We start from the raw sequence: 57671 nt of genomic DNA on the forward strand, positions 1-57671 counted from the left end.
CGACGGTTCACCGGAAAGTGGTGCGCAGATAGGTCTTATCCTCCAAAACGAGAAAGGGCACAGGATGGCAAGACTGAATCGAATGGCCGTCTTCAAACCGCCTGGCAGTCATGAGGGAAAATTGGACATCACATGATCCACGAACAGTCGGACTCTCTGAGGAAGCTGGCTGAGCCCCATGACTAGATTGACGTCGTGCACAAATCCACCGCTCCAATCCGGTAGTACGCGCACCAGCCGCCCCGCCTTTTCATCGGGTTCGGCACGCTCTCTGCGGATCATGGCGACGCCATGTCCGGCCAGAAGAAAATCGCGACACATTTCCACGGAGCTGAAATTGTACTTGGGTTGGATTTCAACGGTCACCTGCCGGTTGCCGTTGTGCATGGGCCACCGCCGCCCGAAACGCTGAAGCACGATGCATGGCAGTTGGAGCAGGTCATTGGGCTCCACCGGCATGGAATACCTATCAAACAACGAGGGCGAGGCGTAGAGAAAAGGTTCTATGGTCAATAGCCTCCTGGCGACCAACGCCGGTGAGATGGACGGCCCGGTGACGAAGGCGACATCAAAAGGAGCCGTACGCATGTCCACGGGATGCTCCTGGAAGGTCAGCTCCATCCGGATATCCGGCCACTTGGCTGCGAAATCCAGCAGCACTTTCTTGAACAGCCCATTGTACAGATCCAGAAACATGCAGATGCGGAGAAGCCCTGACGGCTTTTGCATATTCATGACCACGGAGTCATAGGCCTTCTGCGCCTCATCGAGGACAAAGCCGCACCGATCTAGCAAATACGCCCCATTGTCCGTGAGTTCGACGTTGCGTGTGTCCCTGTAGAAAAGGAGCACGCCCATACGCTCCTCTAACAGCTTGATACGCCTGGACAGGGTCGAAACGCCAATCCCTAGGATATCAGCAGCTTTAGAAAAGCTTTTCTGCCTTGCTACCTCCACCAGCAGCGGAACGTCGTTGAGGAAAGCCTGCATTATTATGCCCGCCAAAGGAAAATAGTTTTTCATTAAATGCTATTTATTTTATTTGTGAGCATGATACGAAAAGTCATGTCGAAAGGCAACGCCACGCGCAGTAGCGGATAACGGACAAAGAATGAAAGGAGGAAGTCATGACAATGAAATCCATACTCGATGGTACCACCACCTTCCTGGAGCACCTCGGATTGAGTGAGGAACCCTTCGGCGTATACTACTCCGACATTAAGCCGGAAAACGCCTTCGGCCCGAAGGTGGGAACCCCCATCTCGCGTGAGTTGGAGGACAAGGGAGAGTTGGACATGCAAGAGGTCATGAAGACCTTCACTTGCGTTATGGGCAGTGTCTGGCTGGCCAGGAAAAGACGCGGTGCGGCCTTTATCTCCTCGGAAGAATACGGATGCCTCGGGGGCGTGTACTATTGCTCGATGATGAAGCCCCACCTCAGGTTCATCGAGCATTACGTTTCCACCGGCTTTGAAGGCACTCCTCTTCATGGCGAACGGTACATGACGAATCCCGACGCCATGCGTGAATTCATGCTCAAGGTAAACCCGCGCGAAGCCCCGGGCAAGTATTGCATCTTCAAACCCCTGTCCCTGTTCACCGACGAGGAACAGCCGGAATTCGTCATTTTCTTCGCTCGCCCGGAGATATTGACCGGCCTTTTCATCCAGACTGTGTTCACCACGGGCGACATGGAGTGCGTAGTCTCTCCCTTCGGCGCGGCCTGCACCAACATGATCGGCTGGCCGCTCTATTACAAGCAACAGGGGCTGGAGAAGGCCGTCATCGGTGGCATGGACCCCTCGGCCAGGAAATTCATGAAGGTCGATGAACTAACCTTTACGGTTCCTCTGAGCCTCTATGAAAAGATGCTTGCCGCCCTGCCGGAGTCCATGTTCACCCACGACACCGACTGGAAAAACGTACGCAAAAAGGTGTCCCGCAGCGCCAAGGCCTGGGGCGAAGAGGGGTAATTCCGTTCTCCAAACAGCTCTATTCCCCGGGCTAGACTTCCCACCAACGGGAGAAAGCCTGCCCGGGATCGGCAAAGTTCACAACTTCGCCGATTCTGGGCGTAACGGGGCGGTAGGCTTGTCCTGGCTCGCTTCCGTGAAGCGCAAAAACGGCTCATTCCACGAGTGGTAGGAAATGCAAAACTTGCCCGCGTGAGACGGGAGGGCGCGATGCCCGCAAATCCTTGGCCGCCTGCGCCGCCTGTTCGGGCATCATGTGCACATACGGCCAATCCTCGCTGTATTGGCCGCTGTCGAGCAGGGCCAGATCGAAACCGCCGAAGCGCTCGCCGATTTCCGCGAAATGCCCGCCGTAGCCGCTGTCGCCGCTGTAGAACACGCGACGCGAGGGAGTTTCCAGCGCGAATGAACCCCAGAGGCTCTTATTGTTATAGTAATGATATTTAATTATCTGGGTGACACTTTGCGAGACCGTATGGATGTCAAGGATATCAGCGGCGTATGAAAGATACTGTCTTAAATCTCCGGAACCTTTGCGCCGGGTATAATGGGAAAAATGTCGTCAGTGATATTTCCTTTGAGGTCGGAGCCGGGGAAATTTTCGCTCTGGTCGGCGAATCAGGGTCGGGCAAATCAACTATTTTAAAGGCAATAATGGGCCTTCCTTCCAATGATGTACGCATTTCCAGCGGGTCTATAATTTTCAACGGCCTGAATATGGCTGAACTCTCTTTTGAGGATCGCCGAAAACTACTGGGTGAAAAATTATGCACGGTTTTCCAAAACCCTGCGACGTCCATGAACCCCATACGTAAAATACGTAGTCAGTTTCTGGACACCATGCGGAGCCACAAACGGATTGATCCTCCCAAAGCCCTCGCTGCAATACGAACCGTCTTTAACAAACTGGGCCTAGGTGATACGGACCGAGTGTTGGATTGCTGTCCTTTTGAATTTTCCGGGGGCATGTGCCAGCGTGTAGTTCTAGCCCTGGCTATGGTAATGGAGCCTGTTCTTATCCTAGCCGATGAACCCACCAGTGCTCTTGATGTGATGAATCAACGTCAGGTTATTGATGAATTTCGTATCCTACGTGAAGAATGCCGAGCATCAATCATTCTTGTGACACACAATGTATCTCTTGCGTCACATATAGCCGACAGGACGGCCATCATGTTCCAGGGGGAAATTGTTGAATGCGGGCCCACTAGACAGATACTCCATTCACCGAAACATGCATATACAAAAAAGTTAATATCTGACGTGCCACGAATTCGGGCAATATCTTTACCCCATAGCTTCGCGTCCAAACTTCTTGAAGTGAGCAATGTGACCAAGCGATATAACGTTGCCGAACAAACAGTAGATGCGATTCAAAACGTAGGTTTTACTCTCACCCGCGGCGAGGTATTAGGAATTGTGGGTGAATCGGGCTCTGGGAAAAGCACTCTTTCCAGACAACTCCTGCAATTAGAGAAAACGGATGAGGGGTTACAGCAATAAAGACATTGCCCAAGAGAATCATATTGGTGTTGCCAGTGTAGAGCGATTTTATCATCAAATGATTTGCCACAAGGCGAACCACCGGAAAAGCAAAAACTGTCCTCGCATTCTTGGTATCGATGAACATCGATTTACACGAAAGAAGAAATTCCTCACAACGTTTTGTGATCTTGAGAAAAATAGTGTTTTTGATCTTGCGGAGGGGAAAAGTGCTGCGGATTTAAAAGACTTTTTATCAAAACTTAAAGGAAGAGAGAAAGTCGAAGTTGTTTGTATCGATATGAACTCCGCTTATCGTAGCATGGTCCGCACCTGGTTCCCAAACGCCCAAATCGTGTCAGATCGTTTTCATGTTATTCGGCTTGTAAATCACCATTTTAGCAAGACGTGTATACTCCTTGATGAAGAACGTCTCGCACATGGCCGAAAAGGTTTGATGCGGCTTTTATTGCGAAGACAGGATCGTTTGACAGAAAAACAGCATGCAAAACTTACTGCATATCTCACAACTCAACCCGCGATTGAATCGTTATACCTGTTTTGTCATGCTCTTAATGACTTGCTCCGCACCAAAACGCAAAATGAGAAAGGATGCCGGAAGTACGTTGCAAAACTCATTGAAAAGATTAATCAACTCCGAAAATCTCCTTTTTCCCCTCTCAAAACACTTGGAAGAACTTTACAGAGCTGGCAGGAAGAGGTGGCTCGGATGTTTCGATATACTAAAAACAATGGAATAACCGAGGGCTTTCATCGAAAAATGAAGCTTATACAACGTCGAGCATACGGATTTCGGAATTTCGAAAATTATAGATTAAGGGTAAAAGTGCTGTGCGGATAGCGTGAAGTGAACCACGTCGGAAAGGCGATTTTCCCGGCCCTGCCCCCGTCTTCGGTGTAGAACCTAGCGAGTTATTTCAGTGGGTAAAGGTGCTTCTCGGCGGAGAGATGTTCACCCCCGGTTCACGGGCAGGTTCACTGCAAAAGAAAAGGCCCGATTATCTTGAAGGATAACCGGGCCAATGTATTGAAAATTTTCTGGTGGAGCTGGAGGGAATTGAACCCACGGCTTCTTGAATGCCATTCCTGGAGAAGGTTCAAGAGGTATTGATTTTATTAATTTTTTTGCAGTGCCTGTGAACACTCTTGTCGGAATTCTAGAGGAATATTCCGGAATTCAGGTTCACCGACGGGTCACCGGTATTTGATGATTGCTGTATTTATATTCACATCTTTTAGACTTATCTCAATGGTGTGATGCTTGTGGATTACATGAATCCTGGGCGTTAAAGAATGGTGGTTTAACTTGGTGTCCACAACTCTGTAGCAGGATCACACCTAGTGAAGAGAATGGATGGGGAGAGAGGTTGTTGGAGTGTACGGGAGAATGTCAGATCAAGTCGTGACTACTACAAATGAGGTTCAAGGGGCGGAGGTTCAAATCCTCTCATCCCGACCAGAAAAGAAAATTTCAAGACCATTGAAAATTTTCTTTGCCAAAAAACAGCTTGCTTGTTTGGCGTCTCAAGTCCTCTTGGTTGCCTTTTTCTTTCTTATAGGGATGTCATCTTCCATGTCTCATCTTCGGAATAATCATTCTTCAATTAATATATTAAAATTATTTATATTTTAATTATGTCATCGTTGCTGCTGTTGCATTTGTATTTTTACAATAATCTATACTGATTGTTTCAGGATAATATTTTGTAGCTTTTAGGATAAATATGCTTCCTGAAGATAATTCATTGAAATTGATTGTCGTTTTCAATAGAAAGGTCCACGCACACAGGATTGAATTGGTTCGCTCGTAATTCGAAAGCAAAAGTGTAGCAGTCTATCTTGAATTGAATTGGTGCTATGAAATCAGACGAGAATGATTGCCATAGACCAGTTTCTAGCGGTCTTTTTTGAACCTCTCTCCGGAAATTTTCTCTGTGCCGTTCTCGGTGGAGCGCTTGGGCCGCGTATGTTTGTTTGATGTTTTTATTCATCTGACTTGGGTTCATAGGGTGTCCATACCATGTCCTATAGCATGTACGTATGGATAAATTTTTGGATAGGAGCTTTTCTATGCCTCCATTTCTTATTGTCTTTACAAAATTACTACGTCTGGCAAGTCAGCATCGTTGGTACATAGGGCTTGCGGTACTCCTTGCACTTGGAAGTGCCTTCCTGTCGTTGACACCGGCACTTGCCGTTTATGCCGCACTTACATTGCTTCTTACTCCGGATTTTGGACCCCATCTTATGAGTTCTTTATGGTCGATTGGACTCTGGGCTGTCGCGGGTGTTGTTGGCCAGTATTGTCTTTTTTTTGCCTCGACTATGCTGAGTCATATTGCAGCCTATGACATTCTTTATCAATTACGCCTCAAAATTCTTCATCATGCGGCGAAGCTGCCTATGGGATATTTTACCTCGCATAATTCTGGGGCAACACAAAAGGTTCTTTTCGATGATATTGAAGAAATAGAGATGTTTATTGCTCACCATTTACCGGACCTTGTTTGTGGAGTTGCTCTACCGGGGTTGGTTTTTTGTGTCATGGCCTGGTTTGATTGGCGATTGGCTCTCGTCGCGCTGATTCCTGTGCCGATCTGCATATGGTTACAGAGTCGAGCTTTTTCTGACGTAGGCGAGGGGGGACTTTTAAAACGCTATCATGATGCAATGGAAAATATGAATGCTGCTATTATTGAATATGTTCGTGGTATGCCGGTTATAAAAATATTTAATCGCTCTCCGGACTCTCTTAAACAGCTACGTTCCTCAATCATGCACTTTCGTGATTTTCAGTGCGATTGGAGCCGCCGTGCAGCTCCACCTTGGGCTATGTTTGTATCTATTACCGGGGCACCGCTTATCGTTTTGCTTCCCATCGGGCTTTGGTTGTATTTTTCCGGTCGTCTTGATTTGGCCGTATTGTTTCTCTTTTTCATGATTGGAACAAGCTACCTGCGCCCTTTAGCCAAAGTCGCATTGCTCGGAGGCTCTCTTTGCAGCATGGGAGAAGGACTGGATCGTATTCAGGCAATTCTCGAAACTCCGACTCTCAATGCAGAGAGCGCGAATCACACGATTCCTGTTTCTGGCGATTTGTTTTTTGAACATGTAGATTTTGATTATGAATCAGGACCTGCTTTACGCGATGCCCACTTCGTGGCGCGAGCTGGGACTGTAACCGCTTTGGTTGGCCCGAGTGGGGCTGGAAAATCTACCATTATCAATCTTGCAACCAGATTTTTTGATCCTAAAGAAGGCTGCATTCGCATTGGCGATACGAAGGTGTGCGATTTATCACAATCCGCACTTGTTGCGAGTGTTTGCGCAGTCTTTCAAGATCCATTTCTTTTTACGGAATCTGTGCATGATAATATCGCCATGGGGCGACCCGGAGCAAGCCGAGAAGAAATAGTAGCAGCCTCCAAAGCAGCACGTTGCCATGATTTTATTAAGGAATTGCCATTGGGGTACGATACTCGTGTTGGTGCAGGTTCTGGACTGCATATCAGCGGTGGACAACTTCAACGTATTGCACTGGCGAGGGCTATTCTTAAAGACGCCCCGATTGTCTTACTTGATGAAGCAACTTCCTACGCCGATGCACGAAACGAGCTGGAAATACAAAATGCCCTAGCTGAACTTTTTGCTGGTAAAACCGTTTTGGTGGCGGCTCATCGTCTCCGGTCAATCGCTTCTGCCGACCAAATTATTGTTATCAATGAAGGACGTATTGTCGAAAACGGTCATCATGACACATTATTGGCTGCTGGGGGGTGCTATGCGTCGTTGTGGAAGGCTGATTATCAGTCACAAGATTGGTATTTACCCGGGACTGCAGAGAAAAAGGAGCATATCGTATGCTAAAAAACTTTTCTATTGTTACCGGTGGGTTAAAAAGCCTACGACTCCCTTTCGCTCTCAATTTTGTAGCTTTGATCCTACGAGGCATGCCATTAGCTTTATTATGCGTCATTATTACCGAGCTTGTCACAAAAGGTCGTGATGCCGATATAGAAAAAATTTTTATACTTGTCGGAATAATATGTCTTATTTTTATCGGACACGTTCTTTTATCAGCTCAAGCTCAAACGAAAGCATGCGTAGGGGCCTATACTATTATTGCGGATGCTCGTGTGCGTCTGGCCACGCATCTCAAAGACCTTCCGCTGTCGTTTTTTAAATCCCGTGACCCTGGTGATATTACGGCAAATTTACTTCAAGATATGAGCCGTGTGGAAAATGTTATGAGTCATTTATTGGTAGAAATGACGAGTGGGGTCATATTACCGATATTACTGGCTGCGTGGCTGTTTTGGATTAATTGGCAGTTGGCTTTGTTTATGATCGCTGGAGTGGTCATCTCGGGACCACTCGTCTGGTGGGCACATCAATGGGTCGGCCGATTGGGAAAACGTCATGTAACAGCACAAAATGATATGCTTTTACATATGTTGGAATTTTTAGAGGGAATAAAAGATCTGAAATCGAACAATATAGCGGGAGAACGCCTTGATCTCCTCAATGACGCCATGCGTCGTAATCGTGATTTGAGTGTGGGACTTGAAGTAGCCGGAGTCCTTCCCCTTATGTTCTTCCGTTGTATTCTCGACCTCAGCTTCGTGGCGATAATTTTGCTTGCTGTAACGCTTCTTGCTTCTGAAAGTGTGGTTCCGGCAACATGCATTATCTTTCTTATTCTTGGTCAACATTTTTATGAACCACTTCATCTGGCTGGAAGTTTTTCTACTCTTGTTCGGTATATATCACTTGCAGCTCGGCGCATTGCTACCGTTTTCTCTTTTCCAAAGCTCTCCGGAAAGGTTTCCCCGCTTGTTCCGATTGGAAATGACGTGGAATTTCAAGATGTATCTTTTGCTTATCACGATAAATCTGTGATTAATAACGTCAGTTTCACTACGAGGTCCGGCACGATGACAGCTCTTGTGGGTCCCAGTGGGGGAGGGAAAACCACGTTGGCTGGACTTATTGCACGTTTCTACGATGTAGCTGAAGGCCAAATTCTCTTGGGTGGAGTCGATGTGCGGGATGTAGACCCCCATGTTCTTTATGATCGTATTGCCATGATTTTTCAGGATGTCTATCTATTTGACGATACAGTAGAAAACAATATTCGGCTGGGATGCCCAGAAGCCTCTTTTGAAGCCGTACGTGAAGCGGCACGGCAAGCAAATTGTCTCTCATGCATCGAATCTTTACCCCAAGGCTGGCAAACTCGTGTCGGGGAAGGTGGGCGCCGTCTTTCAGGTGGGGAACGCCAACGTATTTCTATCGCTCGGGCTCTTTTAAAAGACGCCCCCATTGTCCTTGTCGATGAAGCTACAGCCTCATTAGACCCGGAAAATGCATTTGCCGTTCAAGATGCATTAGCACATCTGGCAGAAGGGCGTACTGTGATTGTCATTGCTCACCGGTTATCTTCTATAATAAGCGCGGATCAAATCCTTGTTCTCGATTCTGGCCGTATCGTTGCACAAGGTCAGCATGAAATTTTACTCGCTGCCGGTGGATTGTATGCTGAATTATGGAAAGATCAGCAAGCTGCTCGTCGCTGGCAACTCAAAGCAAACACAGTAAACGGCTAAGGCAACATAAACCTCCACTTTGTCTTGCACTTCGTTTTTCAAAATAAGATTTTTGTTATTCAAGGATAAGACATGTCATATGCTTTTTGGTAATTTCATTGAAAACAATTTTCATTATCATGGCGATTCTGAGAAATAAGGAATAGACACAAAAGGATACAATTCAACATGGAGAAACACATTGATAGGTTGAAATATTCATGAATCGGGAAAAACGATGTTCGCTCGTTTTTCTTCCCTTGAGACATCCGCGAGAGGATAAGCACGAGACAAGTTTTCAGCCTATGCATATTGAAAAACTGGGCTTTATCCAAACTGAGGAAGTCGAAGTGCAAACCATGATCGTGCGAAGCCAAGAATGCGGATATTTACGAGTGATTGGCGAAACCGATACCGTGAATTGCGCTATTATGCATAGCCACCATGACTCTAGCGGCTATAGTATCTTGCTGCATCGCGCTATCTCATACAAGTTGACGCTTATCCGCATACGGCGATCCCTTTGCCGTTTGTTGGTTGAACTCCCTGATGTTCTTGTCGTTCCATGCCCCGAAAAAGCACAATCGGTATTAAAAACTCTCAGTCAGGGCTCTCCCGAGGAGGAAAATCAACTTTATCTGCTTGCCAAGATTTTAGAATTGCTTGCGCATTGTTTACACGTGCAGCAAATGCAACTGCCTATTTCGTTAGAACAACGCGCTGCGGCTATCCTGCAGAGTGACCCGGCTTCACCGCCCTCGGTTAAAGTATTAGCAGCTATGTGTGGCACCTCGACGACGACGCTAACTCGACGATTTCGCACTACATTCGGCACAACAGTACGCGGTTATCTCCGTGATCTTCGTTTAGAAATGGCTCGTGACTTATTGAAAAATCAAGGGTTTTCCGTGACAGAAGTCGCACTGTCCGTCGGATATGGAAGCCTTCCTTCCTTTTCTCGGGAATTTCATGCTCGTTTTGGGTCTCCTCCTGTCTATTTCCGTCGTAACTAATTTAAAATACATGTAAAAAATCAAAATCAGGATGCCGTTATCACATCCTTCCTCAGCAAAGGACTCTCGAATTTTAAAGAAAAGGGTTCTTTTGGGATAAGACAAGGGACATTGTCTCATTTAATATGAGATTGAATTTCATTTGCAGAATCAAAAGTTTTTCGATCAAGCCGGAAAGATTGTACCCGACAAGAATCGGTTGCGAAACACTCCAGCGAATGCGCCGCGCTTTGGTGCTGCAGATCGATCAAATCCGGGTAATGAAAAAGGATACATGTTATGCCGCAAATTGAATTATCGTTGGGATGGGTTTTTGCTCAAGCGACAGGCGCCGTACAGGGAGTGTTGGTTATTTTGATCCTCTCTTCGGTGATTTGTTGGGCCATTATTTTGGAAAAAAGTGTTATTTTATATCGTTATCGACGACAGACACGTCAATTTGAAGACATCGCACAATCAAATAATCCAGGAAGCACAGTCTCACCCGGAGGCGAATTGCCTGACGCAATTTTAAAAGAAGGGCGCAGTGCCTGGGCACAAACCGCTCCCGGTGAAAATCCTGTTGATCGCAGAAATTGTGTCGAACGCGCTATGCGTGATGCTGTATCGAGCGTACTTTTGAGAGCGGAGCGTCGTCTTCCTTATCTTGCTACGATTGGTTCAGTTGCACCTTTTGTCGGTCTTTTTGGGACTGTTTGGGGCATTATGCATTCTTTTGTCAGTATCGCGCATACAAACGACACCAGTTTAGCTGTTGTTGCACCGGGCATCGCCGAATCACTTTTTACAACAGCGGCCGGATTGGTGACGGCGATTCCAGCATCCGTTGCATATAACAAAATTGCAGCTGACTTTAACAGTTTATCCCGGAGATTATCGCTCGCTATAGCCGCGATTACACGTAAAGCTCCGGCAAGAAGTATGGAGGCGGTTGATGATGCCGCTTAATGGTGCAGGAGATAACGATCAAGGTGCTGGGCTTAATGCTGAGATCAATGTCACCCCTTTTATCGACGTCATGCTGGTGCTTCTCATCATATTTATGGTGACAGCCCCCTTGATGATCGCAGGCGTGCCACTAAAACTCCCCAAAACTTCGGCCGCAAGTTTGGAACCACCGAAGGAGCCTATTGTCGTCAGCATGAACAAAGACGGTCAGATTTATCTTGGTGAAGACCTTGTGACGGAAGAGACCATGGCCGGTCGTTTGAAAGAAATGGAGGCGGACAAACCTGGACAAACGGTATTCGTGCGTTGCGATAGAAGCTTAGATTATGGTCGGGTTATGGAATTACTCGGGCATGTCGGAGCTTGCGGTGTGTCGAGTTTATCACTCATATCTGAAGCACAGCAGGACGGGCAATCTCATAGCATTGAGCAGAACAGCAAACTTGGTAGAGCCCTGCCATGAGTCTATATCTAGCCTCTCGCCGTGGTGCCGGACTCAGTTCGTTGGCAACCTGGAGTGTGTGGACAGTTTCAATTCTGGCCCATGCTTTAGCTATCATCAGTATGGCTGCTTTGGCTGGCCCCAAACCTCTCCCTCCTGTTTTGCCTCGCATTGTACTCACTGCCTCTTTAGGGATGCCAGGTTACGGGAGCGGGGCGGCCAGTCCTGATATTGCGGTAGGACCACCAGATGTACCACAGAAATCGAATGAACCGGAACCACCTTTAGAGAAAGAAATGGCTCAGGCTCCTGAGCCGACTCCAATGCCTCCGCCGGAGGAATTATTGCAAGAACAGCCCGCTGAGCCTCAACAAAAGCCGTTGGAAACATTGGACGCTCAGGAAATCGAACCCACTCCCGTGCCTCCTCCATTGAAAGAAAAAGCTGCTGTTAAGCCAAAACCGAAACCTAAAAAGATAAAGCATACACCTCCGGTAAAGGAAACTTCCCATAAGAAAAAAAAGGCGAATACGGTAAAAAAACACAAGGCGAAATCGCAAACAACGAAGACCGCCAGTCAAACCGCGCCCGTGAAGTCAAATGCGACTTCCAGTACAAGCGGTGGATCAAAAACTCCTTCCGGAGGGCGTGGAACTCCTGGGGGAGGAGGAAATCTTGGATCAACTGGCAGTCCCTTACAAGCGAGTCAGCTTGACAGGCAGCCTGCTTTGGTTTTTGCGCCTCAACCTGAGTATCCTTTAAAGGCAAAACGGCGCGGTCTACGCACCAAACTTCGGGTGCGTTTGCTTGTCGATAAAGGCGGTCACGTCAAGCGTGTGGATATATTAGGAGGGGAATATGCTGATATTTTTTCAACAAATGTCCGGCGCGCGCTTGCTCGCTGGCGCTTTAAGCCTGGAACACTGAAAGGAAAACCAGTGAATTGGGTCGCTGTCTTGCCGGTAGCCTTTGAATTGCGCTAGCGATATCATCTTTTTGCAGAGGATGTGGTCGTCTCATTGAATAATTAATGTGGTTAAGGCATATATTTCGCCTTAAAACATAAGGCAAAATACAGACATCTTTCATCCAGCCACGTGCCCTTTGCATATCATTCTTCGCGGATCTCTCGTCGCAGAATGGTACGCACGGTTTTTTTTACAAAAAAAACTATAAAGTATGTCCTGTTTTTTTTTACAGTCAAAATCAATCCTTCCAACAAAAAAGTCACATCAAGCTCTTCTTTATCGACATCCTCAGTAATTTTATACTGTAATTTCAAGTGATTTTAGCCCCAAATTACTCTAACAATTCATTGCCAAGTTGTAATGGAGTTTACCCACCTATACTCAGGCTCAATGATTGTAAAAACCATCTTAAAAAGATGATATTATTATTGTATGAAGAAAAATTTCATTTCATATGAATAATACTGAATGGAAGTTGTGTTTAATATTGTGATTTATTGTGTTATAAAGAGCGTAACATGATTGGTCATTATTTCATCATAAAAATAATTTTTTATAATACAATTGTAAGCATAGTATATGTTCCTATAGAGACAACTATAGGAAGTAAAATTGTATAACATGCTACAAAAAAAGTCTTTTTCAATGAATTTGATTCTTTAAAAATCATTCCTAGAGTTGGTAAGCAAGGCATGGAAAGGAATTGTGCGAGCAGAAAAGAAATTGCGCTTGCTGTTGTGATCTGTGTCTGCAACGTGACCTTCAAACTTTCAATGGGCACATTATAAAGGAGGGCCATCGTGGGCAAAACCGTTTCACGGCTGAGGGCAGATGTCATGAGTGACGTGAGAAGTTTCCAATCTAACCCCATAAAAGAGGCAAGTGGTTCAAGTCGCGTACCGATCATTCCGAGGTATGAAGAGTTAATGTTACCGGCAGGATAATAAGATAGAAACCAGAGGATAACTCCGAATCCTAAGATAATGGCTGAGGCTTTTTTAAGGAAAGCCAAAACATTATGCAAAACATGCAATCCGATGATTTGAAAATTAGGCGCATGAAACAACGGAAGTTCCATGAGCATATCATAACTGTTCTCTCCTTTCATTAATGTCTTTTTTAACCAGATACTGGCGATCATAAAAAGCAAGAAAGAGAATCCCATTATTCCGCAAGCAGCAATAATGGCTCCAATTGGTGAAAAAAGCCATGTACATAGCGTAAGCAGGACTATTATTTTAGAAGAACATGGCACAAGTGGTATAAGCAACAATGTATGAAGACGTTGCTGCGTATGCGCTATCGTACGTGTGCCAATGATACCTGGAATATTACACGGAAGAGAAAAGAGTAAAGGAATAAAAGACATACCATTCAAACCTAATTTCGTCATAAGTGAATCCATGAGAAATGCGGTTCGTGGTATATATCCAATTTCTTCCAGAAAAGAGAAGATAAAATAAAACACGGCGATAAGTGGAACCATGCAAACTAATGCAGAAGCGCTAAGAAATATACTCTGTATCAATGCCGTAAGCATCGGCATGCTCGAAGGAAGGCTATTTACAACAAATGTAGAAATATCTTGTATAAGAATACTTATGCCAATGCCTGTAGGATAACCGACCAATAACCCTACACTAATGGCTGACAGGAGAATCACTGCCATGAATACGTACCCCCAAAAAGGGTGTAAAAAAAATTTATCACAGCGTTGAGTCAAGGTTTCTTGTGGTTCTTCCGCAATTATACATTCTTCTAAAATTTCCTGTATCCATGTAAAACGTGCGGTTTGAGCTTGTGTAGCAGCAATTTCCGGAAAAATATTACCTGTCTTATGGATTAATTGTTTAATTTTTTTGTCTGCAAACGTATCTCCTTCCATTGCTTTCCAAACAAGACGTTCCATATCTATATTTTTTTCTGATGTAGTGGATACTATTTTCAGTATTTCCTTATATTTTTCTTTCAATTCTAAGGGTATTTTTTCTATGAGTTCAGGTAGTAATTTTCTATTTGATATCCTTATAGGTAGGGAAAGAACATTTCGTAAATTTTCAACACCTCTTTTTTTAGAAGCCACAAGTTCAATACATGGAATATCTAAAGCATTTTCTAATGATTCTATATTTATATTTATTCCATTATATTGTGCGACGTCTGCCATATTTACAGCAAGAATACAAGGAACACCAATAAGCAATATATCTAAGCAATAATTTAAAGTTCGAGCAAGATTAGCTGCATTTACAACAATGACTATGGCATCGATTTGTTCCTCCATGATATGCTGTACTGCAATTTTTTCTTCTTCTGAGCGGGCTAATAAAGAATATGTGCCTGGGAGGTCGACAAACTGGAAGGTTTCACCGTTTATGACGGCTTTTCCCATCTTTTTTTCAACAGTCTTGCCTGCCCAGTTGCCGACTTCCTGATGTAGACCTGTTAACGCATTGAAAATTGTTGATTTTCCCGTATTCGGCTGTCCCGCCACTGCCACATGGAAAGAGGAAGGTCGATGGTTATTCGGTCTCATGCTGAGCGTCCTTCACAAAAATTTTTTGAGCAACTCCCGCGGATAGAGCGAGAAGCATTCCATTGGTTCGTATGACCACGGCTCCACGCTTGGTCGTACGAATAACGAAAACGGGCTTGTCCGGTAAAAGCCCAAGGGAGGCAAGTCGACATGTGATGTCTGAAGAACAACCGACTGAGACCACCAAAGCTTGGCATAGCTGCGGTAATCGACTGAGTTGTATACTTTCCAGCAGCGTTTTTTCTTCACAAAGAAAATTTTTTTTCAACATGTATTCCTCTGCATTCTTTTTTTCTGTTTTTTCATAGACATGGATTATCTTCCAGATTTTTAGAAGAAGATTTCAATACAATTTATTTTGAAATACAAAAAAATATGCAGATTATTATTTGAAATAAATTCTTAACACGTTTTATTGCAATAGATTTATGTCTCAATAAAAAAGTTTTGGTAAAAGAAAATCCCTCTTGCGAATAGAGTTGATGAAGAAATTTCGGTGAAGCACTCATCGTTCACCATACGACTCAATCATAACTCTATTATCTATAATATGCTGAATTTATAATGTTTTAATCTGGATAATGACACTTTGTTTAATACATGATTCGGATGGTTGAATATCGAAAATAAAATTGAAAGTAAATGTCATTTTCAATAAGAATAAATAAAATATTTACTAAGTGTGGATTAATAAAGATAAAATCAATATTTTTATCCGAAAAGAACGATGTTGACATCAAAAGTATCGTTTACTAGATAGCAGGCTATACAAACGAAAATGAGTATCATTTTCATTATCAATACAAAGACGTTCAGTGAGAACGGTTCTTCTAACTGGTCAGGATAACTGAAAAAATAATCGAAAGGGAGCAAGAAAATGAGGAGTTTAGGGGTCCAATTTATGGCAATAATGTTTTTGCTCTTCACTATGCCCGTCTTTGCTGCAGACAATGCGGATGAGGAGAGCATTACACCATCTATGGACATGGATGCCATTGTTGTACGGGCAGATAAAATGCAGGAAGATGTACAATCAATTCCATCTAGTGTTTCCGTTCTTTCTTCAGATGATGTTGAAATACGTCAGGTAGAAAAAACAAAAGATATTTTCAAAGTAAATCCTAATATGTTTTTTGTAAAATCTGGACCAGATGCTCATGAAGGAGATTCTTTTGCTTCTGTTCGTGGAATCACTTCTTTTATGAGTGGAGCTCCTGTTTTGGGATTTTACGTAGATGACATTTATTATCCTGGTTATGAGATTCCACTTTTCGACGTGGACAGAGTTGAAGTGCTTCGTGGACCACAAGGGACGCTTTATGGGCGTAATAGTGAAGCGGGAATCATTAGTATTTTTACAAAGAAAGCCAATAAAGATGTTTGGGAAGGCAAGCTGACTGAAACGTACGGAAGTTACAATACAACGACGACGACAGGCATGGTGTCCGGTCCGTTAGTTCGTGATGTCTTGTCTATGCGAATTGCAGGGCAATTCGAACATAGCGATGGATACTTCAAAAATGATCATTCTGGCTCGAATACAGTTGATCAGCATGATGATTGGGTCGGGCGTGCGTCGTTTGATTGGTCTCCCAGTACGGATTTCAGGCTGACACTGAATGTGGATGGGGAGGCTTACGAGGGAAATTATGCTGAATTTAACACTCTGTCCAAAGTATACTCTGATCCTCATGAAGTTGATGTGGATTGGGATGGATTAGCACGCAGGCGAGCATTGGGGGCATCACTACGAGCTGAATGGAATTTTGATTCAGCAAAATTGCTCTCAATCACAAGTGTTCGCGACACACATTCACGTGGTGACCAGGATATGGACTTCACCATAGAAGATTTGACGCGCTATTATATCACTGAAAACAATCAAATGTTTACGCAAGAATTTCGCCTCCAATCCCCGGAAGAAAGTGACAGCCCATTTAAATGGTTAGTTGGCACTTTTATGTTCGCTGAGTCAGACATGCTACGCTACAAATATGCAGCCGGCAGTGCAGATCCTTATGTTGCCAATAACTATTATTTTCAGAGAGGGACCACAAGCAGCAGAGGCCTCGCCGTGTTTGGGCAAGGTGTATATTCATTCGGCCCTGTCGATCTGACTTTAGGGCTTCGATATGATTACGAAAATAAAGATTTTTATTATACGAATGGTGCAACCCCCGCGATGGTTGAAATGTGGGGCATGACCAATGCAACAGGAAGTAACAGCAACTCATACGGAGCATGGCTCCCTAAAGCCGCTTTAAGTTGGCACGCCACCGATAATCTCATGCCCTATGCCAGTGTTTCAAGAGGGTATCGTGGTGGTGGATTTAACCTCGCACAAAATACAGGCTCGGCCTACGACCCGGAATATACCTGGAACTTTGAGGCGGGGGTAAAAACACAATGGCTTGAGAATAAGCTGAAATTTAACTTTTCTGCATTTTATATCGATTGGACGGATATTCAAGTCCTACAGCCGAATTACCCTAATTTCGCCATAGAAAATGCGGGGAAAGCCTATAGCCAAGGGCTTGAAGCGCAGTTCTCATGGAATGTCGTGCCAGGCCTGAACCTTTACGGTAACGCCGGTTACACGGACGCGCGTTTTGTTGAGTACTCAGATGATGACGGCGATTACTCCGGCAATCGAATCCCCAACGTACCGAGATATACTGCAACTTTTGGCGGTGTATACCGCTTTCTCGATAATTATATGGTGAATGCGGATATAATGACTGTAGGTGACATAGAATGGGATTCAGCAAATTCAGAAAGCCAAGATATATACAACATTCTCAATGCTAAAATTGGATATGAAGGAGACAATATAGACGTTTATCTGTGGGGCAAAAACCTTTTTAACGTGAATTATGCAACGCGTGCTTTCATCATGAATGACCAGTGGTACGGTCGTGCAGGGGACCCGCTTCGTGTCGGTATAACACTCAGTTATAGATTTTAACTAGCTATAATCGATGGAGGAAACGATGGGAAATTCGAAAGAAATATATGCAGACGCTGGAGAATTCTATGACGTCGTATGCGATGAACAGTGGCGTCTTCGTAAAGATTCTTTCCAGCAGGTTCTTTCTCAACTCAATGGAATTACAGGATCTATTGTCGATATCGGTGCAGGAACCGGCCATGGTGTTTTGGCTGCTGCTGAGGTTCTGCCGGAGGTGGACATTTTTGCTGTGGAACCATCACCCACTATGCGCACAGCTTTGCTTTCTCGAATCATGCAGACAGGGGATCTCCGGAAACGGGTCTCGGTGATCCCGTCAGCTTTCGAGGATGTCGATTTACCAAAAGAGATTCGTGCACTTCTTCTTTTGGGGTGTGTGGGATTTGTTGACGACGGTGCCAGAAAAAAATTTTGGAAAAAGCTTGCGCTTCATATGCCCCCCGGAGGGATTGTCCTTTTTGATGTGATGATGATCAGTACGCCTCAACATGTGGAAAAAATGCGTTTGGCTGAAATTCCTGTGGGATACAATACATATCACGTTTGGATTGAAGGAATACCAGAGGACGAACAGCATGAGAAATGGTTGCTTACTTATCAGATTACTACAGATGAAAGAGTGCTGTTGGAACGACGTGTGGAATTTTTATGGCGAACGTTAGGGCTTGAGGATGTCGCTCGCGAAGCCGAACCGTATGGTTTTGCTTTTGAGCCGCTAACCGACACGCTCATTCCTTCGGCAGTGTTACGCAGGACAGCGGCATAAGGATGGAAGGTATGGATATGAAACGGTTTCGTGTCTCTCCTGATAAAAATGAGAGCGTGGACGTCTTGTTTTTTCGACTGAATGGTGAATGGGGCGAACATGACCTGAAATCGTTTCTCTCCTGCCTTGATCCCACTGAACGGCAACATGCGTTGGAACGGAAAGGTTGTATTCAGACTCGTTATATTCGTGCCCATGGGGGGCTAAGGCATATATTGAGTGCTGCAGTGTCTTTGCCTCCAGAGGAAATCGCTTACGTTTATAACCACTATGGCAAGCCTGCAATAAAGTCTGGAAACATATTTTTCAATATGTCGCATTCAGATCAATTCTGCATGGTGGGCCTTTCCAACAGATATGCCATTGGGGTGGACGTACAGAAACATGTTCCTCTGGATAATATACGAGCGCTTGCCAAAGAAGTTTTTTCTTCGGAGGAATGCCGACTCCTCGAAAGAACATTACCCAAGCAACGACACATCACTTTTTTTAACATGTGGGCTCGCAAAGAAGCATTGCTTAAATATTTCGGCATTGGAATGGCAGAGCGCCCGTGGGATTGGACTGTTCGACCACGAGGAAGGCGGGAAGCGAGTTCCATCTATATGGGAGAGAAGAAGCTTCCAATAAAACTCTATTCTGGAAATGTCCAAGGCGTTCTTTCTTGGGGAATTGCTTGGGGACCATTGAAAATTTCATCTTGTCAGCATTCTTGTGTGTAATTGTCATATGACAAACAAAACTCATATAGGTGTGTACGATCATGTGTAAGATAAGTATGAATATTACATGTTTTTTGTATGGGTTTATCTGTGAAAAAATGATCTTGAGCAATAGATGTTTAATTTTTTACATCGGAGATGACTGTATTTCCAGCAATTTCAAAAGAAAACATAGTTTGTGTCTGGTGTGGAGTATAAGAGAGTGGCTTAAGAATAGAATGTAGCTGTATCAGGAGATTACGATGGCGGAATACCAAAGAATACTGCATCATATTCTCAAACTTATAGAAAAGCGCGTTGTGACGTCACAATCTGTGGATGTACATACGCCATTTACATCGTTGGGAATGACATCGTTGATCCTAACGGACTTTCTTGCAGAACTCAAAGAAGAAGCAGGGTTATCATTTCATGTTGCCGAGGCTTTTTCTTGCCTCACTCCGGCGCGGTTGGCTCAATGGCTTCGTCATTATTCCAATGCAAAAGCGACGTTATCCCTCGCGAATTGCGAATTGAAACACGATTCACATGCAGCACAGCAGGCCATTGCTGTTATCGGAATGAGTTGTCGCTTCCCCGGTCTGTCAGATACTTTAGAAAATGGTCCTAAAGCCTTTTGGAATACGTTAGTTCAGGGATATGATCCTATTCGCTCTATTCCTCAGGATCGTTGGGACAGCGAACGAGAAAAGAGTGATGGATCGATTTCTACCTTTGGTGGATTCCTTAAAAATGTAGATCTTTTTGACGCCTCCTTTTTTTCTATCTCACCGCGTGAAGCGGCAGTCATGGACCCACAGCAGCGCATTGCTCTGGAATTGTGTCATCATGCTTTAGAGCATGCGGGAATCGCCCCGGGTCAGCTTTGTGGTTCTGCTACAGGTGTTTTTTGGGGCGTGGCCGATTCGGAATATAGTCGCCTGCTGTTGAGCACAAACATGGCTCAAGATATGTATATGTATACTGGAGCTGCGTCTTCGCTTATCCCCGGCCGAATTGCATACCACCTCGATGTGCATGGGCCATGCATAGGCGTGGATACTGCAAGCTCCGGATCACTTCACGCTTTACATTTGGCAGTACAGAGTCTTCGTGCCGGTGAATGCAGGCAATCTCTGGTAGGAAGCGTCAATCTGATCCTCTCTCCGGAAAAACATCGGATGATGTCCAGTGCCGGCGTTATGGCCACAGATGGGAGGTGCAAGACTTTTGATGCATCGGCGGACGGTTATGTACGGGCTGAAGGCGGGGGCGTTCTTGTTTTAAAAAATTTGGACGATGCTCTTACTGATGGCGATCGGATACTGGGAGTCATACGAGGAACCGGCATTACACACGATGGCCGTAGCAACGGCCTCACCAGCCCAAGCGGAGAAGCACAGGTTCACATGCTGCGTTTAGCACTGCGGGATGCTGGCCTGACTCCGGATGCCGTAGATTACATTGAGTGCCATGGAACAGGCACCTATGTGGGTGATCCTGTTGAAGCACGCGCCATTGCCTCTGTTTTTCAAGAACGAGATCCGGCACGACCGCTTTTACTCGGGTCGGTCAAAAGTAATATCGGTCATCTCGAACAAGCTGCAGGTATTGCCGGTATCATCAAGATCCTGCTCGCTTTTGAACATGAAATTTTACCGGCGAACCTTCATTTTTTACAAGAAAATCCTTTGCTTGATCTCGCCTCTATTCCTGCATGCGTGGTGTCTCAATCCTTACCTTGGAAGCGTGGCCCCCATAAACGTGTCGCTGGAGTAAGTAGCTTCGGTCTTGGAGGGGCCAATGCCCATGTATTATTGGAGGAAGCGCCGAAGTCATTCCCCCCTACAGGACAATTAAGCTACCCACAACATATCCTTCCTTTGTCTGCAAAAACACCCGGTGCTTTAACCGTCCTGCAAAATCGAATGACTTCTTTTTTGCGAGAAAAAGCAGGAGAATCCCGGGACGCTCCCTATATCGAAAGTATTTGTCATACCGCACAGCAAGGAAGAGATCATTTTACCTTTCGAACCTTTTCGGTGGGAGCAAATTTAGAATCATTAGCCACCACAGTGGAAAACGCCGAGCTTCCGGTTCAAGCTGCTGCAGTGCACACGTCCGAATACGCTCCTAATATACCGAAAGTCGCTTTTCTTTTTACAGGGCAAGGAGCGCAACGAAGCGGTATGGGAAAAGAGATTCTGGTGCATCCTGTTTTTCGAGACGTAATGGAGGAGTGCGCTACATACATGGAGAACATGCTTGATCTCCCTCTCTTTCATCTACTTTTTGATAAAGAACATGCTTCAAAACTCCAGCAGACATCATATGCACAGCCGGCACTTTTCTCGTTGGAATATGCTCTTGCTCAGCTTTGGTTGGCTTGGGGCATAGAGCCGGTAGCTCTCATAGGGCACAGTCTTGGTGAATATACAGCGGCTTGCCTGGCAGGAGTTTTTTCTCTCGAAGATGCTTGTCGGCTTGTTGTCGCTCGGGGACATCTTATGCAACAGAGCCAACCAGGAGGAATGGCAGCTGTGTTTGCAAGTCCCCTTCGTATATATGAAATTTTGCATACCGAATTTTTTGACACAAGCGTGGCAGCTATCAATGGGCCGGAACAGACCGTTATCTCTGGCGAAAATTTAGACGACGTCCTGACTTGTCTTCAGGACCTCGGCATCAGTGTACGACGTTTGCCTGTAGCACAAGCATTCCATTCACGCCTTATGGACTCTATTCTTGATCAATTTGAGGCCGTAGCGAGCACTGTAACATATAGAACGCCAACCTTGCCGATTATCTCCAATCTTACAGGAGCATTTGCCGGTTCGAACACATTGATGACGCCTCGGTATTGGCGTGATCATATCCGTAATACAGTGTTATTTGCTGATGGGATGCGTGCTCTTGGGACTTTGGGATGCACGCACATGGTGGAAATCGGCCCGGCTCCGGTATTGTGCAATATGGGACGACGTATTTTAAATGATCCCGTTTTGCGCTGGATTCCTTCCATGGAAGATGGAAATGAATGGCAGAGTTTGCTTCATAGTCTGGGACGACTTTATGTTGATGGAATAAATCCGTTTTGGAAAGCTGTGCATCCATATCAGGACAAGGCCAAAGCGACTTTGCCCCATTATCCTTTTGAACGTTCTCGCTATTGGGCTCTTTCCAAACCGGCCAATGTGCAGGCCGCTTCCAAAGAAGAAGTAAACAATCATATAACTGATGCTTCTTCCTCTCTTTTCGAGTCAACACCAGTCAAGCCTCAAGAAGATGAAATCTCTTCAACGATCAGCTCTGTGTGGAATGAGAATGACAAAAGTATGGTTGGTCGATTGGAGGCATGGGTAAAGCAAATTTTGCGCATACCGGAACAAACACAGCTCCAGCGAGATCAGTCTCTTACCGTCTTTGGGATGGACTCGTTGATGGCTATGGAACTGGTTACGCGTATAAAAAAAGAGGTGCATGTTTCCTTACGGTTGGCGGATATCATGCAAAGTAAGGGGATTCGTCAGCTTGCGGCGCTTCTAGAGCAAAATCTGGTAACTGAAGTCGATGTTTCTGATCAGGAACAAACGCTTGAAAATGACCCTCATTCGCAATCGATTGGGGCCGTGGAATTTCCAAAAGTCATACACAAGGCTGAACACAGATGGGAGCCATTTCCGTTAACATCGGTGCAGCATGCATATTGGGTAGGGCGTAATGGAGGATTGGAACTGGGTGATGTTTCGTGTTTCATATATGCAGAAGTGGAAATGCCACATGTGGACATCTCCCGTCTTGAATCCTCTCTTAACAATGTGATTCAACGGCATGACGCTTTACGGACTATTATTCGTTCCGATGGATTACAAAAGGTGCTTGCCGATACGCCTCCATATGTCATTGCCATAGAAGATCTTCAAATGTGCTCATTATCGGAGCGTGAAGAACGTCTTGAGTCGCTACGCAATGAACTCTCCCATCAAAACAGAGACGCAACAACATGGCCTCTTTTTGACGTGCGCGTTACACGCTTACCCGATGGCATACGTCTCCATGTAGGACTTGATCTTTTGATAGCGGATGGTTGGAGCTTTGGTCTTCTTTTACGAGATTTGTTGCATGGCTATGTTCAACCGCACGAGTCTTTGCCTGTACCGGGGCTTACATTCCGTGACTATGTCATAGCCCGACAAACATTTTGTAATTCAGACCAATATGCGGCTTCGGAGCGCTATTGGGAAAAACGTTTTGACGAAATCCCTCCCGGGCCGGACCTCCCTTTGGCGAGTTCTGCGCCCGCCATGACTCAAACTCGTTTTAAGCGCCACACGGGAGAACTCGCATTCGCACAATGGAGAGCTCTTCAGGCGCGAGCCCGTGAATACGGCGTGACGCCATCCGGCGTATTGCTGGCGGCTTTTTCTACCATCCTTGCCCAATGGAGTCAGCAGGACCATTTTAGTCTTATGCTGACACTGTTCAATCGCCTCCCCGTACATGAAGATATTCATGAAGTGGTAGGTGACTTCACTTCATTGTTGCTTTTACGTGTGGCTGTAGAAGGCTATTCTTTCGGGTCTCATGCAACAGCACTGCAACAACAGATTTGGGAAGATATGGATCATAGGCATATGTGCGCCGTTGACGTGTTGCGCCTGTTAAAACAACGGTCAGATCTGGGCAAAGGAAGTTATGCTCCGGTTGTTTTTACAAGTTTACTTCCTCTTACTGCAGACAACGGCAATCTGGCGAATGCGTTAGATGCACTTGAAAAGATAGAGAATGATGTCCGTGTCGTCCATTGTATTACGCAGACTCCTCAGGTTCGGCTGGATCATCAGGTCTATGAGCGTAAAGGAACATTGTGTTTCAATTGGGATGTTGCTCAAGGCGTTTTCCCGCCGCGCATGATTGAAGATATGATGGAGGCATATACTGCATTGTTGCTCCGGTTGGCGACCGATGCCGATGTTTGGGAACAGCCCGTCGATACCGCATTGCCCGAACGACAACAGCATATCCGGAATACAGTTAATGCGACACAAAGAGACCTTCCGGAGACCATATTACATGCAGGTTTCCTTGAGCATGCCACGGAACATCCTGAACGGACAGCTATTATCCTGCCCGGAGCAAAGAAAACATACGGTGAAGTGCTTGCTCTCGCTTGGGATGTTGTTCGTTGGCTCCAAGAAAATGCAATGGAGCCCGGCAGCATCGTGGCGGTGATTTCGGATGGATGGCGTAAAATTCCTGCCGCACTGGGCGTACTTTTAGCCGGAGGCGTATATCTACCTCTCGCACCTGATGCACCAGCGCAGAGATCTTTAGATACGCTACAGCATGCAGGCGTCAGACATATCCTCGGTGATGCCGCCACCTTGAAGAATCTTCGAGAATTCGAAGGAACTGCCTTTTCTTTGGAAGCCATGGCACAACGGGAACCACAACGAGTGGCAACAGCCTCACCACAGCAAACAGCCTATGTCATTTACACGTCCGGTTCTACAGGCAAACCCAAAGGGGTTGTTATAAAGCATGCCGCTGCATGTAACACGATACTTGATATCAATCAGCGTCACAGCGTGGGACCAAGCGACAGAATATTGGGCCTTTCACGGCTGAATTTTGACCTTTCCGTGTACGATATTTGGGGCGCATTTCAGGTCGGTGCAGCCATTGTTGTCCCGACACCGGAAGACAGAAAAGATCCGGCCCATTGGCTGAATCTCATGGAAGAGGCCGGCGTGACCATCTGGAATTCCGTCCCCGCACTGATGACGATGTTGTTAGACTATAGCGGACTGGCGGATATAGACATACCAACTTCGTTACGACTTGTTCTCCTTAGCGGTGACTGGATTCCTCTGGATTTGCCGCAACGGCTGTGGAGCAAAGCACCCAATGTAAAAATTGTGGGTATGGGAGGAGCGACCGAAGCTTCTATCTGGTCAAATTCCTTCGATATCATTGAAGTATCTCCCCAATGGATGAGCATTCCTTATGGGTTTCCTTTGGCGAATCAAGGATTTCACGTTTTAGATAGACACCTGAAACATAGACCGGAATGGGTTCCAGGGGATCTCTACATTATCGGAAAAGGACTGGCAGAAGGGTATTTCAAAGATACATCTTTGACTGAGGCGAGTTTTATTTATCATCCGGTCAGTGGTGAACGCATGTATAGGACAGGCGACCGAGCCCGTTATTTACCCGACGGGGCTTTAGAGTTTTTAGGCCGACAGGACACACAGGTAAAAATTCGCGGGCACAGAATTGAATTAGGCGAAATAGAGCAGGCTTTGCGTGATATTGCTCCGGTCAATAAAGCTGTCGTTAAAGTCACTGGTACATCGCAAGCACTTGTTGGGTATGCCTCGATGGACCGAACCTTTTCTCAACCTGATCTCTGCTTGGAAAAGCTGGTTCTTTCTGATCAAGCCTATACACAACGTATGGACGCTGTGAGTGCACTCAACCTTCCCGAGACGCAGTCTGCAAAAGATTTCCCTATCCAATATGCTGAAAAGTATCGTGCGGTAGTGAATCTTTTGGCACAAAAATTCATGTTTCAGGTGTTGGAAGATATAGGAGCGCTGCCTCATCTAAAACAAGGAATACGTCCATCCGGACTTCTTTTGTCCTGCAATGTGGTCGAACTCCACGAACCTCTTCTCGTGTTGTGGTTGCGTGCCTTAAATGCGGCCGGAGCTTTGCATGCTTCGGAAGATTTGTTTCAACTTGATGCAGCATGGCAATGGCCTGATTTGGATATGGAGCAACTTCCTGCTGATTGGGCTGCCAGTGCAAAAGGTGTGGCAAATTATTTGGAAAGGCTACGTCCCTGGGGTGCAAAGTTGCTTGTGGGAAAAGCCGATCCTCTGGAGATCTTTTTTAATGAGGAAAACGATCTTTCTCCGGAGAAGCTAACGGCGTTGTTTCCCGGTTATTTACACCGTTTTACCTTGGCGGCGACTGCAATACGCACCTTGAGTGAATGCAGCCACGAACCTCTGGAGATACTTGAAGTCGGAGGACGTACAGGTCAAGCTGCAGAGCATATTGTTCCTGCATTAAAACGTTGTTGCATGACGTATTCTTTATCTGACAGCTCGGCTTTTCTTGTAGAGCATCAGAAAAAGAGGCTGCGGAATCGCTTCGACTCGGTGAATTTTCAACGATTTGATCCGTTATTGCCGTTTTATGCACAGTCCGTGGAGCCGTTTTCACAAGATGTCATCATAGCTTCCAGTTATATACACAGAACACCACACGTTCTTGTGACGCTCAAGAGGTTGAAAGAACTCCTGAAACCCGGTGGTATGCTCGTCTTGCTGGAAGAAACGAAGAATACTTTTCTTCAGGATTGTACCGTGGCTTTTTTGGAAGGTGGATTTACTCGATTTTTTGATGGTCGTAAGAAAGAACAACAACCTCTTCTGACAACAGCTGCGTGGACAAAACACATATGTGAAGCGGGATATTCCGGTGTGCACGTTTTGACCGCAGGTGTGACAAATGAATCGGATGATTCCGATATCGGTCAGACATGCATTGTAGGCTTTGCCGAACGAGAAATCTCCCGCCTCGCCGTACCTCAGATACTGGACCGACTTCATCGAGTCTTACCAGACTATATGGTGCCTCAACGCATTGTAGAAATAGGAGAATTTCCTCTCACCGTTAATGGCAAAATTGATAAAAAAGCGCTTCTTGATCCTCCGGATCTCGGGAAGGGACGACAGGAGCGCTTACAACCACGTAGCAATGAAGAGCGTATCATTGCTGATTTGTGGCACGAGCTTTTGCCGGGCGGAGAGATTGCAGTGGACGACAATTTTTTTGCCGTCGGCGGAGATTCTCTCGTTGGAACGCGGCTTGTGGCCGGTATGCGTTCCCATTTTGATGTCGATATTCCACTTCGTTGGATCTTTGATTATCCAACCATTGCCGGATTGGCTGCCGCGGTGAAACAGACATGCGCAACGGCAAAGACAACAGAACAGACAGAACCGCACGTACCTTCAATTACTCCCGATAAAGCACACCGGTATGAGCCCTTTCCATTGACAGATGTGCAGTATGCCTACTGGGTTGGAAGGATGGGGATTTTTTCACTCGGGAATGTCTCCACGCATTGTTATTTTGAAATCGAAGGGCAGGGACTTGATGTTGACCGCTTGACTTCGACTTGGCAGCGATTGGTGGAACATCATGACATGATGCGTGCTGTTGTAGCCTCGGATGGGCAATCTCAACAGATTCTGGAACATACACCAACTTTCGTGCCGCGTATTGTTCGTCTCTCCGAAGACACGACTCCCGGTGCTATACACGCGTCCTTATCTGAAACACGCCGTAGGTTGTCTCACCAGGTTTTACCTTCCGATACATGGCCTCTCTTTGCTTTGGAAATGACTTGCTATGGTCGCGATACCGTGCGTCTGCATGTGGGCTTTGACAATATCATGTTCGATGGGTGGAGCATGCTCCATATTTTGAGCGAATGGACACGCCTGTATCATGATGATCAGGCAACATTGGAACCGTTGACTCTCTCGTTTCGTGATTATGTGTTGATGTTGGAGGCTTCTCGTACTGGAGAAAATTATGCCGCGGCACGCCGCTATTGGCTTGATCGATTAGCGAATTTACCTCCTGCTCCCAAACTTCCTACGTATGACGGTGGGGAATCGGTCATCAATGGTGTCTTCCGACGCCGGCAGTTTACTTTAGACACAGAAACGTGGACACATTTTCAAAAAACAGTGCGAGAAAACGGCCTTACACCGGCTGGAGTGTTGCTGTCTGCCTATGCTGAAGTCCTCAATCTCTGGAGCCGGGAAAATCGATTTACCGTCAATTTGACTCTTTTTGATCGATTGCAGGGGCATCCCGATGTGAACCGCCTGGTAGGAGATTTCACCACATTAACGCTGTTGGCAGTGGACACTGCTTCAGCACCTGCGTTTCTTGACCGGGCGCGTTTGTTACAGCGTCGATTGTGGGAAGACAGAGATCACGCTGCTTTCAGCGCCGTGGAAGTTTTACGTGAAATAAATACCCGCGATGGAGGAACACACCGGCAAACCATGCCTGTTGTTTTTACCAGTGCCCTGGGTGTCGGCTCCTCCGGACCTGACGAGGGGTTATTGATGCCGGGACAATTTGTTTACGGCATCTCGCAGACACCACAAGTTTGGCTGGATCACCAAGTGTATGAAATGAACGGTGAATTGTTATTAGTGTGGGATGTTGTGGAAGAGCTTTTCCCCAACGGCCTGATTGACCTGATGTTTGCTGCATATAAAACCCTTTTGCCTCTCATTGCTTATGGAGAAGCTCCGGATGACCCTTCTGTTTTGGTCCCGGATGCGGCCTTGATTGGTGAGAAACAAAAATTGCAATTTTCCCCTGAAATAGCTTCGGACTTGCGTGATGCAGGTTATTCTTCTGTCATGGAAGGGGATTATTCCCTTTGGTTACTCAGACCATCAGGACAACCATGCCCGGATTGGGTCGATGGAGAAATCCATATAGGTATTCCTGACCAAGCTCTACGCCCCACTGGTGTCTTTGCGCGTCGAACGCCGGAAGGCGTTTTTATTGCACCGCGTTACGGTGACGTAAAAGACGCTATACCTTCCACCATTATTTCAAGTGAACAGTCACAAAGTCATTTTGATATCCCAGCCACAGCAATGGAGCAGGAGCTTCTTCAATTATGGAGTCGTTTGTTAGAAAAGGACGATTTAACTTACACAGATAACTTTTTTGCTGCTGGTGGAAATTCTCTTATAGCTGCCCGTCTTATGGGCGCTGTCCGAAAACATTTTCATTGCGAGGTTCCTTTGCGGCTGTTGTTTGATGCTCCGACCGTTCGCAATTTTGCGGAATATATGGGGAAATACACTGAAAACAACGCCACAAACTACGAAGGAGGAATCATATGACGGTACAAGAGCTGGTTTCGTATCTGGAAGATAAGGGTGCTGTTTTATGGGCTGAAGACGGGGCTTTACGCTTTCGAGCTCCCAAAGATGTTATTAATTCATCTTTGAAGACAGCCATGGTTGCAGCAAAAACAGAAATACTGGCAATCCTCAAGCAGCGTGAATCTGGCGTACATCCTTTGATTCATTACCCTGAGGATGCAAATAAACCTTTTCCACTTACGGCTCTACAAGGGGCCTACTTCGTAGGGCGTTCAGATGCATATGCTCATGGTGGGACATCATGCCATGGATATTTTGAACTGGAATTACCTCGGTTAAACACACGTCGTCTTACTCTTGTTTGGCAAAAGCTTATAGAACGACATCCCATGCTGCGCGCTGTGTTTTCTGCGAATGCCACACAGCGTATTTTATCCGATACGCCGCATTATGAAATAACTGAAACAAACATGGATGATATGGATGCCACTGCTTGCCTCAATGCTTTGGAAGCAGTGAGAGAGACCATGTCTCATCAACATTTTGATGCAAAACAATGGCCACTTTTTGAGTTACACGTCTCCCATTTTCAAAGAAATTCACGCCTCCATGTGAGCATGGATTTACTTATTGCCGATTATCTTAGCATCAGCCTTCTCATGGAGGAACTCGGTATTTTGTATTATGATCCAAAGGCGGCCCTACCACCTTTGGAAGTCACATTTCGTGATGTTATTTTGGCGGAAAAAGATCTTGTAAATCAAGCCGCCTGGAAACGGGATAAGGCATATTGGATTAATCGCTTACCTACTTTTCCCGATGCACCGGCTTTACCGATAAAAAGCCAAGAGGTAAGCCCTCCTCATTTTGTACGCCGCCATATATCCCTTTCCGCGAAAGAGCGAACCGCATTGGCTCAACAGACCACAGACCGAGGCATTAGCTTGGGAACTGCGGTATTGGCCGTTTTTTCTGAAATCCTTGGCCGATGGAGTGCCACGAACCATTTTGCCTTAAATCTTACGGTCCTCAATCGTCTGCCATGGCATGAAGATGTGATGCGTCTTGTCGGAGATTTCACCTCGGTGAATTTGCTCGAAGTGAAACGCAAGGCCGGCGTACCGTTTGTCTCGTTTGCCAAAGACCTTCAAGGACGGCTGTGGGAAGATCTGGACCACCGTTTGTTCAACGGTGTGCATGTATTACGAGAATTAGCTCGATATAAGGAAGGCTCTGTACTGATGCCAGTCGTATTTACAAATACGGTGGGTGTGGGCATTGAGCAGGATGCGAGAGGTTTTTTTCAACAGGGACGTATCGTTCATGGCATTAGCCAGACTCCACAAGTGTGGCTCGATTGCCAGGTTATGGAAGCAGGAGGCGAGCTTCATATTCAGTGGGATTGCCTTGAGGATATCTTCCCTAAGGGTGTCTTGGACGCCATGTTTTCTGCTTTTTGTGACCAGATAAGACAGTTGATTGGGAACGATACAATTTGGGATAGTCCCTTAAGTGTAGCTTTGCCACCAGCTCAGGAAGAACGTCGAGCCATCGTTAATGCTACGGGATATCCAATTGAGAATGAGAATCTTTATAATTTGTTTGCGCGTCAGGCCGCACTGACACCGCAGGCTCCTGCCGTGTTCACGGCGGAAAAAAAATTGACTTATGAAGAGCTTGAACGGCGAAGTGGTGGAATATGTCACCACCTGAAGAAATTAGGTGTCACACCCGGCGAAAATGTGGCCATTGTGCTGGAAAAAAGTTGGATGCAACCTGTCGCTGTACTCGGTGTTTTCGCTGCAGGATGTACTTATATTCCTCTTGATCCTACCTGGCCGGAAAAACGGATACGTCACATTCTACAGGAAGCAAATGTCCGATTCATACTCGTTTCTTCCAAGCGCTTGGATCATTATACGACATGGGATGGTGTTATTACTGTTCCTGTTGATGCCATAGATTCTTTTTCAGAGCCGGCCTCTGTGGCTCCACCAGAAACGCGCGCCTATATCATTTATACTTCTGGGTCCACAGGCACTCCCAAAGGGGTCGTCATCACCCATGCAGCGGCGGTCAACACACTACTGGATGTCAATCGGCGTTTCGGTATCACTGAAAAGGACAGAGTCCTTGCCGTATCGAATCTGAGCTTTGATCTTTCCGTGTACGATATTTTAGGTCCGTTGGCTTGTGGCGGGGCAGTGGTCATTCCTCGACGTCATAGTGTGGCGGACCCTGCAGAATGGGTAGAAGCCGGACGACGTTTTGATGCAACTGTATGGAATTCTGTGCCTGCACTTTTTGAAATGGCCGTTGAATATGGAGAAAATACGGGTGTTGTTCCTGAAACGCTTCGTGTCGTTTTGCTAAGTGGGGATAAGATACCTCTTACTCTTCCTTCCAGGGCAAACCAACTTTTACCGCAAGCACAACTACATAGCCTTGGCGGTGCTACAGAAGCCTCCATTTGGTCCATACACTATCCTATTACGGATGTCCCCTTGGATTGGCCTAGCATTCCCTATGGCAAGCCCATGGATAACCAGACATTTCATGTGCTCAACAGTCTTATGGAACCATGCCCGGATTATGTGGTCGGCGACCTTTACATAGGCGGTATGGGGCTCGCCGAAGGATACTTTAATGACATGATCCGAACGCAAGAGGCTTTTATAATCCACCCAACAACAGGAGAACGTTTATATAAAACCGGAGATGCGGGTTGCATGTTACCGGATGGGAATATTCGTTTTCTGGGACGTCGGGATTTTCAGGTAAAAGTTCGTGGCCATCGTATCGAACTGGGAGAAATTGAAACGAATCTTCGTTCGCATCCCGGCGTAAACGAAGCCGTGGTTGTGGCACAGAGTGAAAATTCCGGTAATTCTCATTTGATAGCCTACGTTGTTCCCGATTGCAAAGAAACAACACAAGACAGCCTTCTTTGGCAGAATGTAAACGACGCCACCAAAAATGCGATGGAGAGCTGGTTAGCTGATACGAATGTACCGCTCATGCATGCCTTTTTTGACCAAATGGATGAAAGCGCACTTATGGCCATGTGCGAAACTCTTTCAAGCCTTAATGCGTTTCCTGAAGGAATATGGCGTATCCCTAAAAAACTGATGTATATCCTCTCGGTGCCATCAAAGCATGCACAACTTTTCCGCCGTATTCTTGATACATTGTGTCGGCATGGCTATTTGGACAAAAAGGACGGAATGTACGGCAATCTGCGGCATGTCAATAGAGAGATGCTTTTAACGGCATGGGACAAACTTGTCAGTTTGCATGAAGATTTTGCCTATGGCCGGGAGTTGATGGCTTTACTTCGAAATGGCGCGTTGCATTTTAAAGATTTGTTGTTTGATCAGGTTGATCCTTTACATCTTCTTTTTCCGGAAGGGCGCACTGATGTCGCTGTAGCCGTACAATTTAATTATACCAGCAATTATATGAATAGCCAGGTCGTTGCTGCTGTTCTTTCTTTGGTTGAAAATTCTTCTTCAAGTAATCTGTTGCATATTTTTGAAGTTGGTGCCGGAGTTGGCGGCACGAGTAATAGTCTCATACCTGCTTTACCAAAAGGAAAATGCCGCTATACGTATTCCGATCTTTCCACATTCTTTCTTAATAAAGCGCGTGAACGCTATAAAGACTATCCTTTTATAGATTATACTGTGTTTGACATTAATGGGTCATTGGAAACACAGGGGATTTCCCGTGCATCTGCGGATGTGGTTATTGCATCCAATGTTTTGCACAATTCGGTGATCGCTGCCGATGTATTACGTAATTTAAGAGGACTGTTGGTTCCTGGTGGGTGGCTTATATTTATCGAATCAACACGAGATAACCTCAGCGTAATGACATCAATGGAATTTCTCAATGATCTTTACCAGTTTGAAGATGAACGTAAAGAGCTTAATTCTCCTTTCTTGCCGGCACATCGCTGGGCTTCTCTGTTATCTGAAGCGGGTGCGGATCATGTGTCTTTTTTCCCTGGTCAAGACCATCCTCTTTCTCGGGTAGGGCAGACCGTTTTTATTGCCCGCTTCGGAGGGCAGGATGCTATCCCCGATGAGCAAAACATCATTCGCCATCTCCATGAGCGTTTACCGGAGTATATGATTCCTTCTCAGCTTGCGATTGTCTCAGCTCTTCCAGTGACTGCAAATGGTAAGGTTGATCGTAAAGCTCTGGCATCATTTTCTGCAAGCCCACATACCTCGGTAGCTCCTTCTGAAACGATTCCTTTAGATGCCGTACAGAGCGAATTGACGGATTTGGTGAAAGGGATTTTATCCATAAGTTCAATAGGATTAGAGGATGACTTTTATGCAGCTGGCGGAGATTCTTTGCTCCTGACGCAGCTGGTAGCAAAAATGCGTTCCTCTTTTGGAGAAGACCTTCTGGATTGGGAAGAAACATTACGGTATGCCGTACAAAATCCCACTGTGCGCGCACTCGCGGCTCTTGTTCGAGAAAAACGTGGTGTATCGGAAGATCAAGAAAATGTTCCCGAAACCATCCGCCCTTTTGACGGTGCTCAGGCCGTCGTAACTCTTTCCTTACAAACAGGGGAGGAAAATCGGACGCCGCTGTATCTTATACCGGACGGAACAGCCAATATCTCCAGTTTTACTCCTTTATTGCATGCAATTGATTCCCACCTCCCCATACACGCTTTAACGCCGGCCTCGATGGAGGCATATCTCGCTATCCCAACCTCGGACCTTATTCCGACGCTGGCACGGAATTATGCAGAGACGCTGAAAGCAAAAGAGAAGCCTTTTCTTTGCGGCTATTGTATGGGGGGACTCGTGGCGTTGGAAGTGGCAAGAATTATAGAGCAGCGTAATCATACACTGAAAGGCGTCGCCGTCATCAATACTGTTAAACCGTCGTACACCATTAATGACTCGTTGTTGATCTTTCTCACCTTTATTCAGGAGATAGGTATTGATCCGGCTAAAATAGGTGTGGATGTGTGGGATATCGGCCGCGCCGTAACCGCCGTGGTGCAGCAGGAATCGGATATTACGGAAGGTGCTGTATTGGCTCATCTGCCTCCTGATTCTGAGACCTACACGGCATGCCGAACTCTTGTCGCAATGTCGCGAGAGGAACGGTTAGCCCGGACCTTTGAACTTTATAATCTTACCCCCGCATTTTCAGGAACCATGTCTCGCCATCGCTTGGATGGTATTTATAGCGTTGTGGCCCACAGTGTTCAGGGCGTCAACGCTTACGAACCACGCGATATGAAGAGTGGGGTAACCTTGTTTCGCCGACAGGAAGAAGACGCATTTCTCATTCCATTGGGAAATCAGATGAAAGAATTTTGGCGACGTCATGCACAGGGCGAAGTGGAGATTATAGACCTTCCCGGCAACCACTGGAAAAGCATGAGAGAGCCGGGAGTCAATGTTGTGGCACAATCATTAGCCACATTGGCAGGGAAGGAAAGAGCATGAGTACGGTTGTAGGCGTGCTTGGCGGCGCAGGCGCTATCGGTACGGAGGCAGTAGATTTTTTGTTGCGCTATGTCTCCGATATTGAAGTCCTCGTTCTCGGTCGATCTTCAGAGAAGCTTACTCACATCCTGAAGAGCCATAAAAAGAACATCCGTACTCAGGTGTTGGATTGCAGCAATATCTTAGATCTTCGCAAAGTTTTGCAGCAGTGCTCCGTGATTTGTAATTGTGCAGGACCTTCGTCCGTACTGGGGCCCTGCGTTGCTAAAGAAGCTTTACGTGCCGAGGTTCCTTATGTGGACCCCGCTGGAGAGGCTCCTTTGCTGGCTGTTTTTGAACGCCCGGAGCATTATAAGACAGAAAATATATCCACAGTAGTGCTTGGTTCTGGACTTATGCCAGGGCTCTCAGGACTTGTACCGCTATGGCTGTATCAACATTTGCAAGAAAAAAATCGGCCATCAACGTATTTACGCATCTATTACGCGGCTCTCGATGCGTTCAGTTACAGTGCCGCTTATGACTATGCGGAGAGTATGCGTAAAGCACCACCTCCTGAGAGCACTGCGGCGAGACCGCACTTTGTGGAAATGCCTTTTTCAGGACAGTCTTTTTTGGCTTTTGCATATACCTCCTTTGAAATTCGCCGAGTACGAGAACGATTGAACATTCCTCTTGATTTTCATAACTGCTTTATAGGGGAAGAAATGCCTCGTGCTCTCGCAACAATCGCAAAGACTGCGGACTCTGTATTTTCTCTGGATGATGCGGCAACGGTACTTAAAAATGCCTCTGGAGCTTGTGCTTCGCGTTATGGACGAGGGCATTTCTTTTTATGCGAAGCAGAGGGGGACAACGGACAAAAGACGTCATTGGCAGTCGCCGTGGACGATGCCAATACTTTTATGGGAGCTATGGTTGGGATGGCTGTTGAAGCAATCCTGTCTGGTCAGGTCCGGGGAGTGAATTATTTCGCCGAAGCCTTGCCCCCCAAAAGTGTCATGACACAACTTGCACGACAAGGATTGATCCGAATGGGGCCGCCTGAAATGCATTTTGTCCATAATCAGGAGGTGTAACAACATGCCTGCTCCCATACAAACTCTTTGTTGTGGCACTCGTTTTGGTCAGGTTTACCTTGAAGGGCTACGCCTTGCCCCAGACTTCGCTTTGGCCGGTATATTAGCACGAGGGAACTCACGTTCGCAGCAATTAGCTCAAAAGTATGGTGTTCCTCTGTATACCTCTCTTGACCATATCCCTCGTCATATTGAAGCAGCGTGCGTGGTTATACGGTCTTCCATAGTGGGAGGAGCGGGAACGGAGATTGCGTTGTCTTTATTGCGTCGAGGTATCCATGTTATCCAAGAGCATCCAATGCATCCTCGTGAAGTGGAAACATGTCAGCAAACTGCATTACGTGCAGGATGTGTACATTATTTGAATACACATCATGTGCATATGGGGGAAACTCAAAAATTTTTGCGTCTTGTTCACGAGATTCAACAAGAGCAGCCCATATGTTTCATCAACGCTCTTTGTGGGGTCCAAGTATTATGCTCGTTGCTGGACATCATAGGAATGGCTGTCGGCACGGTGACGCCGTATGCTTTTGAAGAGTACAGTCCGGGGCTGGAGCATGTCTTAGCTGCCTGTGATGTAGAAGCATTTCCTTACGAAGTATTGCGGGGACATATTGCGGGGACGCCTGTAACCTTGGGAGTTCAAAACTATTACGACTCCACTGACCCTGACAATAATGCCGCCATTCTGCATCGAATGACAGTCGGATTCCCTTCGGGAAATTTAACACTGCAAAGTGCTGCCGGGCCTCTTCTCTGGTCGGATAGACTGCATTTCTCCCGCGATATTTTTGATATGGAAAATACGCTCCATCCTTACAATCCTATTTCCAGATTGCTTTCCGACTCGGAAGGTCCATCCCTTTCTCATCTTGTGGAGGAACAATGGCCGCAGGCTGTCGCACATGCTCTACAAGAATTTCATTCGATCATCACAGATCAAGGCTCGCTTTTCAATCGCTACGCATATGCGAAGGCCCTTTGTTCTATGTGGGCAGAACGCATGCAAAAACTCGGTGCACCTCGTTTGATTCAATTGACGCCTCCCCCCAGGCAATTACCGAAAGTTATTGAAGCATATCTAAAAAAATAAAGCACTCTGATGTCTTATTTGGTCAGTGTTCAGAGGAGAGATTATGAGTTCTTGGATTTGTGCAGATGTGTCTGCAGATGCAGAGATGCGACTCTTTTGCATTCCGTATGCCGGTGCCGGAGCTTCTTTGTATCGAAGTTGGAGTCACATTTTTTCTCCATCAATTCAGGTCTGCCCGGTACAACTCCCCGGAAGAGAAGAGCGGCTAGGAGAATCCTGCCATACGACAGTAGCTACGCTCGTAGAAGGACTCATGGGAGAGTTGGTTTTTTATCTTGATAGGCCATATGCACTTTTTGGACATAGCATGGGATCTAAAATAGCTTTTGAATTGTGCCGGGCTCTTCAGGAAGCCGGCCATGTTCTTCCTGAAATTCTTGTCGTTTCGGCGTGCCGGGCGCCACACCTCCCGGAGCCTGCCCCGATTCATGATTTACCTCAAGATGACTTTGTATCCGGTTTAAAACGCTACTCCGACGATGTTACTTTGTTGGAAGAGAATCCGGAATTACTGGAACTTTTGCTCCCACTGCTTCGGGCGGATTTCTTGGCAGATGAAAGTTATACTTTCAATGGTGACGGTGTCCTTCCTCTTCCTATTCAAGCTTTTTACGGTACGAACGATCCAGAAGCTACGTTACCGGAAGTACGTGCATGGGGTTTATACTCCACAATGGAACTCACACTTACTGCAGTGGATGGCAACCATCTTTTTGTTCGAGACAAAAAAGATGATGTTGTCTCTGTGCTTAACTCTCAATTGCAGAACATCATACTCAAAGATAGGGCTTGTAAAAATAAACGTAAGCCACTTCATGAAACGACTATGAACACCTGGTGAGAAAAGAACACGGTTCTGCATTATTCTACTTTGTCCAGTTGATTTAATATCATTTCTTAAATCAGAGGAGTAAAGGAGACGATGCGATGCAAAATACATCTCTCATCACTTCAACGGCATGTTCACAATCAACGGCACAAGCCGTCGCTGAGGTAGCAAGCATTTTACGTGATAATATTGAAGCACCTCCACGTCTGGTAGAGCTTGCTCGTCGGGTCGGTTTTTCTGCCCCTCGCCTGAATCGTGAATTTCGTCGAATTTTTGGTACGACCGTCTTTGGGTATTTGCGTATTCTTCGCTTGGAAGAGGCCAGAAATTTACTAGAAAATAGCGATATTAATATTACTGAGGCGGCATTTAGTGTCGGCTATCAAAGCCTTCCTTCATTTAGCCAGGCGTTTCGCGGTTATTTTGGCATGAGTCCACGACAATACCGCAACGACATACGAAGGATTTCGTAAATTATAAATAATGCCACAACGTGTCCCTTCGAAATCAGACCATGTTCTATTAACGTTTGGTGCTGAATTCACGTATGAATTCCATCTTGGAGCTATCATCGGGGGGCAGAGTTGACGTTCAAGCGATCGAATTCGTTGATAAGAGCCACTAACAAAACCGAAAAATAATGACAGAGCAAGCCAAGGAACACGGTGCAAGATAGGCGTTGGCACTTCTTTTATAGCGAATGCGTAGCTTCCGAGAGCGATTGAGCCAGGATAATGCCCGCTCCACAACCCAGCGATGACGACCAAGGCGTCCAGAGGATTCGATTCCTCATCTTGCAATCCGTAGAACGATTCCCTTTTTCCGGCAATATTCTCTAGAGGCAGAAAATTTGTCCCCCCTTGTCTGCATGGAGTTTGTACGTGATCCTGCTACAAGAAAGGAGTTATACCCAAAAGTGGTGTTTGAAGAGGGAGGAGGGGTGACGTACCCTGTCGGGTGAGAATCCACTATGGAAACCGACAAACTGGAGGTACGTCCCCCATGAGCAAGGATAGTATTTCGATCTTTGAGGAGCAAGCTGCAAAGCGGGATATGTTGACAGAATTGGCTCGGCAAGGAGCAATGCAGATTTTGGCGCAAGCTCTTGAAATCGAAGTTCAAGAACTATTGGAACGTGTTGCTCAGCCTCTCGCTGACGGTAAAAAGGGCGTTGTCCGAAACGGTTATCTCCCTGAACGTGATATTATTACTGGAGCGGGCCCGGTCCCAGTGAAGGTGCCGAAGGTTCGCGACAGAACTGGCAACGGGATCAAATTCACCTCCAAACTTGTTCCGCCGTATCTGAAGCGTACGGAGAGCGTCGAAGATTTTTTACCTTTGCTGTACCTGCACGGCATTTCCACCGGCGATTTTAAAGAGGTTTTGACGGCTTTGTTCGGAGATAAAGCGCAAGGGTTGTCTTCAAGCAGTATCGGCCGATTGAAGCAACAATGGCAGAGCGAACATCAGAAATGGAACAAACGTTCCTTAAAGGGACACCATTATATCTACATCTGGGCTGACGGCATATACTTCAATATTCGGGCTGATGATGACCGCCAATGTATCCTCGTGGTCATTGGTGCTACGACGGATGGTCGCAAAGAGCTTCTTGCCGTGGAAGACGGGTTCCGTGAGTCCGAGCAAAGCTGGTACGAATTGCTCGTCGATCTCAAAACTCGTGGTCTGGAAATCCCTCCCAGCTTGGCTATTGCAGACGGTGCCCTCGGTTTTTGGGCGGCATTGCGTAAACTCTTTCCTGGAACCAAGCAGCAACGCTATTGGGTTCACAAAACGGCCAATGTTCTCAATAAGCTGCCTAAATCCATTCAAGAAAATGCCAAGGCCGGTTTGCATGAAATCTGGATGGCCGCAACGCACGAGGAGGCGAACAAGGCTTTCGATTTGTTTCTCAAAAAGTACGAAGACAAATATCCCAAGGCTGCGCAATGTCTCAAAAAGGACAGAGAGGAACTCTTGGTCTTCTATGGTTTTCCAGCGGAACACTGGGCGCACATCCGGACGACCAACCCGATTGAATCGACCTTTGCCACAGTTCGATTACGGACGAGTAAAATCAGGGGCTGTGTTTCGCGGGATACGGTCCTGGCAATGATCTTCAAGCTGGTTCAATCCGCACAACAAAGCTGGCGCCGATTACGCGGATATAAACTGCTCGACAAACTGATTACTGGTACGAAATTCGTCAACGGCGAAGAAGTCTTGGCTGAGGACATGGATGAATCTGGCAGGGAAGCCGCCTGACCACAAACACCACATTTGACTATAACTCCATAGACCTGCAGATCCTACCTTAATTTTGCCGGTCGGTGGTTTAAAGATGGGGGGAAGCGGTTCTCCCGGTTCACCGGCGGGTTCACCGCAAAAGAAAAGGCCCGATTATCTTGAAGGATAACCGGGCCAATGTATTGGAAATTTTCTGGTGGAGCTGGAGGGAATTGAACCCACGGCCTCTTGAATGCCATTCAAGCGCTCTCCCAACTGAGCTACAGCCCCGAACGAGGTGTGTGTATATGTTTGGATGGGGGGGAGTGTCAAGTTGGTTTTTTGTTTTTAGGAAAAAAAATTTCATTGAGAAAAAAATATGTCCGAGGAGATCGTGTTTAATGGGATTACCCGGGATTATTCCGGGTTGAAGCGGATAAGGAAGGATCTGCTGCCTCGTAAGTCATGTTGCTCCATATGATGTACGATGATGGAATATATCTTGTGTGTTCGTTAAATGTGTTTTTTATGTTACAGTGATAATTTTTTGTAATGCAAAATTTGAATTTGCAAATTTGACAATCGTATTTCTTTGTGCTTACCATTTGACCACTGCAAAGATATATTTGTCATTTTTCATTATTTGCACAAAAAAATATTATTATATCAATCACAACATTCAATAATTATGTTGTATTGTGTGTAATAGTATTATTATTGCATTTGATTTTTGATGTATGAAGTGGTGTTCATAGTATGAATATGCCGTTGCGGTGTTGTTTCATACTTTTATTGTCCTCTAACAAAGGAGTTGCTATGTCGCGTCATGATATTTGGGATGCTACATATGTTGCTAAAAATTCTGAAGAATTGAGCTGTGCCTATGATAAATGGGCATGCGATTATGATCGAGATACTTTGCATGGGATGGGCTATGTGGGGCCGGCTTTGGCTTGCAAAGTTCTGGATTCGTATTTGGAATCGCCTAAAAGCCGCGTTCTCGATGCCGGATGTGGAACAGGTCTTGTTGGGGAAAAGCTTGCGGAAATGGGATATGATCGTCTGGAAGCTTTGGATTATTGTGATTCCATGTTGGAGCAAGCCAAAGCTAAAGACGTGTATGGCCATCTGGTTCAAGGCGATATGAATGAATCGTTGAAATTCGCCGATAATAGTTATGATGCGACTATTTGTGTGGGCACTTTTACGTATGCCCACGTTGGACCACATGCCTTTGAGGAGTTCATTCGCATCACCAAGCCGAATGGCTACATTTGTTTTACTGTGCGCGATGGAGCGTATCAGGAGTATGACTATCGTAGCAAAATGGTGGAGCTTGAATCCAACGGAACATGGGAATTGCTCCAAATGCTTGATGAGGACTATCTCATCAAAGAAAAGGTCACCGCAAAATTTTGTATCTACAAAGTTCTTGGAGGCCAGGCATGAGTATCACGAAAACCGAGATTCTTAATAAAGTCTACACGGCCGATAACCATGGCGACCTCATGGACGCATATAAACTCTGGGCTGCCGACTACGACAAAGATACCGTCGAAAAATTCGGTTATGTCGCATTTCTTGGTGCAGCAAAAGCCATGGCTCGGTTTGTTGACGACCCCAATTTGCGCATTCTTGACGCCGGCTGTGGAACTGGCCTTGTTGGAGTCGCTTTGAAAGAGCGCAACTTCACTAATATGGATGCGCTTGATTATTCGAAAGAGATGCTTGATGAAGCCGCCAAGACCGGCGTTTACAAAGACCATATTCAAGCAGACCTGTGCAAGTCGCTTGATATGGAAAACGACCGATACGATGCTATCGTATGTGTAGGGACATTCACATACGGGCACGTTGGTCCTGATGCATTTGATGAGCTTGTTCGAGTCACCAAGCCCGGAGGCATTCTGTGTTTCACCATTCGCGATGGAGCTTATGAAGAACATAACTATCGCGAACGCATGCTTGCTCTGGAAAAAAACGGAACTTGGGAGCTTCTGGAGATGCGGGACGAACCGTACCTTGTTAAAGAAAACGCAAATTGCAAGCTCTGTACGTACCGCATCTCTGCCTAGTTAAGTATTGGCATTCATTTTTTTCTTCCCTATTCGAGGGGTGTTGAGAAATAACCCCAGTGGCAAGGGGGGAGGATTGGCATGACTCCCCCTTAGCCCCTCGAATCGATAAGACGATCAGACGTCGAATTCAATTTCTCCGCGCATAAAGGTCACAGCTTGACCGGCCATGGCAACTCTGCTGGATGTATCGCCCTGTGGTGACGGGAGGTATCGGCAAAGGAGGTCGCCGCCGCGTTTGGACTCTTGACGAGCACGCATATCGGTTTTGCCGAGTCGAGTGGACCAATAGGGGATGAGTGTTGAGTGGGCTGACCCCGTGACCGGGTCTTCTGGATCGCCACCACACTTGGGTGCAAAAAAGCGAGAAATGAAATCGATATCGTTCGTACCTGGAGCCGTGGCGATAACGCCGAGACAATCGAGAGCTGCCGTTGCGGTCATGTCCGGTGTGAGGGCCAGGATTTCGGCGGGATCATTGAAGACAACCATCCAGTCTCGCGTTGCATAGCCTTGCGTCGGCGTGGCCCCCAAAGCATGAGACACCGCGTCAAGCTCTTCTGCTGTCAGTGACCGGCCGATCCAGGCCGGAAAATCCATCCAAAAGAAATCACCTTCACGCTTAATGACGAGTGGGCCGCTTTGTGAAGCAAAAGTCACCGAAGGCCTCGTATATCCAAGTTGTGTGAAGAGAATATATGAGGATGCAAGCGTTGCATGACCACAGAGGTTGATTTCGAAAGCCGGTGTGAACCATCGAATGTGGCCTTGTCCATGTTCTTCGTCGATCGTGAAAAAAGCGGTTTCGGAAAGATTGTTTTCCGCTGCGATGGCTTGCATGACCTCATCAGGAAGCCAGTTGTCCAGGGGACAAATCGCAGCCGGGTTCCCGGAAAAGACGCGATTGGTGAACGCATCGACATGATATATTGTGAGCTTCATGGGATATCCTCTCGGTTCGTGTTTGGCGTTATGAACTGCACGCTCAAGCGTATTGTCGTGATGGGTATACTCTCGATAAACAAACGAATTGGTATTGTGTTTAGAGGATTTCTCTGTGATCTGTCCACGATATGAAGCATGCCAGGTGCTTGCTCAGGATTCTTCCTTTGGGTAGTGAGCGTGCAGTTCGTTCAAAGAAGGGTATGATTATGACCGCGTCGAGCCTTTCCCTTGTGTGGGTTGGGAATCCCTATTTCTCCAAGCTTCTCGCAAACCACGGGTTTACCGTCACCGTGATCCCTCGAGACGTTGTAGTCCTTTCGTATGCCGATATCGTCGAGGCTGCGTCTGGTCCTCCCGATGTCGTCGTCTATGGTGATTGTAGTGGACCGCCACCTCTCACCGATGTGGCCAATTTTCCTTGTCTGACGGTGTTTTTCTGCGTTGATAGCCATATTCATAGCTGGTACCCATTTTACGCACAGGCGTTTGACTTGCTTGTCCTCAATCTGAAAGACAATTTGCCGCAGTTTTTGGGAAAACGTCTTGCTCCGCAGGATTGTCTCTGGATGCCTCTGTATGCCAAATCGAGTGATCGGACGACTCCGGAACCGCAGACTACCGACCTGCTTTTTGTTGGGAAAGTCGACCCGGAAACGACGCCGATTCGGGCTACATTCTTGAAGCAATTGCGTGAGCTTGTCCCCGGACTTGTTGTGACACGGGGGAATTATCGGACATTGTATCCCAGCGCACGTATTGTGCTCAATATTGCTGAACGTGGAGACTTCAATTTTCGTGTCTTTGAGGCGATGGGGTGCGGATGTTGTCTGTTGACGCCGCATACAGGACATGGGCTGGATGAGCTGTTCGTGAATGGTCGAGACCTTCATTGCTACCGACAAAATGATGTTCATGATGCTGCAGCCGTTGCGGCTCGACTTCTCGAAGATGACGATTTGCGCGCGGCAACTGCTGCTCGTGCCGTCGCCGCTATTGACGCTGGGCACCGTGATACACACCGAGCCGCGAGTCTGGCTGAATATATCACGAAGGCACTTCAGGAGCCTCAACGTATCCAGAACAGACAAGCCCAGTCCGATCACATTCATAGCCTCTATCTGAAATTATTGTACCTCCATTTTGCGAACAGTATGACGAATGCAAATCTGCAAAAGATGTATCTTGAGGCGAGTCAGAACGAGAGAATGCGAGGATGACTGAGCCCCGTCGCGATGTGATGTGACGGGCGGATATTGTGAGAAACAGCGTTGTGTGGGAGCGTGAAGGTTCCGGCCTTGTTATTTCTTCGTCTTGGTCGCCTGCTTGGTTTGCAGATATTCCAGTCGCAGACGCACCGCTTTGGGGTTGGGGTGCGTCGTCAGGATGGAGTCATACAGCTCGACAGCTTGCGTGCGTTTGTCCATACGTTCATAGACCTGCGCTAGCGCAAAGATGGTCGCTGGTCGCAAACTGTGCTGTTGATCCAAGTCGTGCGCGAGTGAAGAAAAGAATTCAAGCGCTTCGTCATTATTGCCCATGAGGAATGCGGTGTGTCCTTGCTCAAGACGGCAAATGAACACTTCCTCTGGGTTCGGTGATTGTTCAATGCACCGTGAGAGCCAGGATTGCGCGTCATCATACCGTTCCATCCCCGCGTATAGGCGGGCCAATCGCAACATGACGTCACCACGTTCGGTTTTTGGGTTGTCCATGAGTTTGAGAAAGTCCTCCCATTCCTGGATGGCCTGTTCTGATTCTCCCATTCGAGCATGTAGCTCCCCGGCCCGATAATGCGCATCGGCCACAAGGGCTTTGTCTTCGGCGAATTCAAGACGCATTGCGCGAAGAATGCGCAAACCGCGAGAGGTGTCGCCGCGAACAGTGACAACGATATCATAAAGGCGATTCCACGCTTCCTTGCGGCCGATCGGGTCGCCCGATTCATCGAGATATTTTTCCAATAACGTTTCAGCGTGATAATACGCGCCCTCGACATATGCCCGGCGTGCTTCATTGAGCTGATTATTTTCTACCTTGGCGCTTTCGGTCTGGCAGCCGGTCAGAAGAGTGATACATAAAGCAAGAAGACAAAATACTTGGATGAAACGGACAAGCGTCATAACGCTCTTGTCTGTACCGCGTCGGCATGGAAACATAGCTCAAGTCCTTTTGTGTTGGGAAAACATAGGTAGCGGCAATTGGCGAACGACTCAAGGGGGGAGTGCCATGGGCTGGTTGGAAGCGACGTGATGAAGCCAATAAAAAAGGCCGAGACGTATCCCGGCCTTGAATGACATAATCGAGGTGTTTGGAGAAGGTGGAGTGTTGCTTAACCGCAGCTTGTGCAGGAGCCACAGCCACCAGTGCTCTTGGGGAATTCAATGGAGGAATTAATGTCAAATCCCATGGGGGAGATATCGATGGAAACGGGCTTGGCTTGTTCGAGCAATTCGCTTTCCATGATAAACGTGTAGCCGCTGGCTTCCACGGTGGTATCCTCGGGGCTGGCTGCTTCTTCAAGACGAAGGTGCAGGCCCATTCCGGAGCAACCACCGCCTACAAAAACACGGATGGGCATTTTTTCTTTGTCGGCAAAATATTCGTCAATACGTTCCTTGGCCTGATCGGTCATTGTGATCATTGGATAATACTCCCATTGATTGGCTATTTTTGTAATGAGGAAGTTATCAAGTAGGTCTGAGAAAACCGACTGTCAACGTTCTTTGAGAAATAAATTTGCCCTCGTATCGTATGACATGCTGAAAAAAGCCCTTGCTGTATATCTCTATCGCAAAATATAATTCGTTATTTTCGTGAGTTAATGTGTGCATAACGAGGGGATTACGAGCGTGTTGCTCCTTGGTTGCATGGTAAAAAATATATTCTAACGTGGCATGCATGGATGCTGTATGCAATTCCGTGTTGTCAGATGTGTGCAGAGACGTAGAAGCATGCTTCATTTTTTTATGTATTGTGAGTTATAGATAAAATCTATTGTTTTGATGCTTTTGTATGTGTCAATTAAATAAGTTTAGGGAAGGAATAAACGACATGTGCTGTGGCAATAGAGTTATATTTCCTTTTATTCTTGATGTTTTCAGGCAATGGAAAACATCAGCGTGCATGACCTAAACGTCGTCTCTGTCGTAAAGCTATTTATGAAGGCGATGTGTAGGACATGCGATGCTTTATCCAAGGCGTAAGCCATTTGGAACCGGTTTATCAGGAACGGCTAAAACAACACCGTCTTCTCGATAAAATCCCGTGACAAGACATTGGGACTTGATGGAACCAATTTGCTTGGGGGGGAAGTTGACTACACCAACAATTTGCCGGCCGATCAGTTCTTCAGGGGAGTAAAGGGCAGTGATACGAGCGCTGGACTTTCTGATACCCACGGGTTCGCCAAAATCGATGGTCAAAATATAGGCCGGTACGCGTGCTTTCGGGAGTGGTTCAGCCGTTAAAATAGTTCCGACGCGAATTTCTACACGTTCAAATTCATCCCAACTCAGGTCGTTCATGATTTCCCCATTCTTTTTGTATTAGGGTATTCAGATGATTACTAGTGATGTATGGTGGTGTCCAAAGGATGTCTATCAACGCCGTTTTCGTGTTTGTGATATGGAATGTCTCGAAGCGCAGACAAGACGTTCACGCAGGATAACGCGCAAGTACTGTACGTCGAATTTGCCAGAACCGCAAAAGAGGAGTTGAGTCATGAGCAAGACAATTTTGGATGACGTTGCGTATCAACGCGCTCTCGAATGGGCCCGAGAACTCGATGAACCGGGCTTTCCGAACAATTTTCCAGATGTCACACGGTATGTGGAATTGGCCGCTCAAAACGCCGACATTGATGTCGATGCATTCGACGCCGATGAAAATTTGTTTCATGCTTTACCGGAAGAATACGAATTGGCTTACCAACAGGTGAAATTGGAGCGACAGAAAAAGAGTTAGTATTCAGTGGCATTACAGGTGGTGTTGCATGTGGTATGCTGTATGGCCAGCAGAGTGATATGTCGCTCTGCTGGTTTTTTTTGTCATGCATGTAGGTAGTCCTCTTCTGTTATGTGTGTATGGCTTTTTGATGTGTTGACAAAGGATATTCTAAAAAGTAAATCTTGATAAGATGATGTATTTTATTCTATTTTGGTTTGGTATTTTTATGATGATATTTGTCAAGTTATTGCTGTCGTATCGAGTTTGGAATATCGTTTTTTTATGTGAAGGAGTGTGAGCCATGCCCTTTGCGAATACAGAGCCTTTTCGGCTTGCGGTGTGCATTAGCGGTGCTGTTTCCTTAGGAAGCTATGAAGCCGGCGTTCTCTACGAGATTGTTAATGCCATAGCGCGCCACAATGAGAGTGCGCATGTGCAAAAGAATCCTGAACAGCGTATTATTATTGATGTGATTACGGGCGCATCAGCCGGTGGCATGACAGCCGCTATTCTTGCACAAAAGCTCTTGTTTGAAAAAAGTGCACTCGTTGGTGCACATACAAACGATTTATATCGGGCATGGGTGGAAGAACCTGATATCACTCGCTTGCTTGCCGATTCTCCTGACGACGATCCTCGATATTCTTTATTATCTTCGTCGGCAGTCCATGAAATATCACGAAAACTCTTCTTGAGCCGATACGAGTATGGCGCTCGTCCTCAAAAGAAAGAGCGCCACCCGGCCTCGGATGGGACTTTGCATCTCGGCCTGGCCTTAGCGAATCTCAATGGGGTCGATTATCGGCGTGCCATGACGGATTTCACAGCCGTGACCGAGGACGGTCCCACGGATACAGACTTTATTTACACGCGTTTTCAAGATCGATTTACCCGCAAACTCGATGATTTGGACGATACAAAAGAGGCATGGGAACATATTCGACAGGCTGCCGTAGCCTCTGGGGCATTTCCCTTTGCGTTTCGCGTGTGTGGTGTTCAGCGAAACTGTACGGAAGAGGCATACGACGGGTCAGAGCCATTTTCTGCGGCAGGAGGGAAGTTTGCCTACCTTGATGGAGGAACCTTCCAAAATGAGCCGCTCGGTATGGCCAAACGATTCGTCAATGCAATTGATCCAACACGAAAAAACGATACGCGTCGGTTCTATCTCTATATCTCACCGCACAGCAAAAGTTCTGTACGTAAAGCCGCGTTTCATGACACGAATGCCACGTTCTTCCCGACAGCCGAGGCCTTGGTGAACGGTATCTACAATCAAGCTCGGTTTCAGGACTGGATCATGACGGACCGCTACAATGCCGAAGTCAAGTTGCTTGATAAACGAGCAGAAGAACTTAAGGCGCTTATGCAAGGGAAGAAGGAACAGATCGGTGAATTCGAGCATGTGGCTGATGTCATATTAAATGCATTATATAATGAAGATGGTCAATTGTCAGATGGTGAGAGGCGGGATGATGCGTGGACCCGGTTGCAACAGCAATATGGAAAAGAGTGGAGTTCACTGGCCGAAGATGGTGAAGACGTCCAACGTACATGGCTCAAGTCTGTTCTCGTGTTAGAAAAAGCCGCGAACCTTGGGGCACGTGATCGAATGAAAGTCTACTGCATCACAGCAGAAGATCAGGAACTTGCCGGTGATAAGATGGTGTCGTTTATGGGATTCTTTGACATCAAATTTCGGCATTTCGACTATGAAGTTGGTCGCGAAAAAGCCCGTGAATGCCTTAAAGGGCTCATGAAGCCCGCGAATTCTTCTGATGAGCTTCCGTTAACTGCACTGTCTTTCGAGAATGATATCGCTAAAGGACCAGACATATCCGGAGCACGTGTGACCGACATCCCGCGGGCGCTCCGGAGTAATTTGAAATCCCATATTATGGCCCGTGTCGATGTACTTATCAGTGAAGCCGTTGACTCGTGGATTGGAAGAGTTCTGTTTAAGAACATAATAAAATCGTTCTGGTTGTCGAAAAAGATTGATGAATGGCTGGGGTTGTGAAGTATTTATCTCCTTTAAGAGGGCCTGTAGTCATTTTCTCTAGGGAGAAGAATTGAAAAGCAATATCGAATAATCAGTGAAGTCTATTCGCAGTAAAAAAACGCCCCGAATGACGTTTGTCATCCGGGGCGATTGTGTTTCCGTCTGCTCGAATAGGATTAGTAGCGGTAGTGATCAGGCTTGAAGGGGCCTTCTTTGGGGATACCGAGGTAGGTGGCCTGCTTTTCGGTCAGGGTGTCGAGTTGGACGCCCAGACGTTGCAGGTGGAGACGGGCGACTTCTTCGTCGAGCTTTTTGGGCAGGACGTAAACGCCGGGCTCGTATTTCTTGGTGGCCAATTCAATCTGCGCCAAGCTCTGGTTGGTGAAGCTGTTGGACATAACAAAGCTCGGGTGGCCCGTGGCGCAGCCGAGGTTGACCAGACGGCCTTCGGCCAGAATGATGATGGAACGACCCGATTTGATGGTCCACTTGTCGACTTGCGGCTTGACGGTTTCTTTGGTGCAGCCTTCGGTCGTTTCGAGGTAGTGCATGTCTACTTCGCTGTCGAAGTGACCGATGTTGCAGACAATGGCTTCGTTTTTCATCATTTCCATGTGAGCACCGGTAACGACATCGCAGTTGCCTGTGGTGGTGATGAAAATGTCGCCGAGTTTGGCCGCGTCGTCCATCTTCATGACTTCAAAGCCTTCCATGGAGGCCTGCAGGGCGCAGATGGGATCGATTTCCGTTACGATAACACGGGCACCAAAACCTTTCATGGACTGGGCGCTGCCTTTACCGACGTCGCCATAACCAGCCACGACGGCAACTTTACCGGCAATCATGATATCGGTCGCACGTTTGATTCCGTCGGCCAGCGACTCGCGGCAGCCGTACAAGTTGTCGAATTTGGATTTGGTGACCGAGTCGTTGACGTTGATAGCCGGGAAGAGCAGCGTGCCTTCCTTGTGCATCTGATAAAGGCGATGGACGCCGGTGGTGGTTTCTTCGGAAACACCGCGGCAGACGTCGGCAATCTTGGTCCATTTGTCGGGAGTTTCGGCAACCGAATCGGCCAGGCGATTCATGATAATTTGGAATTCCTTGTTGTCCACGGGGGTGGAGAGCAGGGAAGTATCTTTTTCGCATTTGACACCGTGGTGAATAAGCAGCGTGGCGTCACCGCCGTCGTCAACGATGAGGTCAGGACCGGAACCATCGGGCCAGGTCAGAGCCATTTCCGTACACCACCAGTACTCTTCCAACGTTTCGCCCTTCCAGGCAAAAACGGCGGCCGTTCCAGCAGCGGCAATAGCGGCCGCGGCGTGATCCTGCGTCGAATAAATATTACACGAAGCCCAGCGGATGTCGGCACCGAGTTCATACAGTGTCTCAATCAGCATGGCTGTCTGGATAGTCATGTGCAACGAGCCGGTAACCTTGAGGCCTTTCAAAGGCTTTTCCGGGCCGTATTTGGCACGAACGGCCATAAGACCGGGCATCTCGTTTTCGGAAAGTTGCATTTCCTTGCGTCCCCAGTCTGCCAGGCTCATATCGGCAACTTTGTTTTTAAGGGACAGGTCAAGGGCGGGTGTTTTGCGTTCGCTCATAATTGGTTCTCCCTGAAGTTTCGGGTTTGCAGTCTCGTAGAAAACATTTTTTGTGTTGTGAGAGAACACACACTGTACGGCGCGTGTGCGTTGGTTTTCACGGATTCCGAGAAGAGGTTCAGCGCCTTATTTTGCTTTTTCAGCAAGGTACAGGCCGACCTTCATCCCTCGGTTGGCTGAAAATGCGGCTGTTTCTCGCGTGTAAAAACCGGCGGACGAAAGCCAGCTTTGCATGTCTTCGTCGGTGAAGCCAAGCCAGCGATCTCCAAATTTGGAGCGCATAAATTCATTTTCATGTTTACGAAATTCAACAACAACGAGTTGTCCACCCTGTGCTAAGACTCGCCATGCTTCGCGAAGTCCTTCCGATGGTTTGGGTAAGTGATGTAAAACAAGGCTGATGACGATGAAATCGGCTTCAGCATCGCGCAACGGTAGGTGCTCAAGCGATCCCATGCGGAGACTCGCCAGCTCTGTATGGAGACGCTTTTCCGCGAGTTCGAGCATTTTGGGAGACGAATCCACCCCGATGACCGTATTGGCTTTCGTCATGAGTGCTTCAAGTAATTCTCCCGTACCGCAACCAAGATCTGCCGCAACCTGACAAGGAGACGGCATGCGAGACAGAACCTCGTCTGCAATGGTGAGATCACCTAGAACTTGCTGTGATAGCTTGGACCAATCGGCCGCAATGTTATTGAAAAATTGTTTGATGCGTTGCGCGCGTTCACGCATGACTTCTTCGGCTCGGCGAAGGTCGTCGCGCAAGGCATCCTCTTCCCGCATAAGGTAGCTGACGGCGTTGATAAATTCACGTCCGGGCCCATCCTCAACGGCGCGGTAAAAAACCCACAATCCATCACGACGATGCTCAACAAGATCCGCTTCGGCCAGAATTTTAAGATGGCGTGAAACGCGTGATTGCCCCATCTCAAGGACCGTAACGATTTCTCCCACGGACAACTCATGGTTGACCAGAAGGTGGAGAAGACGAAGACGTGTCTCGTCGGCAAGTGCTTTAAAGTAGGTAATCGCTTTCATGTATTTAAATATCAAGATATCTTGATGTATAGAATTACGAAAACTGGAGGTTGCTGTCAAGGGGGGATTCCCAGAATTGAGTAAAACTTCGTTCCGTCATGGATATGAAACGTATAGAGTTTATTTTGAATAAATTTGTTGAGAGAAATGAATCTGACATCTTGTACGACAGATGTTTTGTGTGTAATAAAAAAAATAGTGTACTTTTTTTATTCTAATAAAAGAGTACTATCAACAGAGAGTAACGTTTGTAACAGAGAGGAAGAAGAATGAAGATGACATCGGTGCGATTCAAAATTACGATGTGGTCTGGCATAAGCATAGTTGCTATGCTTCTTGTTATTTCATTATATCTTCTATATGCATTGCGACAGCAGGCATTAGATACAGCAATTGAATCTATCAAGGCGAGTTCGGTTCAGCAAGCTTCAATTGTTCAAAATGATTTCGACAAAGGGATAAATACAGCACGAACTGTCGCAAGCATATTTGATGGCATGCTTGATAAAAATGATGACACTTCAAGAAAATTAGCCATAGATATGATGAAGTTTGTTCTGGAAAGGCAAACAAGCATTCTTGGAATATGGACGGTATGGGAACGAAATGCGTTCGATGGCAAGGACGAAGTATGGAAAAATAAACCAGGGCATGATGCCACAGGAAGATTTATATCGTACTGGAATCGCGTTGGTGGATTACATGTGGAGCCGTGCAATACATATGAAGACGCTAACCCGGACAGTGGATGGTATACCAATCCACGTAATACGGGCAATGCGTTGGTTATCGATCCATTTGTCTATGATATTGGCGGTAAACAAACAATGGTGGTCAGTTTGTCCGTTCCCGTCCCAACACGCAAAAATAATCGGGCCTTAGGTGTTGTTGGGGTCGACCTTGATGGAAGTTTTCTTCAAGGACTCGTCGATAATGTCCAAGTGTTGGGCATACAACCAGAGTTAGCTCTTGTCAGCGAATCAGGAATAATAGCTGCCGTGACAGGGAGACCTCATTTAGCTGGAAAACCCCTTGATGAGTATCTTGAAGCTGAGGGGGGTGAATTGAAGCATTATACTATTAGTGCGGATATGAAGATGGAGGTAAAGTCTTATGGTGACGAATTGTATGTCTCAATGCCCATCCGATTTTCCAGTTCGCCGACCGTATGGATGCTGCTTATCAAAGTGCCGAAATCGGCTGTCTTTGCCAAATCAACAACAACGGTTTGGCACGCGATCGGCATAGTGGCCGTGAGCCTGTTTGTTGCGTTGGTCTGTCTTTACGTGCTCTCCGGCTTCATCTCTAAGCCGATAGAGAAAACTGCTTTTGCGATTGATCGTGTGGCTTCCGGTGACCTGGATGTAATGCTTTCTCCAAAAGGGCATGACGAAATCGCGGTGATGCAGGCCGCACTGAATGGTATGGTAGAGAAGCTGAAATCCAATATTACCGAGATCGAAAATCAATGTCGAGTTGCCGAAAAGCGGACAGAACAAGCTGAAGAAGCACGAATACAAGCGCAAGACGCCTTGGAACAAGCGGCGGTGGCTCGAAAGGAAGGGCTTGCATATGCTGCCGATCAGCTTGATGGAGTGACCGCAGTGGTGTCTTCTGCGGCCTCGGAATTGTCTTCGCAAATCGAAGAATCGAGCCGGGGGGCAGAAGTCCAGGCTGATCGTGTGGGACAGACCGCGACTGCAATGGAGCAAATGACCGCCTCGGTGCTTGAAATTGCCAAGAATGCCGAAACCACAGCCCAGAATGCTGAAGAAAGCCGTAAGGCGGCGCAAAAAGGTGCGGAACTGGTCGCTGAGGTTAAGACAGACGTCGAGGATATTCATACTCGGTTCAATGGAGTGTATGAAGCGGTCTCAGATTTATCGCGTAAAGCTGACGCTATTGGTTCCATTGCCCAGACCATTGACGATATTGCCGACCAGACCAACCTTCTTGCCTTAAACGCAGCAATTGAGGCGGCGCGTGCCGGTGAAGCGGGTCGAGGGTTTGCCGTTGTCGCCGATGAAGTCCGTAAACTTGCAGAAAAAACGATGCTTGCAACCAAAGAAGTCAGCCAATCGGTCTCTGCTATACAAAAGGGAGTGAATGGAACGCTTGAAGGCATGGATATAGCCAAGCATACGATTGAAAAATCGCGGACCGAAGCCATTGAGGCTGAAGCGTCTATCAGTGCTATTTTGCGTGGTTCTGAAGAATCAGCAGATCAGATTCGGACCATTGCCACGGCTGCCGAGGAACAATCATCGACGACCGAGGAAATAAACCGCTCCATTGATGAAATTAACATTATTTCCAGTGAAACTGCCCGCGCTATGAATGAAGCCGCACGAGCGATTGCAGAGCTCAATGATCAAACCGAAGTAATGCATCGCCTCGTTAATCAACTTAAAGCCGAAGCACAGGAAGGCGAGGGACCGCGAGCGATTTCCATTTAGCCGTCGTGTCACAATATCATCAACAGTATGGCCCTCCGTCGATACGAAGGGCCATACTCGTTTCATACTGATCAATCACTATCGCATGGTCTTGAAGGCATTGATGAGACCATTGGTCGAGCTGTCATGGCTTGTAACGGGCGTGTCATCGAGAAGTTCGCCTTGGATGTCGATGGCCAGTTTTTTGCCGAGTTCCACACCCATCTGGTCGAATGAGTTGATGTTCCAGATGATGCCTTGCGTGAAGATTTTGTGTTCGTACAGGGCAATGAGCTTTCCAAGCGTATTCGGCGTCAATTTTTCAAAAAGAATCGAATTGGTCGGTCGGTTACCTGGAAAGGTTTTTGCCTTGGCCAAACGATCGAGTTCTTCCCCGGTAATGCCTTTGGCCGAAAGTTCTTGCTTGGCTTCTTCTTCGGTTTTGCCTTTCATGAGGGCTTCAGTTTGGGCAAGGAAGTTGGAAACAAGCAGGCGATGGTGGTCACCAAGTGGGTTCAAGCTCTTGGCAGGGACAATGAAGTCGCATGGAATAAGCTTCGTTCCCTGGTGGATGAGCTGATAAAAGGCATGCTGTCCGTTCGTGCCGGGTTCGCCCCAGATGATGGGACCGGTAGAGTAGTCTACAAACACACCGTCTTTGGTCACGCCTTTGCCGTTGCTCTCCATATCACCCTGTTGGAAATACGCGGGAAATCGGTGGAGGTATTGGTCATAAGGCAAGATGGCCTGTGATTGTGCACCGAAGAGATTATTGTACCATACACCGAGCAACCCCATGATAACCGGGATATTACGTTCAAGGGGAGTGGTGCGGAAATGGTTGTCCACGGCATGCGCCCCGGCAAGGAGTTCTTTGAAGTTCTCCATCCCGATAGCCAGGGCAATGGACAAACCAATCGCGGACCACAAAGAATAGCGCCCGCCGACCCAATCCCAAAACTCGAACATGTTCTGCGTGTCGATGCCGAATTCAGCGACTTTTTCCGTATTGGTGGACAAGGCCACAAAATGCCGGGCGATAGCAGCGTTGTCGTGGAGCGATTCAAGCAACCAGGCTCGTGCCGTGGCCGCATTGGTCATGGTTTCCTGTGTGGTGAATGTTTTGGAAGCGATAATGAACAGTGTCGTTTCAGGATCAAGGTGTTTCGCCGTTTCGGCAAAATGCGTCCCATCGACATTGGAAACGAAATGCGTTTTCAGGTTTCCGCAGTAATGTGCCAGCGCCTGGGTTGCCATGACAGGGCCGAGATCAGAACCGCCGATACCGATGTTGACGACATCGGTGATGGATTTGCCGGTATATCCTTTCCACGCTCCTGAACGGACCTGTTCTGTAAATCGTTCCATTTTGTCCAGCACCGCGTTGACCGCAGGCATGACATCCTCGCCGTCAACCATGATGGGAGTATTGGAACGATTGCGCAACGCGATATGCAAAACGGCCCGGTTTTCTGTGACATTGATTTTTTTACCTGAAAACATGGCTTCAATCATGTCGGGTACACCGCGTTCTTGGGCGAGTGCACATAATTTTTCCATGGTTTCGGCGGTAATCCGGTTTTTGGAATAATCGAAGATAATGTCGTCCAGTTGCAGGGAAAACGCATCGAATCGGCCTGTATCTTCGGCGAACAGGTCACGCATACGAACGTTTTTTATTTCTTCATAATGCGCCAGAAGCGCTTTCCAAGCCCCAGACTCGGTCAATGTCGACATGCGTCGCTCCTTTTGTAGTGCGGTGGGAGATGCCTCATGCGTGCAGAACAGCCCTCGATCCCTTTTTCAAAAAACTTTCGCGACAAGCAGAAGGGATAGAGGTCAGGGAAAGCAAGAAGTGGAAGGGGAACTTCCACTTCTTGCTCTGTATATATCGCCCTTAGGCGATTTTTTTCACAGCTTCCAAGGCAGCATCATAGTTGGGTTCGTTGGTAATTTCGGGAACAACTTCAATGTATGCGATGGTTCCTTCGCGATCGACAACGAAGACGGCACGGGTGAGCAGTCGGAGTTCTTTGATAAGAACGCCATACGCTTCACCAAAAGCCGCGTCTTTGTGGTCGGATACGGTTTTGACCTTGTCGATACCGGCAGCAGCACACCAACGCGCTTGGGCAAACGGCAGGTCCATGCTGACTGTCAAAATGGCAATGTCATCTGAGAGGTTGGCCGCTTCCTGATTGAAGCGGCGGGTTTCCATATCGCAAACCGGGGTATCAAGAGACGGAACAGCCGAAAGAATGAGAGGTTTGCCAATGTAATCGGCCAGGTTCACCGGGCTCAGGTCGTTACCAAGCAGTGTGACTGCCGGCGCTTTGTCTCCAACCTTGACGGGGGTTCCCAAAAGAGTCAGTTCGTTACCTTGAAAGGTGATGATGCCTTTACGTTCGCTCATGAGATTCTCCTTTTTCGCATAATGCGCCGTAGCGATGCCGGCGGCATGTTTTTTCATGCTTATCTGGATATGCCTGTTCGTCGCTTTCGGTCAAGCCGTTTCATAAAACCTTTTCGTAACAAATAGGAAACACATGTCGGGAGTCGATCGCGCAAAACTGATCAAAGAGCTGGCGGAAAGCGGATCTTCGATACATGATAATGACTTGGTTGCCCGCCTGCTGAATGCATTGACGGATAAAGTTTTTCTTTTGGATCGGCACATGCGTGTGGTCTGGATGAACGACGTGGCACGCCAGGCGGCTGTTATTGATATCGACAAGGAGATTTCGTCTTGGCCATGTCATGAAGTGTTTTTTCATCGCGGCGAACCCTGTCCATTTTGTCCGATACGCGATCTGAAACCAGAAAAAGAACCACTTGTTTTCAGCATGTGTGACGCGTCTGGAGTGGGGTGGGATATCGCGGCAATCCATGCACCGCAGGGAACTTTTGTGTCCGCAGGGAGAAATGACGGGTCATTCGGGATGGATGGACAAGCCCCTGCCGATTCTCCCAAAACAGACCCCGATGCGGTCAGAGCCCGTACCCATCGTCAACTCACGCGACTTCGGGAAACACTTCGTCGAGAAAAAGATACCCTGCTGGCTGCCTTGGAGAATTTACCGGTTCTGGCTGTGGTTTTGGGCCGGGATAACTTGCTGCTTTTTGCGAACAGCGCCTTTACGGCCATAACGGGATATACACTGGAAGACGTGCCGGATTTGGATACGTGGTTGATAAAGGCCTATCCCGATCCGACCTATCGGACATTTGTTCAATACGTATGGCAAGGCGATCGAAGTCAGGGGAAAAGTCGACGACGATTTACGATTCATCGGAAAGATGGCGAGGCGCGGTCCATCGATTTTCATATTATGTATCTTGCCGATGGCCGCAGCATTGTTTCAGGAAATGACGTCACGGATGCTCTTTTGGCCGAAGAAGCATTGAAAGAAAGTGAAACGCGTTTACGTTTGGCTCTCGAAGCAACTTCAGACGGTGTATTCGACTTTTATTTGACAACGGGGGCAATGTACACCAGCCCGGGATGGGTGGAGCGTTTGGGCTATGCCGCGTCGCAAGAGCAGGACCAGATTGAGTTCTGGAAATCAT

General features: G+C 46.9%; 38 protein-coding genes, 1 tRNA gene and 1 pseudogene (1 of these 40 only partly in view). 26 read left to right on the top strand and 14 right to left on the bottom strand.

Features of this window, described 5'->3' with window-relative positions; all coding sequences use genetic code 11:
- Nucleotides 1-108: 108 nt before the first annotated feature.
- Nucleotides 109-1023 carry a LysR family transcriptional regulator gene (locus tag G451_RS27420; protein WP_245587763.1) on the bottom strand — a complete coding sequence of 305 codons (915 nt, stop codon included), beginning with the start codon at nucleotides 1021-1023 and terminating at the stop codon, nucleotides 109-111.
- A gap of 104 nt (nucleotides 1024-1127) precedes the next feature.
- On the opposite strand from G451_RS27420, the gene G451_RS0103905 reads away from it, so the two are divergent.
- On the top strand, nucleotides 1128-1973 hold the full coding sequence (locus G451_RS0103905; protein WP_027183235.1) for a DUF169 domain-containing protein: 846 nt from the start codon (nucleotides 1128-1130) through the stop codon (nucleotides 1971-1973).
- Nucleotides 1974-2127: 154 nt separating this feature from the next.
- On the opposite strand, the gene G451_RS34940 is transcribed toward G451_RS0103905, so the two are convergent.
- Nucleotides 2128-2463: an MBL fold metallo-hydrolase gene (locus G451_RS34940; protein ID WP_342663749.1), complete on the bottom strand. Its 336-nt coding sequence runs from the start codon at nucleotides 2461-2463 to the stop codon at nucleotides 2128-2130.
- 11 nt (nucleotides 2464-2474) lie between these two features.
- Here G451_RS34940 and G451_RS27430 point away from each other — a divergent pair, with 11 nt between their 5' ends.
- The 8 genes from G451_RS27430 to G451_RS0103960 all read left to right on the top strand — a co-directional run bounded on the left by G451_RS27430 (nucleotide 2475) and on the right by G451_RS0103960 (nucleotide 12447).
- Entirely contained in the window at nucleotides 2475-3476 is a 1002-nt protein-coding gene (locus G451_RS27430; RefSeq protein ID WP_051261102.1) for an ATP-binding cassette domain-containing protein, read from the top strand.
- Entirely contained in the window at nucleotides 3457-4317 is an 861-nt protein-coding gene (locus G451_RS35275; protein ID WP_051261103.1) for an ISL3 family transposase, read from the top strand. The genes G451_RS27430 and G451_RS35275 overlap by 20 nt, the downstream gene beginning before the upstream one ends.
- Nucleotides 4318-5546: 1229 nt before the next feature.
- A complete protein-coding gene (locus G451_RS0103935) occupies nucleotides 5547-7343 on the top strand; it encodes an ABC transporter ATP-binding protein (protein WP_027183239.1) in 1797 nt (598 codons plus the stop codon).
- On the top strand, nucleotides 7337-9082 hold the full coding sequence (locus G451_RS0103940; RefSeq protein WP_027183240.1) for an ABC transporter ATP-binding protein: 1746 nt from the start codon (nucleotides 7337-7339) through the stop codon (nucleotides 9080-9082). The genes G451_RS0103935 and G451_RS0103940 overlap by 7 nt, the downstream gene beginning before the upstream one ends.
- A 284-nt stretch (nucleotides 9083-9366) precedes the next feature.
- Entirely contained in the window at nucleotides 9367-10074 is a 708-nt protein-coding gene (locus tag G451_RS32260; RefSeq protein ID WP_169727818.1) for a helix-turn-helix transcriptional regulator, read from the top strand.
- 279 nt (nucleotides 10075-10353) lie between these two features.
- Nucleotides 10354-11022, top strand: a complete 669-nt coding sequence (locus tag G451_RS0103950; protein WP_027183241.1) for a MotA/TolQ/ExbB proton channel family protein — start codon at nucleotides 10354-10356, stop codon at nucleotides 11020-11022.
- Nucleotides 11009-11485 carry an ExbD/TolR family protein gene (locus G451_RS27445; protein ID WP_051261105.1) on the top strand — a complete coding sequence of 159 codons (477 nt, stop codon included), beginning with the start codon at nucleotides 11009-11011 and terminating at the stop codon, nucleotides 11483-11485. The genes G451_RS0103950 and G451_RS27445 overlap by 14 nt, the downstream gene beginning before the upstream one ends.
- Nucleotides 11482-12447 carry an energy transducer TonB gene (locus tag G451_RS0103960; RefSeq protein ID WP_027183242.1) on the top strand — a complete coding sequence of 322 codons (966 nt, stop codon included), beginning with the start codon at nucleotides 11482-11484 and terminating at the stop codon, nucleotides 12445-12447. Before G451_RS27445 ends, G451_RS0103960 begins: the two co-directional genes overlap by 4 nt.
- Before the next feature lie 538 nt (nucleotides 12448-12985).
- Here G451_RS0103960 and feoB read toward each other — a convergent pair.
- Entirely contained in the window at nucleotides 12986-14968 is a 1983-nt protein-coding gene (feoB, locus tag G451_RS0103970) for a ferrous iron transport protein B (RefSeq protein WP_027183243.1), read from the bottom strand.
- Nucleotides 14955-15239: a FeoA family protein gene (locus G451_RS0103975; protein WP_027183244.1), complete on the bottom strand. Its 285-nt coding sequence runs from the start codon at nucleotides 15237-15239 to the stop codon at nucleotides 14955-14957. The genes feoB and G451_RS0103975 overlap by 14 nt, the downstream gene beginning before the upstream one ends.
- 630 nt (nucleotides 15240-15869) lie before the next feature.
- On the opposite strand from G451_RS0103975, the gene G451_RS0103985 reads away from it, so the two are divergent.
- The 9 genes from G451_RS0103985 (at nucleotide 15870) to G451_RS0104025 (ending at nucleotide 38298) form a co-directional block, all read left to right on the top strand.
- Nucleotides 15870-17933: a TonB-dependent receptor gene (locus G451_RS0103985; protein WP_169727819.1), complete on the top strand. Its 2064-nt coding sequence runs from the start codon at nucleotides 15870-15872 to the stop codon at nucleotides 17931-17933.
- Between the two features lie 25 nt (nucleotides 17934-17958).
- Entirely contained in the window at nucleotides 17959-18702 is a 744-nt protein-coding gene (locus G451_RS0103990; protein WP_027183246.1) for a class I SAM-dependent methyltransferase, read from the top strand.
- 11 nt (nucleotides 18703-18713) lie between these two features.
- On the top strand, nucleotides 18714-19424 hold the full coding sequence (locus tag G451_RS0103995) for a 4'-phosphopantetheinyl transferase family protein (protein WP_027183247.1): 711 nt from the start codon (nucleotides 18714-18716) through the stop codon (nucleotides 19422-19424).
- A 242-nt stretch (nucleotides 19425-19666) separates the two neighbouring features.
- Nucleotides 19667-29359, top strand: a complete 9693-nt coding sequence (locus G451_RS0104000; RefSeq protein WP_027183248.1) for a hybrid non-ribosomal peptide synthetase/type I polyketide synthase — start codon at nucleotides 19667-19669, stop codon at nucleotides 29357-29359.
- Nucleotides 29356-34821 carry a non-ribosomal peptide synthetase gene (locus G451_RS32265; protein WP_051261106.1) on the top strand — a complete coding sequence of 1822 codons (5466 nt, stop codon included), beginning with the start codon at nucleotides 29356-29358 and terminating at the stop codon, nucleotides 34819-34821. The genes G451_RS0104000 and G451_RS32265 overlap by 4 nt, the downstream gene beginning before the upstream one ends.
- Nucleotides 34818-35900 carry a saccharopine dehydrogenase NADP-binding domain-containing protein gene (locus G451_RS0104010; protein ID WP_027183249.1) on the top strand — a complete coding sequence of 361 codons (1083 nt, stop codon included), beginning with the start codon at nucleotides 34818-34820 and terminating at the stop codon, nucleotides 35898-35900. Before G451_RS32265 ends, G451_RS0104010 begins: the two co-directional genes overlap by 4 nt.
- A 4-nt stretch (nucleotides 35901-35904) precedes the next feature.
- Nucleotides 35905-36996: a Gfo/Idh/MocA family oxidoreductase gene (locus G451_RS27460; protein WP_051261107.1), complete on the top strand. Its 1092-nt coding sequence runs from the start codon at nucleotides 35905-35907 to the stop codon at nucleotides 36994-36996.
- Between the two features lie 43 nt (nucleotides 36997-37039).
- Nucleotides 37040-37837 carry a thioesterase II family protein gene (locus tag G451_RS27465; RefSeq protein ID WP_051261108.1) on the top strand — a complete coding sequence of 266 codons (798 nt, stop codon included), beginning with the start codon at nucleotides 37040-37042 and terminating at the stop codon, nucleotides 37835-37837.
- An 86-nt stretch (nucleotides 37838-37923) separates the two neighbouring features.
- Nucleotides 37924-38298: a helix-turn-helix domain-containing protein gene (locus tag G451_RS0104025; protein WP_027183250.1), complete on the top strand. Its 375-nt coding sequence runs from the start codon at nucleotides 37924-37926 to the stop codon at nucleotides 38296-38298.
- A gap of 148 nt (nucleotides 38299-38446) precedes the next feature.
- On the opposite strand, the pseudogene G451_RS34950 reads toward G451_RS0104025, so the two are convergent.
- Nucleotides 38447-38702: pseudogene (locus tag G451_RS34950) on the bottom strand (transposase); the annotation flags it as partial.
- Nucleotides 38703-38827: 125 nt separating this feature from the next.
- Between G451_RS34950 and G451_RS0104030 the strand changes: the two are divergent.
- Nucleotides 38828-40090 carry an IS256 family transposase gene (locus tag G451_RS0104030; protein WP_027183251.1) on the top strand — a complete coding sequence of 421 codons (1263 nt, stop codon included), beginning with the start codon at nucleotides 38828-38830 and terminating at the stop codon, nucleotides 40088-40090.
- A gap of 176 nt (nucleotides 40091-40266) precedes the next feature.
- Here G451_RS0104030 and G451_RS0104035 read toward each other — a convergent pair.
- Nucleotides 40267-40342 (bottom strand) — tRNA-Ala (locus G451_RS0104035).
- A 525-nt stretch (nucleotides 40343-40867) separates the two neighbouring features.
- On the opposite strand from G451_RS0104035, the gene G451_RS0104040 reads away from it, so the two are divergent.
- Together G451_RS0104040 and G451_RS0104045 are read left to right on the top strand one after the other, a co-directional pair.
- Complete coding sequence (locus G451_RS0104040; protein WP_027183252.1) at nucleotides 40868-41500, top strand: class I SAM-dependent DNA methyltransferase; 633 nt, start codon at nucleotides 40868-40870, stop codon at nucleotides 41498-41500.
- On the top strand, nucleotides 41497-42126 hold the full coding sequence (locus G451_RS0104045; protein ID WP_027183253.1) for a class I SAM-dependent DNA methyltransferase: 630 nt from the start codon (nucleotides 41497-41499) through the stop codon (nucleotides 42124-42126). Before G451_RS0104040 ends, G451_RS0104045 begins: the two co-directional genes overlap by 4 nt.
- Before the next feature lie 117 nt (nucleotides 42127-42243).
- On the opposite strand, the gene G451_RS0104050 is transcribed toward G451_RS0104045, so the two are convergent.
- A complete protein-coding gene (locus G451_RS0104050) occupies nucleotides 42244-43068 on the bottom strand; it encodes a PhzF family phenazine biosynthesis protein (RefSeq protein WP_027183254.1) in 825 nt (274 codons plus the stop codon).
- 209 nt (nucleotides 43069-43277) lie between these two features.
- On the opposite strand from G451_RS0104050, the gene G451_RS0104055 reads away from it, so the two are divergent.
- A complete protein-coding gene (locus tag G451_RS0104055; RefSeq protein WP_027183255.1) occupies nucleotides 43278-44288 on the top strand; it encodes a glycosyltransferase family protein in 1011 nt (336 codons plus the stop codon).
- 81 nt (nucleotides 44289-44369) lie between these two features.
- Here G451_RS0104055 and G451_RS0104060 read toward each other — a convergent pair whose 3' ends face one another.
- The 3 genes from G451_RS0104060 to G451_RS0104070 all read right to left on the bottom strand — a co-directional run bounded on the left by G451_RS0104060 (nucleotide 44370) and on the right by G451_RS0104070 (nucleotide 46595).
- Nucleotides 44370-45227 (bottom strand): tetratricopeptide repeat protein, encoded by an 858-nt coding sequence (locus G451_RS0104060; RefSeq protein WP_027183256.1) that lies wholly within the window; start codon nucleotides 45225-45227, stop codon nucleotides 44370-44372.
- Nucleotides 45228-45400: 173 nt separating this feature from the next.
- A complete protein-coding gene (locus G451_RS0104065) occupies nucleotides 45401-45712 on the bottom strand; it encodes an IscA/HesB family protein (protein ID WP_027183257.1) in 312 nt (103 codons plus the stop codon).
- Nucleotides 45713-46259: 547 nt separating this feature from the next.
- Nucleotides 46260-46595: a tRNA-binding protein gene (locus G451_RS0104070; RefSeq protein ID WP_027183258.1), complete on the bottom strand. Its 336-nt coding sequence runs from the start codon at nucleotides 46593-46595 to the stop codon at nucleotides 46260-46262.
- 196 nt (nucleotides 46596-46791) lie between these two features.
- Here G451_RS0104070 and G451_RS0104075 point away from each other — a divergent pair, with 196 nt between their 5' ends.
- Together G451_RS0104075 and G451_RS0104080 are read left to right on the top strand one after the other, a co-directional pair.
- The gene (locus G451_RS0104075; RefSeq protein WP_027183259.1) at nucleotides 46792-47034 is read left to right on the top strand and encodes a hypothetical protein; all 243 of its coding nucleotides are present in this window, start codon (nucleotides 46792-46794) and stop codon (nucleotides 47032-47034) included.
- A 283-nt stretch (nucleotides 47035-47317) separates the two neighbouring features.
- The gene (locus G451_RS0104080) at nucleotides 47318-49036 is read left to right on the top strand and encodes a patatin-like phospholipase family protein (protein ID WP_027183260.1); all 1719 of its coding nucleotides are present in this window, start codon (nucleotides 47318-47320) and stop codon (nucleotides 49034-49036) included.
- 158 nt (nucleotides 49037-49194) lie between these two features.
- On the opposite strand, the gene ahcY is transcribed toward G451_RS0104080, so the two are convergent.
- Together ahcY and G451_RS0104090 are read right to left on the bottom strand one after the other, a co-directional pair.
- Nucleotides 49195-50628: an adenosylhomocysteinase gene (ahcY, locus tag G451_RS0104085; protein ID WP_027183261.1), complete on the bottom strand. Its 1434-nt coding sequence runs from the start codon at nucleotides 50626-50628 to the stop codon at nucleotides 49195-49197.
- A gap of 126 nt (nucleotides 50629-50754) precedes the next feature.
- On the bottom strand, nucleotides 50755-51669 hold the full coding sequence (locus G451_RS0104090; RefSeq protein ID WP_027183262.1) for an ArsR/SmtB family transcription factor: 915 nt from the start codon (nucleotides 51667-51669) through the stop codon (nucleotides 50755-50757).
- A gap of 269 nt (nucleotides 51670-51938) precedes the next feature.
- On the opposite strand from G451_RS0104090, the gene G451_RS0104095 reads away from it, so the two are divergent.
- Nucleotides 51939-54125, top strand: a complete 2187-nt coding sequence (locus tag G451_RS0104095; protein ID WP_027183263.1) for a methyl-accepting chemotaxis protein — start codon at nucleotides 51939-51941, stop codon at nucleotides 54123-54125.
- A 78-nt stretch (nucleotides 54126-54203) separates the two neighbouring features.
- On the opposite strand, the gene pgi is transcribed toward G451_RS0104095, so the two are convergent.
- Entirely contained in the window at nucleotides 54204-55841 is a 1638-nt protein-coding gene (gene pgi / locus G451_RS0104100; protein ID WP_027183264.1) for a glucose-6-phosphate isomerase, read from the bottom strand.
- Nucleotides 55842-56001: 160 nt separating this feature from the next.
- Entirely contained in the window at nucleotides 56002-56517 is a 516-nt protein-coding gene (gene tpx / locus G451_RS0104105; RefSeq protein WP_027183265.1) for a thiol peroxidase, read from the bottom strand.
- 133 nt (nucleotides 56518-56650) lie between these two features.
- Between tpx and G451_RS32270 the strand changes: the two genes are divergently transcribed.
- Nucleotides 56651-57671, top strand: partial view of a hybrid sensor histidine kinase/response regulator gene (locus tag G451_RS32270; protein WP_051261110.1) — the 5' portion only. It continues 2168 nt past the right edge of the window; only the first 1021 of its 3189 coding nucleotides appear in the window; the start codon lies at nucleotides 56651-56653; its stop codon lies beyond the right edge, outside the window.

Origin of the sequence: Desulfovibrio inopinatus DSM 10711, from assembly GCF_000429305.1 — a bacterium.
GTDB lineage: Bacteria > Desulfobacterota > Desulfovibrionia > Desulfovibrionales > Desulfovibrionaceae > Alteridesulfovibrio > Alteridesulfovibrio inopinatus.

Excerpts from the sequence above, each read along its gene's own strand:
- G451_RS27420 (WP_245587763.1), bottom strand. The coding sequence starts at position 1,023 with ATGAAAAACTATTTTCCTTTGGCGGGCATAATAATGCAGGCTTTCCTC.
- G451_RS0103905 (WP_027183235.1), top strand. The coding sequence starts at position 1,128 with ATGACAATGAAATCCATACTCGATGGTACCACCACCTTCCTGGAGCAC.
- G451_RS27430 (WP_051261102.1), top strand. The coding sequence starts at position 2,475 with ATGAAAGATACTGTCTTAAATCTCCGGAACCTTTGCGCCGGGTATAAT.
- G451_RS35275 (WP_051261103.1), top strand. The coding sequence starts at position 3,457 with ATGAGGGGTTACAGCAATAAAGACATTGCCCAAGAGAATCATATTGGT.
- G451_RS0103935 (WP_027183239.1), top strand. The coding sequence starts at position 5,547 with ATGCCTCCATTTCTTATTGTCTTTACAAAATTACTACGTCTGGCAAGT.
- G451_RS0103940 (WP_027183240.1), top strand. The coding sequence starts at position 7,337 with ATGCTAAAAAACTTTTCTATTGTTACCGGTGGGTTAAAAAGCCTACGA.
- G451_RS32260 (WP_169727818.1), top strand. The coding sequence starts at position 9,367 with ATGCATATTGAAAAACTGGGCTTTATCCAAACTGAGGAAGTCGAAGTG.
- G451_RS0103950 (WP_027183241.1), top strand. The coding sequence starts at position 10,354 with ATGCCGCAAATTGAATTATCGTTGGGATGGGTTTTTGCTCAAGCGACA.
- G451_RS27445 (WP_051261105.1), top strand. The coding sequence starts at position 11,009 with ATGATGCCGCTTAATGGTGCAGGAGATAACGATCAAGGTGCTGGGCTT.
- G451_RS0103960 (WP_027183242.1), top strand. The coding sequence starts at position 11,482 with ATGAGTCTATATCTAGCCTCTCGCCGTGGTGCCGGACTCAGTTCGTTG.
- feoB (WP_027183243.1), bottom strand. The coding sequence starts at position 14,968 with ATGAGACCGAATAACCATCGACCTTCCTCTTTCCATGTGGCAGTGGCG.
- G451_RS0103975 (WP_027183244.1), bottom strand. The coding sequence starts at position 15,239 with ATGTTGAAAAAAAATTTTCTTTGTGAAGAAAAAACGCTGCTGGAAAGT.
- G451_RS0103985 (WP_169727819.1), top strand. The coding sequence starts at position 15,870 with ATGGCAATAATGTTTTTGCTCTTCACTATGCCCGTCTTTGCTGCAGAC.
- G451_RS0103990 (WP_027183246.1), top strand. The coding sequence starts at position 17,959 with ATGGGAAATTCGAAAGAAATATATGCAGACGCTGGAGAATTCTATGAC.
- G451_RS0103995 (WP_027183247.1), top strand. The coding sequence starts at position 18,714 with ATGGATATGAAACGGTTTCGTGTCTCTCCTGATAAAAATGAGAGCGTG.
- G451_RS0104000 (WP_027183248.1), top strand. The coding sequence starts at position 19,667 with ATGGCGGAATACCAAAGAATACTGCATCATATTCTCAAACTTATAGAA.
- G451_RS32265 (WP_051261106.1), top strand. The coding sequence starts at position 29,356 with ATGACGGTACAAGAGCTGGTTTCGTATCTGGAAGATAAGGGTGCTGTT.
- G451_RS0104010 (WP_027183249.1), top strand. The coding sequence starts at position 34,818 with ATGAGTACGGTTGTAGGCGTGCTTGGCGGCGCAGGCGCTATCGGTACG.
- G451_RS27460 (WP_051261107.1), top strand. The coding sequence starts at position 35,905 with ATGCCTGCTCCCATACAAACTCTTTGTTGTGGCACTCGTTTTGGTCAG.
- G451_RS27465 (WP_051261108.1), top strand. The coding sequence starts at position 37,040 with ATGAGTTCTTGGATTTGTGCAGATGTGTCTGCAGATGCAGAGATGCGA.
- G451_RS0104025 (WP_027183250.1), top strand. The coding sequence starts at position 37,924 with ATGCAAAATACATCTCTCATCACTTCAACGGCATGTTCACAATCAACG.
- G451_RS0104030 (WP_027183251.1), top strand. The coding sequence starts at position 38,828 with ATGAGCAAGGATAGTATTTCGATCTTTGAGGAGCAAGCTGCAAAGCGG.
- G451_RS0104040 (WP_027183252.1), top strand. The coding sequence starts at position 40,868 with ATGTCGCGTCATGATATTTGGGATGCTACATATGTTGCTAAAAATTCT.
- G451_RS0104045 (WP_027183253.1), top strand. The coding sequence starts at position 41,497 with ATGAGTATCACGAAAACCGAGATTCTTAATAAAGTCTACACGGCCGAT.
- G451_RS0104050 (WP_027183254.1), bottom strand. The coding sequence starts at position 43,068 with ATGAAGCTCACAATATATCATGTCGATGCGTTCACCAATCGCGTCTTT.
- G451_RS0104055 (WP_027183255.1), top strand. The coding sequence starts at position 43,278 with ATGACCGCGTCGAGCCTTTCCCTTGTGTGGGTTGGGAATCCCTATTTC.
- G451_RS0104060 (WP_027183256.1), bottom strand. The coding sequence starts at position 45,227 with ATGTTTCCATGCCGACGCGGTACAGACAAGAGCGTTATGACGCTTGTC.
- G451_RS0104065 (WP_027183257.1), bottom strand. The coding sequence starts at position 45,712 with ATGATCACAATGACCGATCAGGCCAAGGAACGTATTGACGAATATTTT.
- G451_RS0104070 (WP_027183258.1), bottom strand. The coding sequence starts at position 46,595 with ATGAACGACCTGAGTTGGGATGAATTTGAACGTGTAGAAATTCGCGTC.
- G451_RS0104075 (WP_027183259.1), top strand. The coding sequence starts at position 46,792 with ATGAGCAAGACAATTTTGGATGACGTTGCGTATCAACGCGCTCTCGAA.
- G451_RS0104080 (WP_027183260.1), top strand. The coding sequence starts at position 47,318 with ATGCCCTTTGCGAATACAGAGCCTTTTCGGCTTGCGGTGTGCATTAGC.
- ahcY (WP_027183261.1), bottom strand. The coding sequence starts at position 50,628 with ATGAGCGAACGCAAAACACCCGCCCTTGACCTGTCCCTTAAAAACAAA.
- G451_RS0104090 (WP_027183262.1), bottom strand. The coding sequence starts at position 51,669 with ATGAAAGCGATTACCTACTTTAAAGCACTTGCCGACGAGACACGTCTT.
- G451_RS0104095 (WP_027183263.1), top strand. The coding sequence starts at position 51,939 with ATGAAGATGACATCGGTGCGATTCAAAATTACGATGTGGTCTGGCATA.
- pgi (WP_027183264.1), bottom strand. The coding sequence starts at position 55,841 with ATGTCGACATTGACCGAGTCTGGGGCTTGGAAAGCGCTTCTGGCGCAT.
- tpx (WP_027183265.1), bottom strand. The coding sequence starts at position 56,517 with ATGAGCGAACGTAAAGGCATCATCACCTTTCAAGGTAACGAACTGACT.